This window comes from Brevibacterium gallinarum, assembly GCF_014836885.1.
Lineage (GTDB): Bacteria > Actinomycetota > Actinomycetes > Actinomycetales > Brevibacteriaceae > Brevibacterium > Brevibacterium gallinarum.
The window spans coordinates 115,343-172,802 of the sequence record NZ_JACSPY010000003.1 but is presented as its reverse complement, the minus strand read 5'-3'; the positions used below and the strand labels follow the sequence as shown (position 1 = coordinate 172,802).

Here is a 57,460-nt window from a genome sequence, read left to right as displayed (position 1 = left end):
GGTGTGGTTCATGCTGCCGGCGGTGATGGACGGCAGACCGGCCGTGCTCGTCGGCATCACCGCTGCGGCGGTCATCATGTTCATCGTGCTGTACTTGGCGCACGGGTTCTCAGCCCGCACCACGACTGCGCTGCTCGGGACCCTGTTCGGCATCCTCATCACCGGTGTGCTCGGCGCGCTGTGGACGACCTGGTCGAAGCTGGCCGGCATCTACACCGAGGAGACCTACATCCTCGCCTGGACCGACGGACTGTCGATGGCCGACCTCGTCGTCTGCGCGATCCTCATCGCCGGCCTCGGCGTGCTCAACGACGTCACCATCACCCAGGCCGCCGCCGTGTGGGAGCTGGCCGCCTCCCGTCCCGAGGCATCCCGCCGGGAGATCTTCACCTCGGCGATGCGGATCGGCCGCGACCACATCGCCTCAACCGTCTACACCATCGCCTTCGCCTACGCCGGAGGCGCGCTGACCGTGCTGCTGCTCGTCGCCGCCTCCTCCCGGCCGTTCCTCGAATCGCTCACGCTCGGCGAACAGGCGATCTCCGTCGTCTCCACCCTGGTGACCTCGATCGGCCTCGTCATCGCGATCCCAGCCACCACCCTCATCGCCGTGCTGGTGGTGCGCTCAGGCACCAGCGCGTACTCCGCTGCAGAGCCCGGAATCTGAGATAGGCTGTCATCCGACAGGCGCATCCACCTGCTGAGACGTATCCCCGGCTCGGTCCTGGATGCACTGCTCGAACCCTGCGCCAGACAGCGCTGTCGGCGCCGCACCGGACCCCGAGACGGAAGTGAGCACTGATGACTCCCGCATCGCACATGATGACCCAGGCGCCGGCAGACCCGGTTGTCACCACTACCGCCGACGCCGCCGTCGACCCGACGGCTGCGGTCAGGCAGCTCGGTGACGTAACGCTGCCGCTGGCCCGCCGCACCCGCGGCTGGACCGGATCGGTCATCGATGCCTCCGTCTCCCTGCTGGCCTCGCGCACCAACGACATCGTCCGATTCGGCATGGGCGCGCCGGCCGAACAGGTCGTCCCGGCTGCTGACTTCGCCGAGATCCTCGGAACGATGACCGACCCGAGCTCCTACACCTACGGCCCGACCGAGGGCGAGACCGAGCTCATCAACGCGATCTGCGCATCCGAGGACCTCACCGGCCCGCGCACCGTCGACCCCAACCGCATCATCGTCACCAGCGGCGGGATGCAGGGCCTCGACCTGGCCTACAAGATGTTCGTCAACGACGGCGACCTCGTCGCCGTCGAATCCCCGACCTACACCAACGGCTCCTCCACCGCACTGAGCTACGGCGCCGAGGTGCTGCAGATCCCCGTCGACGACGACGGCATGGACGTCGAGCGCCTCGCCCGCGACGTCGCGACCCTTGGCCGCACACCGACGGCCATCTACGTCATCCCGAACTTCCAGAACCCCTCGGGTGTCACGATGAGCCTGGCGCGCCGCCAGCGGCTGCTCGAACTGGCCCACGAGTGGAACAGCGTCATCATCGACGACGACCCGTACGGTTCGCTGCGGTTCTCCGCTGAGTACATCCCCAGCTTCGCCGAGCTCAGCCCAGACGACCCGCTGGTGTTCTCCGCCCGCTCGTTCTCCAAGATCATCGCCCCGGGCCTGCGCGTCGGCTGGGTCGAGGTCGACCCGGCACTCCGCCAGCTGCTCATCAACGTCCGCCAGGCGATGGACGCCTCGGCATCGGTGCCCGGCCAGCAGCTCGTGGCCCACTACCTCACCCGCGGCGGCTTCACCGAGCACCTCGACATGCTGCGCACCGCCTACCACCGGCGCAAGGACGCGATGCTCGAAGCTGCCGCCAAGCACCTGGCCGGCCGGGTCGAGCTGACCAACCCCGACGGCGGATTCTTCCTGTGGGCGACTCTCGTCGGCGACGCCGCCGACATCGACGCCCGCGAACTGTTCGAGACCGCCCTGGACGAGGGTGTGGCCTTCATCCCCGGTGAGGCGTTCTCACCGGCCGGTGAGTTCTCGAACGCCATGCGCCTGTGCTTCGCATCCTCGACCGTCGAGCGGATCCACGAGGGCATCGCCCGACTCGGCCGCGCGATCGAGGTGCAGCTGTCCCGCAGCTGAGCTCACAGCAGCTGCAGCACCACACCGACGAGCGCTGCGGTGCCGAAGGCGGTCAGCAGCGACCAGATGAGCACGCTGCGCTCCATCTGGGCCAGCTGCACACCAGCTGGAGGAGCTGAACTGCCGTCATCGGCAGTCGAGGCCGCCAGACTGAGCGCCAGAGCCACACGCGGCGGCGTCGCCAGAGCGGCAAACGATCCGGCGACATTGCTCATCGCCACCGCCGGCAGCAGCCCGGTGCCGGTGGTGGCGGCCATCGCCCCGACCGTCGAGGCGAACATCGCGTTCGCCCCGGTATTCGACCCGGTCAGCACCGAACCGAGCGCCGTGAGCGCCGGTGCGAAGCCGATGCCGATCCGCGCCAGCCCGGCGCCGATCACCTCGGTCATCCCGGTGTCGGTCATCAGCCAGCCCAGCAGCATGAAACCGGCAGTGGCCACCCCGACCGGAATCCACGCACGCACCGCGGCGCCCACCACCTCGGCGACGGGTGCCCTGGCCGCGAGCATGCGCCCAGCGACCGCACACGCGATCGCCAGCCACACCGGCGGTGCGGACAGCAGCGCCGTCACCGGAGACGGCCAGAGGGCCGCCGCACCGCTGGCGAGCAGCAGTCCGACGGTGAGCACCGCGTAGGGGAGCAGGGCCGGGGCCAGCCGGCCCGGCGACGGCTCAGGCCGGCTGCGACGGCTGATGAGACAGCCGGCGAGCAGGACGGCGATGACGAGCAGCGAGCCGAGCACACCGGCCAGGGGAGTGCCGATGAGCATGTTCGCTGTCAGGATGCCGCCCCACAGGCAGACGGCGGCCGCGACGAGACCGAGGAGACCCGGCAGGCTTTGCCAGGCGCGGGTGAAGGCGGTCGTGAGCGCGCAGACGATGATGACCGGCAGGGCGTTCGCCCATGCCGAGCCGACACCGAGCTCCTGGAGACCGAGCCCGGTCAGCTGGGCAGCGACCGCAGTGCCCGGTCCGAGCGCACCCCAGGGCACGGCGATGAGTCCGAGCAGACCGAGGAATGCCGAGGTGCGGATGGAGAAGCCCAGCCTGCGCAGCAGCGGGATCCCGGCGGTCAGGCCGATGCCGTAGCCGGTGACCGATTCGACGAAGGGCACTACCCCGAAGACGATGAGCCCGGCCCCGACGACCGGGTCGGGCAGCAGGCTGCGGATGCGCGCAGAGATCGTCTGCAGCGCCCCGATCGCCTCCAGCAGCTGGGCGAGCACCATCCCGAACAGCAGAATCGCCAGCACCTCGACGGCCAGCACGGCAAGGTCGAGGGACTCGGCGGCAGCCAGCTGCCCGAAATGCAGAGAGATGCCGGGAGCCGCGGCGGCGACGAGGGCGCACAGCAGCGCCGCACCGGCTCCGCCGAGGGCAGCGACGAGTGTGCCGCGGCCGGCGATGAGCACAGCCACGGCCACGGCGATCGGTACGATGCTCAGCAGTGTCGTCATACGTCAGGGAACGCTACCAGGAGGTCCGATGAGTGCCGCAGAAGCAGAGCTCGCCGCACAGCTGACTGCGATGGGCTGGTCGTGCACCAGGCACGGCCCCAGCCTCGTCTTCGAACGCGCCGCCACACAGACACCCGCGGCGGGTGGTGAGGACGCGGGGAGCAACCCGGTGATCTTCTGGCGCGTATCGCCTGTCGAGGTGGCGACGCACTGGGCCGGTGGGCGCATGAGGGGCGTCGGGCACCTGGCCTCCCTGTCCGTGGTGGAGATGCTCGAGGTCTTCGACGGTGTGCGCGGCGAGCTGCGCGACGGACCCGAGGGCTTCCGCGTCTATCCGATCTGATCGGCCGCCCGACGGCCCGGCACCGCCGGTGCCCTGGCCGGATGCGGACTGGAATGCGGACGCGATTTCGCACAGCCGGGGTCCACTTGGTACATATGACGGATGACGTCCGCCCGAACCTCCGCCGGTCAGCCTGCCGATGACCGCCCCGACTCCGCCGCCGCAGCCTCAGCCGCAGTCCGGCCTGCTGCCGATGCGCCGCTGCGCCCGGCCGCCCGCCGCGCCATCGTCGCCTCCGTCATCGGCACCGTCATCGAATGGTATGACTACGCCCTCTACGGTGCCGCCGCAGGCCTGATCATCGGCCCGCTGTTCTTCCCCGACTCGGTCTCCGGGGCAGGCCAGCTCTCGGCTCTGGCGACCTTCGCCGTCGGCTTCCTCGCCCGCCCGGTCGGCGGCATCGTCATCGGTCACATCGGCGACCGGCACGGCCGCCGCCCGGCGATGATCCTCACGATCGTGCTCATGGCGATCGCCACCGTGGCCATCGGCCTGCTGCCCACCGCAGCCGCTGTCGGCGTGCTCGCCCCGATCCTGCTCGTGATCTTCCGGTTCCTGCAGGGCTTCGGAGCCGGGGCTGAGCTCTCGGGCGCGACGACGATGGTCGCCGAATACGTGCCCGTCCACCGGCGCGGCTTCTTCACCTCGCTGGTGCTGTGCGCCCCACCGGCTGGCATCGTGCTGGCCACCGCGGCCTTCTTCCTCGCCTCCTCCGGGATGGCCGAGGAGACCTTCATGTCGATCGGGTGGCGACTGCCGTTCCTCGCCTCGGTCGTGCTGTTCTTCGTCGCGATCTACATCCGCGCCAAGCTCGAAGAGACCCCCGAGTACACCTCGGCAATGGAGCAGCAGGCCGCCCGCGCGACCAAGGTGCCGCTGCTGGCGCTGCTGGCGACCGGCTGGCGCGGCGTGCTCGCCGGGTTCCTCAGCCTCACCGGCCACAACGCACTCAACTACGGCATGGCCGTGTTCTCCATCGGCTATCTGGTGGGCACCGGGATGCCGCAGACCCACGCGCTCGGCGCGGTCACCCTCGGCACCGTCGCGGCGATCATCCTCACCCCGCTCGGCGGCAGCCTCGCCGACCGGTTCGGTGCCGGGACCGTCATGGGCTGGGCCTCGGTCATCGGTGCGCTGTACTCCTTCCCGTTCCTGTGGCTGCTCTCGCAGGGCACCTTCACCAGCGCTCTCATCGCCATCGCGATCGGCTACGGCTTCGTGATCTCCGGGACGTCCGGTTCGCAGGGGGCGTTCCTGGCCAATCTGTTCCCCACCCGCCACCGGTTCTCCGCGATGGCCCTGGCCCGGGAAGCCAACGGTGCGCTCATCGCCGGCTTCTCACCGGTCATCCTCGCCGCGCTCGTCGCCTGGGCCAACGGCGCGATCACCGCTGCCGCCGGCTACCTGGTGGCCTGCTGCCTGCTGAGTGCGGCAGCGATCTTCCTCGCCTCGCTCGGCCGCCGCCGAGGCGTGGCCCGGGATCGGGAGAGCGTCGCCGGCTGACAGGACGACCGGGTGCCCGGGCACCTGTCCACCGCAGCCGATTCAGCCGATGCCAGGCGTCCACACCCGCGGCGATTCCGGTTTGACTGTCTGGGGATAATAGGGTGGTGACGACCATGACCACGACCTCTCTGCAGACCACCGCCGCACCGGCGCTGCGCATCGGCAACATCGAGCTCGACTCGCCTGTGGTGCTCGCCCCGATGGCAGGCATCACGAACACCGCCTTCCGCCGCCTGTGCCGCGAATACGGCGCCGGACTCTACGTCACCGAGATGGTGACGAGCCGTGCGCTCGTCGAACGCTCTCCCAAGAGCATGCGGATCATCCACCACGAGCCCTATGAGGTTCCGCGCTCCGTCCAGCTCTACGGCGTCGACCCCGTCACCATCGGCCAGGCTGTGCGGATGCTCATCGACGAGGACCGCGCCGACCACATCGACCTCAACTTCGGCTGCCCCGTCCCCAAGGTCACCCGCAAAGGCGGCGGTTCAGCGCTGCCGTGGAAGCTCGACCTGTTCACCGACATCGTCACCACTGCCGTGCGCGAAGCCAGCCGCGGGGACATCCCGCTGACGATCAAGATGCGCAAGGGCATCGACGCCGACCACCTCACCTACCTCGACGCCGGCCGGATCGCCGCCGAGGCAGGTGTGGCCGCGATGACCCTGCACGGCCGCACGACTGCCGACCTGTACTCCGGCACCGCCGACTGGGAGGCGATCGCCCGGCTCAAGGACCTCATCGGCGATGCCGTGCCGGTGCTGGGCAACGGCGACATCTTCGCTGCTGAGGACGCTGTCGACATGATGGCCCAGACCGGCTGCGACGGTGTCGTCATCGGCCGCGGCTGCCAGGGCCGGCCGTGGCTGTTCGGCGACCTCGCCGCAGCACTCAACGGCAGCGATGAGCGCATCCGCCCGAACCTCGGCCAGGTCGCCGATGTCGTCTACACCCACGGTGTCTACCTCACCGAGTACTACGACGACGAGTTCTACGGCGTGCGCGACCTGCGCAAGCACATCGCCTGGTACTTCAAGGGCTACCCGGTCGGCGGGCAGGCCCGCCGCAGTCTCGCGATGGTCTCCTCCCTGGCCGAGCTGCGCGGACTGCTCGACGAACTCGACCGCGACGCACCGTATCCCGGTGCCGATGCCGAGGGCTCGCGCGGACGCACCACCCGCCCGAAACGGCCCCACCTGCCTGAGGGCTGGCTCGACTCGCGGGAGATGAACCCGGAGCGCTCCGCAGAGCTCGCCGAGGCCGAACTCGACGTCTCAGGAGGATGAGGGTGGTCCAGACGCAACTCCAGGTGGCCGAGTACTCCGAGCACGACCGCCAGCGCTGGGTCGCCGAACCGGCGAAGAACCCCCGCCGCACCGACTTCCAGCGCGACCGGGCGCGTGTGCTGCACTCCTCGGGCCTGCGCCGGATGGGCGCCAAGACTCAGGTGGTCTCACCGGGCACCGACGATTTCGTGCGCACCCGCCTGACCCACTCCCTGGAGGTCGCGCAGGTCGGCCGCGAACTCGCCCGCTACCTCGGCTGCGATCCCGAGATCGTCGATACCGCCTGCCTCGCCCACGACCTCGGGCATCCGCCGTTCGGGCACAACGGCGAAGCGGTGCTCGACGAGGTCTGCGCCGACATCGGCGGGTTCGAAGGCAACGCCCAGACCCTGCGGGTGCTCACCCGGCTCGAACCCAAGGTCCATGCCGCAGACGGCACCCCGGCAGGGCTCAACCTGACCCGCGCCACCTTGGATGCGTGCACGAAGTACCCGTGGCCGCGTGCGGAATCACCGGTGGCGAAGAAGACCGGCTCACCGGTGACGAAGTTCGGCGTCTACGACGACGACCGGGCCGTGTTCGACTTCTTCCGCGCCGGCCGCCCGCTGGGTCAGCGCTGCATCGAAGCCCAGCTCATGGATCTGGCCGACGACATCTCCTATTCCGTCCACGACGTCGAAGACGCCGTGTTCTCCGGCCACCTCGACCTGTTCGCCTACCAGAACGACCACGCACTCGCAGGTCTCATCGACATCACCCGCGCCTGGTATCTGCCCGATGCCCGCGACGAGGACATCATGAAGGCGCTCTCGCGCCTGCAGGCGGCCAGCTACTGGCCGGCCGAACCCTATGACGGATCACGGCGCGCCCAGGCCAGCCTCAAGCACATGACCAGCCAGCTCATCGGCCGCTTCGCCGGTGCCGCCGAAGCCGCCACCCGCGAGGAGTTCGGCTGGGAGCCGCTGGGCCGCTACGACGGCAACCTCGTCGTCCCCGAATCCACCCGCTACGAGATCGCTGTGCTCAAGGGCCTGGCCACGGTGACCGTGATGGTCGCCGAAGACCGTCTGCGCCTGCAGCGCATCCAGGCGCGTGTGCTCACGCAGCTGTGCGAGTACTTCAGCGAACGGCCCGAGGACATGGAGCGGATGTTCTACCTCGACTATCAGGAGGCCGAAGACGACGGGCAGCGGCTGCGGGTTGTCGCCGACCATGTCGCCAGCCTCACCGACCACTCCGCCTGGGCGGCCTACCACCGGATGCAGGCCAGCGAAGCGAGCCTGCTGTAATGGCCGGGCTGATCCTGCGCGAGGACATCGACGAGGTCCGCTCCCGGGCACGCCTCGACGACATCATCGGCGAGTACGTCACGCTGCGCAGCGCAGGAGTCGGCAGCATGAAGGGACTGTGCCCCTTCCATGACGAGCGCACGCCGTCCTTCCACGTCCGCCCGCAGGTCGGCATGTACCACTGCTTCGGCTGCGGTGAGAGCGGCGACGTCTTCACCTTCCTGCAGAAGATCGACGGACTGACCTTCACCGAGGCCGTTCAACGGCTGTCCGAGCGCGTCGGCGTGCAGCTGCGCTACGAAGAGGGCGGAACCGGGCCGGACAAGGAGGCGATCGGCCAGCGCCAGCGTCTCGTCGACATGCACCAGGTCGCCCAGGCGTTCTTCACCGAGTACCTTGACAGCCCTGAGGCGCAGATCGGCCGGCAGTACCTCACCGACCGCGGCTTCGACAAGCAGGTCTGTGAGACCTACGGCATCGGCTTCGCCCCCAGATCCTGGGACGCGCTGCTCAAGCATCTGCGCGGGCGCGGCTACAACACCGAGGACATCATTGCCTCGGGCCTGGTCAGTCAGGGCAACCGCGGCATCTACGACCGGTTCCGCGGCCGGCTCATGTGGCCGATCAACGACGTCACCGGCAGGACCGTGGGCTTCGGTGCCCGCAAGGTCTTCGACGACGACCAGGGACCGAAGTACCTCAACACGCCTGAGACAGCGCTGTACCGGAAGAACCAGGTGCTCTACGGCCTCGACATCGCCAAACGGCCGATCGCCCGCAGCAAGCGCGTCGTCATCGTCGAAGGCTACACCGACGTCATGGCCGCCCACCTCGCCGGTGTTGAACAGGCCGTCGCGACCTGCGGCACCGCGTTCGGAACCGAGCACATCAAGCTCATCCGGCGGCTGCTCGGCGACGACTCGGCGCACTCCGGTGAGGTGATCTTCACCTTCGACGGCGATGAGGCCGGCCGGAAGGCGGCCCTCAAGGCCTTCGAAGACGACCAGAAGTTCGTCGCCCAGACCTTCGTCGCCATCGCCGAAGACGGTATGGACCCCTGCGATCTGCGCATCCAGAAGGGCGATGCCGCCGTCAGGGCGCTCATCGAATCGCGCCGGCCGCTGTTCGAGTTCGCGATCACCTCGACGATCGAGCGCTTCGACCTCGACACCGCAGAGGGCCGGGTCGGTGCCGTACGGGCGGCAGCCCCGATGGTCGCAGGCATCCGCGACAGCATGCTCAGGCCGGAATACGAGCGCTTCGTCGCCGGTGCCGTCGGTGTGGACACCGCCGATGTGCACGCCGCTGTGCGCGCGGCCGGACGCAGGGCGGCAGCCGGCGGGCCCGGCGGTGGGCAGCAGAGCGCCCGCGAGCAGCGCAGCCAGTACCCGCAGCAGCAACAGCGGCAGCAGCCTCAGCAGCCCCCACCGGGACCGGGCAGTCCGTACGGGGATCCTGCTGGGCCGCCGCCGGGCAGTCCCGCCGATCAGACGGGTGCTGAGATCGCCGCCTACGAGCAGGAGTTCTCCGGGGCGCCGGCGAACACACCGAAGCTGCGGATCGAACGCGGTGCACTCCAGGTGGCGATGCAGCAGCCGCAGTACGTCAACGCCACCCTCTTCGACGGGCTCAACGGCAAGGTCTTCTCCCACCCGGCCCACCGGGCGGTGCATCAGGCGATGAAGGACGCCGGCGGCATCCGCACCGCGATCACCGATCCAGCCAGCTGGCCGGAGAAGGTCCTCAACGCCGGCCCCGACCAGCTGCGCGGGCTCATCGGCGAACTCGCCGTCACCCCGCTGCCGGCCACTGACGGGCAGGGCGTCGAACGCTACTCACGCGGCATCATCGCCAGCCTGTTCGACGAGGACATGACCCGCATCGCCCGCGAACTGCACTCCCGGCTATCCCGCACCGACCCCAACGACCCGGCAGCGACGAAGCTGCTCGAACAGCTCCAGGTGCTTGAGCGTCAGCGGGCGCGCCTGCGGGCATTGATGTAGTGGTCTCGTGTCACCATCGACAGAGGCGTACTTAGTCGCACAGGGCACCGCCACGACACGCGGCACGTACTGCAAGCTTTCGTTCCTGCGAGACGCCGTGCGGGGCGGGATGACGTGGAGCCCCGAGATGCTCGCGGAGGTGAACCGGTGACCGCCGTCTCTCCGCAGACGCTTTTTATCGACCTCGAGGGCACGGTCTACACCCGTGAGGGGGTCGTTCCGCGTGCGCCGGAGACACTCGACGAGCTCCGAAGCGCTGGGCACAATCTGCGCTTCCTCACGAACACCGACTCGGTGGCCACGTCCACGATCGTCCAGCGGGTGCACGACCTCGGCCTCGACATCGGCCCTGAAGAGGTCTTCACTCCGGTGACCGCTGCCCGCGTCCTGCTCGCCTGGGAGGACGACGTGCGGGTGCTCGCACTGACGAGCACCTCGGTCGCCGCCGAGCTCTCCGAGCAGCTCACCCTGGTGGACGCGGCCGCGTCACCGACGCATGTCGTTGTGGGGGACGTGCGTGACAGCCTCGACCACGGGCTCCTCGACGCTGCGTTCGGTGCGCTGCACGCCGGGGCAGCCCTCGTGGCGTTGCAGCGCGGACGCTTCTACCTCAGCGGAGGGGTGGCGCACATCGACACTGGTGCCATCGTCGCTGCCCTAGAGTACGCGGCGGGCGTGACCGCCCAGGTCGTCGGCAAGCCCAACTCCGCGTTCCTGCACCTCGCGGGCGCGACCGTCGACCCCTCGCGGTCGTCCGACGCGACGTGGGCGATCGGCAACGACCGTACGACCGACATCCCGATGGGCCGGGCCGCAGGTGCACGCACCGTTCAGGTCCGGACCGGCAAGTTCGCGCTCCAGGATGACGAGCCGCATGCCGGCGCCGACCACACGGTGGACTCTGTCGCGGAACTGCCTGCTCTCATTCGGGGCGTGCTGGCGTGACCGTGTTCTAGATCATGTGCCCGGCTGCGGGCACTCCTGTGAACCAGCCGGCGCCTCGGGAACGGCGGCCAGCCGCGCCGGGGGAGTGATCAGTCGATGACGTGCGCCGGTGTGCGGCCGGCGGCGTGCTCGAGGAGATTCTCGACCGCTCGGGAGAAGACGCGGCTGACTGTATCGCGGGTCTGCGCCCCGGCATGCGGGGTGGTCACGACATTCGGGGCATCGAGCAGCGGATGACCGGCGATGTCCGGCTCGCCGGTGAACACATCGAGACCAGCACCGGCCGTGTGCCCCGAGTGCAGCGAGGCCACCAGCGCTTCCTCATCGACGATGCCGGCCCGCGAGAGATTCAGCACGATCGAACCGGTGGGCATCGCCGCGAGCTGTTCGGCGCCGATGAGGCCGTTCGTCTCCTCAGTCAGCGGCACGTGGATCGAGAGCACATGAGCCAGCGGCAGCAGATCGTCAAGGGCCATGAACTCGATGCCGAGCTGCTCTTCGACCTCCGGTGGCTGGCGGAAGACGTCGAAGTAGACCAGGCGCATGTCGAAGGCGGCCAGCCGGGCAGCCAGCAGCCGGCCGATGTGGCCGAGTCCGATGATCGCAGCAGTCTTGCCTGAGAGCTCGATCGAGGAGTGCAGCCAGCGATTCGGCGTCCACTCGCCGGCATGCGTGGCGGAGTTGAGTCCCGGCAGGTGGCGGGCACAGGCCAGCAGCGAGGCGACGGCGAGCTCGGCGACGGCCACCGAGTTCGCACCCGGCAGGTTCGCGACGGTCACGCCTGCCCGGCGTGCGGCGTCGAAGTCGATGCCGTCGGTGCCGGCGCCGACGCGCTGTACCATCTTGAGCTTCGGGGCGCGGGAGAAGACGGCCTCGTCGAGGACGCCGGCGCCGTTGAGGATGTACTCGGTGCGGGCCAGCTCTTCATCAGAGGGCGCGGTGCCTGCGGGGATGATGAGCTCGGCTCCGGGGGCGGGGGTGAACGCGTCGCGCAGCAGTGACAGAACCTCGGGGTCCTGCTCGCCGATCCAGATTGCGGTGATCATGGTCCCATCACAGCACCCGAGGGTGAACAGAAGTGAAATAGTGCACGCTGTGCAAAGTTGCGCTTGACGTAAAGTTGCACTGGGTGCAAAATCTCTATGTGAGCACCACCGAAACCGAAAGCCTCCGCGACCGCAAGACCCGGCTGACCCGCCGGGCCATCCATGTCGCTGCCGTCAACCGCGTCCTGGAGGACGGCCTGGAGCAGGCCACCGTTGCGCAGATCGCCGATGACGCCGGTGTATCCGCACGCACCTTCTTCAACTACTTCGCCTCGAAGGAGGACGCGATCGTCGGCATGACCGACGTCGTCATCGACACCGACCAGATCGAGGAGTTCCTCAAAGTCGACCCGGTGGGAGCGGATCTTGCTGAGGACGTCGCCCGGCTCATCTACGGCACGTATCAGCTGACCTTCAACTCCGATGACGTCGTCCTCAAACGCCGCCAGATCCTCGCCCGGTACCCGGCGCTCATGCGCCGCCAGTTCGAGAAGAACGAGGCCTTCGAGCACGCCGCCGCCGAGGTGGTCGCCGCCCGGCTGCGCCGCGGGGACACCGACTTCGGCGGTGCCCACGGCACACCGGAGGAGCTGGCGCTCATGCTCGTGCAGCTGTGCGCGGTGCCGCTGCGCTTCGCGGTGCGCACCGTGATGCAGTCCGAACCGGAGCAGATCGCCGACCCGGACTTCTCCAAGGAGACATTCGAACGTTCCATTCGGCTGTTCCGCTCGGTTCTGGCCGGAACACAGACACCTCAGAAGGGAAATGGTAAGTGAGGCGCATGGCAAAGGACGTGACCCCGCCGCATACGGCAGAAGCTGAGTTCGCAGGCCACCGCGCGCCTGCACCCGCTGACAGCCGTGCCGCGACGTCTGCTGCCAGCGGCCCAGCCGACAACGGTTCGGGCATGACGACCGGTGCGATCCTGTGGGTGTTCGCCGCCCTCATGGTCGCGATGTTCATGTTCTCGCTCAACCAGACGGTGCTGGCCACCGCCCTGCCGACGATCGTCGGCGAACTCCACGGCGTCGATCAGATGCTGTGGGTCTCGACAGCCTTCATGCTCGCATCGACGATCATGATGCCGATCTACGGCAAGATCGGCGATCTGTTCGGCCGTAAGCCGCTGTTCATCTTCGCGATCTCGATGTTCATGCTCGGCTCCGTTTTCGCCCTCCTCGCCCAGGACATGTCCTTCCTCATCATCGGGCGTGTCTTCCAGGGCATCGGCGGTGGCGGCATGATGATCCTCTCCCAGGCGATCATCGCCGCGATCGTGCCCGCCCGTGAGCGCGGCAAGTACATGGGTGCCATGGGTTCGGTCTTCGCTGTGTCCTCAGTTGCCGGTCCGCTCATCGGCGGCTGGCTGACCGAGGGGCCGGGCTGGCGCTGGAACTTCGCGATGAACTTCCCGCTCGGCATCTTCGCCATCATCGCCGCGATGACCCTGCTCCGTGTTCCCGACACCCGTCCCGAGGTGCGCCCGCGCATCGACGTCGCCGGCATGGCGCTCATCGCCGTGTTCACCTCCGCCGTCGTGCTCATCGCCGCCTGGGGCGGCCACCAGTACGAGTGGACCTCACCGGTCATCCTCGGCCTCGGCGTCGCTGCGCTTGTCGCCGGCACCATCTTCGTCTTCGTCGAACGCCGGGCGGCCGAACCGATCATCCCGATGTCGCTATTCCGCGACCGCAACTTCGTGCTGTCCACCATCGCCGGGCTGACGATCGGTGTGGCGATGTTCGGTGTGCTCAGCTACATGCCGACCTATCTGCAGATGGTCCACGGTGTCGACGCCGCCCGTGCCGGCCTCATGATGGTGCCGATGATGGGGTGCATGCTCATCGTCTCCACCGGCATCGGATTCGTCGTCGCCCGCACCGGCCGCTACAAGTTCTACCCGATCATCGGCATGACCCTCATCGTCACCTCCCTTGTGCTCATGTCCCAGCTGCGGGCCGACAGCCCTGCCTGGACGACGATGATCTTCCTCGCCATCATGGGCTCGGGCCTGGGCCTGAGCATGCAGCTGCTCGTCCTCGTCGTGCAGAACTCCTTCCCCGTCGAGATGGTCGGCACCGCCACCGCCTCGAACAACTTCTTCCGCCAGATCGGGGCCAGCTTCGGCATGGCGATCATCGGCTCGCTGTTCACCAGCCGCCTGATGTCGAACCTGACCGAGAAGCTCAGCTCCGTCCCCGGTGCCGATGCCAGCGGACTGCACGCCAACGAACTGACACCCGAAGCGCTGTCCCAGTTGCCGACCGCAATCCAGGACCTCATCATCGGCGCCTACAACGATGCACTCGTGCCGCTGTTCCTGTGGGCGGCCCCGCTGCCGGTGCTCGGACTGCTCGTGCTCTTCTTCATCCGCGAGAAGCCGCTGGCCACCCGGATCGAACGCGCGCAGGCCCGTCCCGGCCAGCAGACCCGGTCTACGATTGACACCGAGGCCGACTCTGCTGCGCAGAAGCCGGCCACCTGAACAGCCGACCGCTTGGAGGACCGCCCATGACCGTCCTGACGATCCTCACCGCCCCTGACAAGAAGCGCCCAGCGCACTTCGACCGCCTGATCGACGAGGCCAGCGACGTGCGCTGGGTCGAAGCCGATGAGCTGGCCGCCGCGCTGCCGGGCACCGAGGTGCTGCTCATGTGGGACTTCTTCTCACCAGCGCTCAAGGACGCGTTCAGCAGTGCTGACCGGCTGAACTGGATTCACGCGGCATCGGCCGGGGTCGACTCGCTCATGTTCGATCAGCTGCGCGACTCCGAGGTCACCGTCACCAACGCCCGCGGCATCTTCGACCAGCCGATCGCCGAATTCGTGCTTGCCTTCATGCTGCACTTCGCCAAGGACTTCCCGACCTCGCTGGCCCACCAGCGGCAGCGGATCTGGCAGCACCGCGAATCCCGCGACCTGGCAGGCTCGCATGCGATGATCGTCGGCACCGGGTCGATCGGCCGGGCGATCGCGACCACGCTGCGCGCCCTCGGTGTGCACGTCACTGGGGCCGGCTCCCGCGCCCGAGGCGGGGATCCCGACTTCGGAGAGATCATCGCCAGTGCCGATCTCGCTGAGCATGTCGCAGGCGTCGACTGGCTCATCAACATCGCGCCGCTGACGGAGCACACCACCGGGATCATCGATGCAGCCGTGCTTGAGGCGCTGCCTGAGAGCGCGCATCTTATCAATGTCGGCCGCGGTGCGAGTGTCGTCACCGACGATCTGGTCGCTGCGCTGGACTCCGGACAGATCGCTGGTGCCGGTCTCGATGTCGTCGACCCGGAACCGCTGCCGGAGGACAGCCCGCTGTGGCAGATGGGCAATGTCGTCATCACTCCGCACATGAGCGGTGACTCCGCCGGCTGGTCAGACCGCTTAGCTGAGCAGTTCATGGCGAACTGGGATCGCTACCGGGCAGGGGAGCAGCTGTTCAACATCGTCGACAAGGCCAAGGGTTACGCCGCTGGCTGACTCGGCCGGTGGGGGACGGACGGCTGCAGGTCAGTCCTCGACCCAGCCGAGGGACCGCTCGATCGCCTGGCTCCACCGGCTCAACAGCTGCTGCCGGTCCTCTGCGGTGATCGACGGCTGCCAGGAAGCATCGGCCTGCCAGTAGCCGGTCAGCTCGTCGAGAGAGCCGTACACTCCGGCACCCAATCCGGCGGCATAGGCGGCACCAGCGGCGGTGGCCTCGATGATCTGCGGCCGGACCACCTCGCAACCGGCGATATCGGCCTGGAACTGCATAAGGATGTCCGAGGCGCACATGCCGCCATCGGCGGCGATCCGGTTGATCGTGTACCCGGAGTCGCGGCGCATGACATCGAGCACCTCGGCAGTCTGGAAGGCCGTGGCCTCCAGGGCTGCCCGGGCGATGTGCCCACGGCTGGTGAAGCGTGTCATGCCGATGAGCGCCCCGCGCGCGTCTGCCCGCCAGTGCGGGGCGTAGAGACCGGAGAACGCCGGGACGAAGTAGACATCGCCGTTGTCGGATACCTCCGAGGCCAGGACGTTGACCTCATCGGCGGTGCGGATGAGCCCGAGGTTGTCGCGCAGCCATTGCACAAGCGCACCGGCTACCGCGATCGAGCCCTCGAGCGCGTACTGCAGCGGCTGACCCTCGATCTGGTAGGCGACGGTGGAGACGAGCCCATTGGCTGAGCGCCGGATCTCCTCACCGGTGTTCGTCAGCAGGAAGCAGCCGGTGCCGTAGGTGTTCTTCGTATCGCCGGGGGAGAAGCGGCACTGGCCGAAGGCGGCTGCCTGCTGGTCGCCGAGCACCCCGGCGATCGGCACACCGGCCAGCAGCTGCCCGGCTGCGATCGTGCCGAAGGTCCCGACCGATGGCCGGATCTCCGGCAGGCAGGCGGCGGGAATGTCGAGCAGCTGACACATCCGCTGTGACCACTGGCCGGTGGACAGGTCCATGAGCAGGGTGCGGGAGGCGTTGGTGACGTCGGTGACGTGCACGCCGCCGTGGACCCCGCCGGTGAGGTTCCACAGCAGCCAGGTGTCGATGGTGCCGAAGAGCACCTCACCTGCCGCGGCGCGTTCGCGCAGTCCGTCGACGTGGTCGAATAGCCAGCGCAGCTTGATGCCGGAGAAGTATGTGTTGACCGGCAGCCCGGTGATCTCGGCGATCTCCTCAGCGTGCTCGCGCAGCTCGGCGACGTACTCGCCGCCGCGGGTGTCCTGCCACACGATCGCGTTGTGCACCGGCTGGCCGGTCGCCGCCTCCCACACGACGGTGGTCTCACGCTGGTTGGTGATCCCGACAGCAGAGATGTCGGCGCTTGTCAGCGAGGCGGTGCCCAGTGCCTGGCCGATGACCTCTCGGCTGGTCCGCCAGATCACCCCGGCGTCGTGTTCGACACGACCGGCGGCCGGGAAGATCTGCTCGAACTCCTGACCGGCAGAAGCGACCGTGCGGCCATCTTCAGAGAAGATGACCGCACGCGTCGAGGTCGTGCCCTCATCAAGTGCGAGGACGTAGCCCATGGCTCAGCTGCGCTTCGGGAAGGCCGGGGTGTCGATGCCGGCCATATCGGCGATGCAGCGGACCACCTGGCAGGAGTAGCCGAACTCGTTGTCGTACCAGACGTAGACGACGGCGCGGTCGCCGTCGACGATCGTGGCCAGGCCGTCGACGATGCCGGCGCGCTTGGAGCCGACGAAGTCAGTCGAGACGACCTCCGGGGAGGCGATGTAGTCGATCTGGTTGCGCAGCTCGGAGTTCAGCGAGGTCTCCCGCAGGAACGTGTTGAGCTCATCGACCGTCGTCTCGCGTCCGAGGTTGAGGTTGAGGATCGCCATCGACACGTTCGGGGTGGGAACGCGGATCGCGTTGCCCGACAGCTTGCCCTTGAGCTCCGGCAGCGCCTTGGCCACGGCCTTGGCGGCACCGGTCTCGGTGAGCACCATGTTGAGCCCGGCGGCCCGGCCGCGGCGTGAGCCCTTGTGGAAGTTGTCGATGAGGTTCTGATCGTTGGTGAAGGAGTGGACGGTCTCGACGTGTCCGTTGCGCACACCGAATTCGTCGTTGAGGACCTTGAGCACCGGGGTGATCGCGTTCGTCGTGCACGAGGCAGCCGAGAGGATCGTGTCCTCGGGAGTGATGTCTGCGGAGTTGACGCCGTAGACGACGTTCTTGATCTCGCCCTTGCCCGGTGCGGTCAGCAGCACCTTCGACACACCCGGGCACTGGAGGTGCTTGCCCAGGCCCTCTTCATCGCGCCAGCGGCCGGTGTTGTCGACGACGATGGCGTTGTCGATGCCGTACTTGGTGTAGTCGACCGAGGACGGGTCATCGGAGTAGATGACCTGGATGAGCACGCCGTTGGCGCAGATCGTGCTGTTCTCCTCATCGACGACGATGTTGCCGTCGAACTTGCCGTGCACCGAGTCGCGGCGCAGCAGGGAGGCGCGCTTGACGATGTCGTTCTCCCCGCCGCGGCGCACGACGATCGCGCGCAGGCGCATGTTCGTGCCGCCGGCGCGGTCGACGAGGATGCGGGCGAGCAGCCGGCCGATGCGGCCGAAGCCGTAGAGGACGACGTCCTGCGGCGTGCTCTGCTCACCGTCGGCTGCGTCGACGACCTCGGAGAGCTGCTCACGCAGGTAGGCCTCGACGTCATCGCCGCCGGAGCTGCGGAAACCAGCGGCCATGCGGCCGAGATCGATGCGGCACGGGCCCAGATCCAGGCCGTCGAGCGCGGTGACCAGACGCAGCGTCTCATCCATGTCGAGCTCGGTGCCGTCGAAGTGACGGGCATAGCGGTGGGCCTTGATGATGCCGTTGACGGACTTGTTGAGCAGGCTGCGGCCGTAGACGGTCAGCAGCACCTCGTTGTTGCGGTAGAGACGGCCCACCAGAGGGATCATGTCCTCAGCGGCGCTCTGCTTCGAGGCCCACTCTGCCATTTTCGCGATCGTTGGATCAGTCACCGGAAATTCCCTTTCGAATCCTGTCACAGCTACTTCGCACAATCCTACTGGCCAGCGTCGCCGGTGCCGAACCCCGTGGCCTCGAGCGTTGTCTCGAACTCCAGCAGCTCAGCGCCGGTGGCCACCGGCTTCTTCTTCTCCGCACCCTCAGCATGGCTGCTGGCGAAGGCACGCGAGTTCTTCCAGCCCTCGTAGGCCTCTTCGCTGGCCCACTGCGTGTAGACGAACCACACCGAACGGTCATCGGTGGGCTTGAGCAGCGCGAACCGCTCGAAGCCCTCGAAGCTGTCGAGTCGTTCGATGGCCGGGGCGAACCGGTTGACGATCTCATCACCGGTCTCAGCCGGGACGGTCAGGGCGTTGATCTTGACAACGGACATTGGGGGTCCCTCTTCCTGGTGCGTGCGGGTGGAGGTGTGCTGCCCTCAGCCTAGACGACACCGGCTTCACAGATACCGCCGGGCGGCTGTGATGCTCGCCTGCCGGTAGCCGCCGCCGAAGAGCACCGCGTGAGCGTACAGGCCGAAGAACTGGTACAGCTCGATGCGTTCACGCCAGTCACCGCCGAGCGTCTCGACCGGGTAGACCGCAGCCCAGGCGTCGATGATCGTCTCCAGGTGCGGGGCACCGAAGAGGCTGAGCATCCCGAGGTCGATGAGCGGGTGGCCGGCCCAGGCAGCCGGGTCGATGAGAGCGGCCGTGCCCGAGGTGAAGAGCAGGTTGCCTGCCCACAGGTCACCGTGCACGCGGGCAGGCCGGGCACCGTCGTCGAAGGCGCCCGAGCCGATCCGCTCGATGAGCCGGGTGACCTCGGCCGGTGGTTCGGGGTCGTATCCGGCCAGGGACTCCAGGCGTGCTGCGTAGGCCTCACCGCAGCTGTCGGCTGGGTGTGTTGCGATCCTCAGCGGCTGGCTCAGCGGCCCGAAGTAGTAGGTGCCGACGCGCGGTGGATTGTCACCGAACCGTCCGGCCGGCGCCTGGTGGAGGGCGGCGAGCCGGTGGCCGAAGTCTGCTGCGGCCTCAGAGGTCGCAGCTGCTTCGGTGATGCGCTCCAGGGTCAGTGCGGTCTTGGAGACCTCGATGACTCCGGCGACTGCGACTGCACCGGGTTCGGCCAGCCATCGCAGCCCGGCGGCCTCGGTGGCGAAGAAGTCCGGTGGGACGTGGGTGCCGGTCTTGCGGAAGGTCATGGCCCTGCTTTCGTGACGTTGCGGCCGGGGACGAAGCGCGAGACGGTCGCATCTCCGGGGATCGAGTACCGCCAGGGGAAGGCGTCGGGATCACCGCCGGCCCCGGAGACCCCGACACGGGGGCCTGCGACATACTCGACCGGTTCGGCCGGCGGTGTGAACGACCAGCCGGCCGGCGCCTCGGGCACGGCCAGCGGCGCGCCGTCGGTGGCCGCGCTGGCGGCGAAGACCTGGCCGAGGCAGCCGGGCCCGCGGGCAAGCTCACGGTCGGTCACGCCGCCCCCGCGACGCCGGGTGCGCCGGGCGCGTGCCGCCTCGCGCCCGGTGACGACCTCGCCGGCGCGCAGCAGCACGGCGGCCGGGTCGCCGGGCTCCTGGCAGACGATGTTGAGCAGCCGATGCATGCCGTAGGACAGGTAGCAGTACAGGTGCCCCGGCGGGCCGAACATCGTCGCATTGCGCTCGGTGCGCCCGCGGAAGGCATGCGAGCCGGGGTCGTCGCTGCCGCCATAGGCCTCGACTTCTGTCAGCCGCACCGCGATCGCCATCTCACCGTCAGCGCAGGTGAGGATCCCGCCGAGCAGCTGCGGCGCGACGGTGTGGACGCTGCGGTCGAAGAAGCCCGTCAGCGGAACGTGTCGTGTTTGTCGGCCCAGCGGTTGAACCCGAGGATGGTGACGGCGATGAGGCTGCCGGCGACGGCCAGCGCGCCGATCGTCTCAGCGCTGCCCTGTGCCCGGGAGAGCTGTTCGCGGCTCTGGGGCGGGGCCGAGGCGATGGTGCCGAAGATCGGCTCATCATCGGCCGTGCCCATCCATGCGGCGACCATGAGGATGATGCGGGCGAAGACGTTCATCGAGAGCATGATCGCGATGACCGGGCCGAACAGCGCGGCCGTCGGTGAACCGGAGAACAGGTCGACGAGCAGGGTCGCGACGTTGAGCAGCAGGGTCAGTGCGATGGCGCCGAACAGCGAGCCGAGGCGCTTGGTGCGCTTGGGGATCGGATGCACCGGGATCATCGTGAACATGAACATGAAGATCAGCCAGGCGGAGAACAGCGTGATGATGATCGGGGTGATCGTCAGCACCGGGGTCACCCAGCCGGGCAGCTGCAGCCATTCGACGATCGTCGACTGCAGGCTCGCACCGATGATCGTCAGGCCGATCATCAGGCCGATGCCGATGAGCAGGCCGAGCAGCGTGATGATGTTCGACAGCACCCGCAGCACGAAGTTCTCCTGCGGCTTCTCGCCCATCTCCTTGCGCAGCTGGGCGCGGATTGCGTCTTTGAGGTTGCCGATGAAACCCTGCGCGGTGTACAGCGCGGAGATGATGCCGACGATGCCGACGGCCTGCCAGTTGTCGATGAAGTTCTGCAGCATCTCGACAAGCTGGTCCTGGCCGGGCGCGAACTCGTGGAGCTTCTCGGTGACGACGTCGACGAGTTCAGGCCTGACGATGTCGAGTACGAAGCCCAGCGCAGCGAACGCGAACATGAGCGTCGGTATGAGGGCGAGGACGAGGAAGTAGGTGATCGCGGCACCGAACTGGTTGCCCAGCCGCTGCCCGAAGCGCTGCAGCGTCGCCGTCAGGTGCACGACTGCGGGCCTGTTCATGAAGCTCTGGGCGCTGGCCGCCGCTGAGCTCGAGCTCACCAAGATCCGGTTGTCGGGTTCCATATCACTGCTTCCTCGAGGGGCTGTCTGACGGCAATGCTCCTGGTTCTGCGGCTCTGATGAGGAGCTATGTGAATGAGCTTAGTCCCCGCTGAGGGTCGTGGGAAACGTGTCGGCCGGAGTTTCGCCATCGTCATACATGTCGCGTGGAGAGCCGACGATGAGCGGATCAGCCGCCCGCGCCACCCGCTGGTCCTTGCCCGGGTAGTCGAATTGGTTGAGCACAAAGCGCATCGCTTCCAGACGAGCGCGCTTCTTGTCGTTGGACTTCACAACCGTCCACGGGGCGGCCGGGGTGTCGGTGTAGAAGAACATCGCGTTCTTCGCCTCGGTGTAGGCATCCCACTTGTCGAGGCTGGCGAGGTCGGTGGGGGAGAGCTTCCACTGCTTGATCGGGTCGGTCCGGCGCGCGCCGAACCGGTGCAGCTGCTCCTCGCGGCCGACGGAGAACCAGAACTTGATGATGTGCGTGCCCGACTGCACGAGCATGTTCTCGAACTCCGGGCAGGATCGCGTGAACTCCAGGTACTGCGTCGGGGTGCAGTAGCCCATCACCCGTTCGACCCCGGCGCGGTTGTACCACGAGCGGTCGAACAGCACGATCTCACCACCGGCGGGCAGATGCTGGACGTAGCGCTGGAAGAACCACTGAGTCGTCTCACGCTCGGTGGGCTTCTCCAGGGCGACGACGCGTGCGCCGCGCGGATTCAGGTGTTCGGTGAAGCGCTTGATCGCCCCGCCCTTGCCAGCGGCATCGCGGCCTTCGAAGATGATGACGATCTTCTGCTTCGTCTCCCGCACCCACGTCTGCATCTTCAGCAGCTCGATCTGCAGCTGGCGCTTCTCACGCTCATAGCGGCGCCGGGAGAGCTTCTGGTCATACGGGTAGCCGTGCTTCCAGGCCTCAGAGTCGCTTGAGCGGGACTTGAGCTTCTTCGACAGCTCGCGGATCTCATCGATCTCGTTGGCGAAATCGGGAACACCCTCAGGAGTGAGCTCGAAATCCTCCGTGCTGCCGTTGGCGGCTGCAGAGCCGGATGCCTTCGTCCCTGTGCTGCGATCATCACTCATATGGACATTCTAAAGGGCGGCTGCATCGGTGGGATGCAGCCGCCCCTGACAGCGGGCGCATTCGGATGCGCGCCGCCGGTGCGACAGTCAGTGACTCTGGCCGTTCGACGACGCGTAGATGTCGTCGATGACGTCAGCGAAGTCCTGGTCGATGAGGTGGCGCTTGACCGACTGCTTGGCCGACAGGTAGCCGTTCTGCTCGGTCAGCTCGGCTGGGACGATGCGGAATGCGCGGATGCTCTCAGCCTTCGAGACCTTCCGGTTGACGCGTTCGACGGCCTTCTCGATCGCGGCGTGGACGTCTGGGTGCGCTGAGGCCTCTTCGAGGTCCATCTTCGGCAGGCTGTGGTTCTCCAGCCAGGTCGGCAGCATCTCCGGATCGAGGAAGACGAGCGCTGAGATGAAGTTGCGGTTGTCGCCGATGAGCACCGGCTGGTGGATGAGCATGTGGCGGCGCAGCGCGTCCTCGATCGGGGCCGGTGCGACGTTCTTGCCCGACGAGGTGACGATGAGCTCCTTCTTCCGGCCGGTGATGCGCAGGTAGCCGTCCTCATCGAGGTCGCCGATGTCACCGGTGGCGAACCAGCCGTCCATGAAGTCCTTCTCGGTGGCCTCAGGGTTCTTCCAGTACTCGCGGAAGACGCACACGCCCTTGGCGAGGACCTCGCCGTCGGGGGCGATGGCCACCGCGCAGCCGGGCAGCGGCACGCCGACGGTGCCGATCTTCGACTTCGCCGGGATGTTGACCGTCACCGGGGCGGTGGTCTCGGTCAGGCCGTAGCCTTCGAGCACGATGAGGCCGACGCCGCGGAAGAAGTGGCCGAGATGCTCACCCAGCGGCCCGCCGCCGGAGATCGCGTGCGTGACCTGGCCGCCCATGACCTCGCGTAGCTTCGAGTACACGAGCTTGTCGAACAGCGCATGCTGGGCGCGCAGCGTCAGCGGCACCCGGCCGGCGTCGAGGGCCTGGGAGTAGCGCACGGCCACCGCCTCGGCGGCGCGGAAGATCTTCTGCTTGCCGCCGGCTTCGGCTTTCGACAGGGCGGCGTTGAAGACCTTCTCGAACACGCGCGGCACACCGAGGATGAAGGTCGGCCGGAAGCTGCCGAGTGCGTCGGTGAGCTTCTTGAGATCGCCCTCGTGGGCCAGCGTGCCGTCACCCTGGATGGTGACGACCTGGATGAAGCGGGCGAGCACATGGGCCAGCGGCAGGAACAGCAGGCAGCGGGCGCCGGGCCTGATGATCTCTCCGGCCTGATGGATGACGGCCTGGGAGGTGAGCACGAAGTTGCCGTGGGTGAGCACGCAGCCCTTCGAACGGCCGGTGGTTCCCGAGGTGTAGATGAGGGTGGCGACATCGTCCTGGGTTGCGTAGCTGCTGCGCTCCTTGAGCTCCTCATCGCTGATGTCCGCACCGTCGCGCAGCAGGCCGGCGATGCCGTCTTCGGTCCAGATCCAGATCGTCGGCTCGCGATCGGCGAGCGCCTCGACATCGCCGAAGGCCTCGCGGATGCGCTGTGCGTGGTCTTCGGACTGCACGAAGCCGCAGAACACCTCGGCGTCCTCGAGCATCCAGGCCAGCTGGTCACGAGACGAGGTGTCGTAGAAGGGGACGGTGACGCCGCCGGCGAACCAGATCGCGTAGTCGGCCAGGGTCCACTCGTATGCGGTCGAGCCGAAGATGCCGACCCGCTGGCCCGGCTGCACACCCGCGGCGATGAGTCCCTTGGCCAGCGCTTCGACCTGGTGGAGGAAGGCCCGCGCGGTGACGTCGATCCACTCGCCGTTCTGCTGCCGCGACAGCGCGATGCCATGCGGGTCCCGCGCTGCCCGGGTGATGAGCGTGGCCGGAAGGTTCGGTTCCGGATCGAACTCGAATCCACTCACCGGGGTGACGGACTGCATCATGGTCTCGGCCATTGGGCACATCTCCTTAGGGCGCTTTGCTGCAGAGGCATGATCGGCGTGAGCTCTCAGCGCCGATCTCAGCCTCAAAACTATCACGCATGTGTCCTGGAGCACTCCTCTGCGATGGATGGCTCGAAGCCGCCGGAGAGCGGTGCTGGGACCGTGTGGCACCGGGTGCGGCACGCACGTAGAATGCTTGCATTGCGCCGCTGGCGCCGACCTGCACCCGAACTCCGAAAGGCACATCCATGAGCACCTCCGATTCGCGCTCGAACACCGTCGACTACCGCTACGATGCGGAGCTCGCCGGTCAGCTCGAGGCGAAGTGGCAGGACCGCTGGGAAGCCGAGGAGACCTTCGCCGCGCCGAACCCCGTCGGCGATCTGGCCAGCACGCGCCGCGGCGCCACCGCCGAAGGCAGCGAGACCGCCTACATCATGGACATGTTCCCCTACCCCTCGGGCAAGGGCCTGCACGTCGGGCACCCGCTGGGTTACATCGCCACCGACGTCTACGCCCGCTTCCAGCGGATGAACGGCATGAACGTCATGCACGCCCTCGGCTACGACGCCTTCGGCCTGCCAGCCGAGCAGTTCGCGGTGCAGACCGGAGCGCACCCGAAGGACACCACCGAGGAGAACATCGCAACGTACCGGCGACAGCTGCGCCGGCTGGGCCTCGGCCACGATGCCCGCCGTTCGTTCGCCACGATCGACGACGATTTCGTCAAGTGGACGCAGTGGGTCTTCCTGCAGATCTTCAACTCCTGGTACGACCCCGAGGCCGGAGGCGGGCGCGGTGCCGCCCGCCCGATCAGCGAGCTCATCGCCCAGTTCGAGGCCGGCCGTGACACCGGAACCGGCACCCCGTGGGCACAGCTCTCCGCTGCCGAACGCGAGGACGTGCTGCAGAACCACCGTCTGGCCTACCTGTCGGATTCCCCGGTCAACTGGTGCCCCGGCCTGGGCACCGTGCTGGCCAATGAGGAAGTCACCGCAGAAGGCCGCTCCGAACGCGGCAACTTCCCGGTCTTCACCCGCCGCCTGCGGCAGTGGAACATGCGTATCACCGCCTACGCTGACCGCCTCATCGACGATCTCGACACCGTCGAATGGCCCGAGGCGGTCAAGGCCATGCAGCGCAACTGGATCGGCCGCTCGACCGGTGCACAGATCACCTTCCCAGTCCGAGACGACATCAGCATCGACGTCTACACCACCCGCCCTGACACGATCTTCGGCGCCACCTACCTCGTGCTCAGCCCCGAGCATCCGCTCGTCGAGGCCGTCACCATCGAATCCTGGGACGACTCTGTTCCCGCAGCGTGGCGCGGTGAGGGCAGCACCCCAGCCGAGGCGATCGCCGCCTACCAGCGACAGGCGGCGGCCATGACCTCGGTGCAGCGGCAGGAGAACAAGGACAAGACCGGCGTGTTCACCGGCACCTGGGTGGCCAACCCCGCCACCGGCGAGGACATCCCGGTCTTCGTCGCCGACTACGTCCTCATGGGCTACGGCACCGGCGCGATCATGGGCGTGCCTGCCGAGGATGTCCGCGACTGGGACTTCGCCAAGACCTTCGAACTGCCCTACATCCGCACCGTCCAGCCGGCAGACGACCACGACGAGGACCAGCCATTCACCGGCGAGGGTGTGAAGATCAACTCCGCCAACGACGAGATCGACATCAACGGCGCCGGCGTCGGCGAGGCCAAGGACGCTGTCATCTCCTGGCTGGCCGAACGCGGTCTGGCCGAGGCGACCACGCAGTACCGGCTGCGCGACTGGCTGTTCAGCCGCCAGCGCTACTGGGGCGAGCCGTTCCCGGTCGTCTACGACGAAGCCGGCACCCCGATCCCGCTGCCGGCCGAGCAGCTGCCGGTGACCCTGCCCGAGGTCCCTGACTTCTCGCCGCGCACCTTCGACAGCGATGACGTCGACTCGAAGCCCGAGCCGCCGCTGGGCCGCAACACCGACTGGGTCAATGTCACCCTCGACCTCGGGGACGGGCCGAAGACCTATCGCCGCGAGACCTCCACGATGCCCAACTGGGCCGGCTCCTCGTGGTACCAGCTGCGCTACGCCGACCCCACGAATGAAGAGCAGCTCATCGACCCGGCGAACGAGGAGTACTGGCTGGGCCCGCGAGAGAATGCCGTCTCCGGCGGTGCAGATCTCTACGTGGGCGGAGTCGAGCACGCGGTCCTGCATCTGCTGTACTCGCGCTTCTGGCACAAGGTGCTCCACGACCTCGGGCACCTGAGCTCCTATGAGCCCTTCCACAAGCTCATCAACCAGGGCTACATCCAGGCCTACGCCTACACCGACTCGCGCGGCGTCTACGTGCCCGCCGAAGAGGTCGAAGAGCGACTCGACGACTCCGGTACTGCCACCTACTGGTATGCCGGCGAAGAGGTCAACCGCGAGTACGGCAAGATCGGCAAATCGCTGAAGAACTCCGTCAGCCCCGATGACATCTACGATGCCTACGGTGCCGACACCTTCCGGCTCTACGAGATGTCGATGGGCCCGCTCGAGCTCTCCCGCGCCTGGGAGACCCGTGCCGTAGTCGGCTCGCAGCGGTTCCTGCAGCGCGTGTGGCGCCTCATCGTCGACGAGACCACCGGCGAGCTCGCCGTCGTCGACGACGCTGCGGACCGTGAGACGCTGCGCGTGCTGCACACGACGATCGCCGGTGTGCGCGACGACATGGAGGACATGCGGTTCAACACCGCTGTCGCCAAGCTCATCGTGCTGACGAACCATCTGACGAAGCAGGGCGTGAGCCCGCGGGCGGTGATCGAACCGCTGACGATCATGCTGTCCCCGCTGGCCCCGCACATCGCGGAGGAGATCTGGGAGCGCCTCGGCCACACCGAGACCATCACCTATGAGCCGTTCCCGGTCGCCGACGAGCAGTACCTCGGCCAGGACACTGTGACCTGCGTCGTGCAGATCAAGGGCAAGGTCCGCGACCGGCTCGAGGTCTCGCCCGATATCTCAGCCGAAGAGCTGGAGAAGCTGGCACTGGAGTCCAACGGTGCCAAGCGGACGCTGGCCGGGGCCGGCGTGCGCAAGGTCATCGTGCGTGCACCGAAGCTTGTCAACATCGTCCCGGACAACTGAGCGAGACGCTGATCGAGCTGGTGCCCGGCACCGGCTGGAAAGGGAACCCATGAGCGCACTGTCCGAACGGATCCGGTCGACTCTCAAGGTCAGCCCGGTCATCGACCCGGCGACCGAGATCGGGACCCGCGTGCAGTTCCTCGTCGACTACTGCCTATCGACGGCGACGAAGGGATTCGTGCTCGGCATCTCCGGCGGCCAGGATTCGACGCTGGCCGGCAGGCTCGCCCAACTGGCCGCTGAGCAGCTGCGCCGCAGGGGAGTGGACGCGACGTTCTGCGCCGTCCGCCTGCCCTACCGGGTGCAGCACGACGAAGAGGACGCACAGGCCGCCATGGAGTTCATTCGTCCCGACGTGTCACTGACAGTCGACATCGCCGGCGCCGTCGACGCCACCGTCGAGGCCTTCAATGCGGCTGCCGGTAAGGCGATGACCGACTTCAACAAGGGCAATGTCAAAGCCCGCCAGCGGATGCTCGTGCAGTACGCGATCGCCGCGCAGCGCTCCAGTCTCGTCCTCGGCACCGATCATGCCGCCGAGGCGGTCACCGGCTTCTTCACGAAATTCGGCGACGGTGCCGCTGACGTCACCCCGCTGACCGGGCTGACGAAGGGGCAGGGAGCGGCTCTGCTGCAGCACCTCGAAGCCCCGGAGCGGCTGTGGCAGAAGGTCCCGACCGCCGACCTGCTCGATGAGACCCCGGGCAGCACCGACGAGGATGCGCTCGGTGTCAGCTACGCCGACATCGACGCCTACCTCGAAGGCCGGGAGGTCTCCCCGGCGGCAGCTGAGCGGATCGAGGACCTGTTCCTGGCCAGCGAGCACAAGCGCCGGATGCCGGTCGCCCCGGCAGACGGCTGGTGGATCCGCCACTGACTCACACGGTGCGGGTCTCAAGCCTCACACGGTGCGGGTCTCCAGCGCTGTGCGCTCGAAATCGCGCAGGCTGTTGAGGAACGCGTCCATGCTCTGTTCGCCTGCATCGCGGGCGGCGCTGAACTCGTGCCAGCCGCCTTCGCGGATGTCGCCGGGCTTGATCTCCAGTGCGGCGTCGGGAATGTAGGTCTCCTCGGCCACCCATGAGTCGAAGCTCTTGCCGGCGCGGTAGACGTCCATGAATGCGGCGTGCATGCTCTGCTGTTCAAAGCTGGTCTTCTTGAACTCGTCGAGGAACGTGCGCAGCGGCTCCATCAGCTGCGGGTCGAGGGTGCTGAATCCGTTGGCCAGCCGCATATGCTGCACGAGTCCGGCATCCTTGGGGAACAGCTCCAGGACTCGCTTGGCCCGCGTCGTGTCAGCAGCTTCGTCCTCGTCCTCTTCGATTGGGCTCAGCCCGACCGAAGCGAAGGTCTTCGAAGCGTCGGCGATCTCGGCGTTGAGCCGGTCGATGCGCTGCTGGTCCTGCCACCACTTGACCCCGATGAACAGCAGGCAGACGGCCACCAGGAGGACGGTCACAATCCCGATCACCCAGGCCGCGCTGTGCAGGGGCGGAATGAGGAACAGCACCAGGCTGATGACGAGCACGCCGGCGGCCGCAGCGGCGGCGGGCGTATTGAGGAGGAAATCACCGAATCGCTTCACCGCTCCAGGGTATCGAATTCCTGCTTTCAGACGGGGAACATCTATGCTGTGAACGGAAGAAGATCGGTCGGTTCAGCATACTCACGGCGGCCACCCTGCCAGTTCACTGACCGGTCGTGCGACAAGCAGTGAGGAACACACCACGATGGCGAAGATCTCGGTGATCGGCTGTGGATATCTGGGAGCCGTTCACGCTGCGGCCATGGCATCGCTGGGCCACGACGTCGTCGGCATCGATGTCGACGAACGCAAGATCGACTCCCTTCGCCGGGCCGAGGCACCCTTCTTCGAGCCGGGACTGGAAGACCTGCTCGCCCGGGCGCAGACCAGCGACAACCTCGCCTTCACCACCGACGTCGCCGAGGCCGCGGGCGCCGATGTGCACTTCATCTGCGTCGGCACCCCGCAGCGGAAGGGCGAGTTCGCAGCCGACATGACGTATGTCGACGCCGCTGTCGCGGCCCTGCTGCCGCACCTGAACGACACCGATCTCGTCGTCGGTAAGTCCACAGTCCCGGTCGGCACCGCCGCCAGGCTGGCCGAACAGGTCACAGGCACCGGTGCAGCCCTGGCCTGGAACCCGGAATTCCTGCGAGAAGGGCATGCTGTCGAGGACACCGTCTCACCTGACCGGCTGATCTACGGCGTACCCGAGGGCGAAGCCGGCGCACGCGCCACCGAGGTCCTCGACGACGTATACGCCTCGATCGTCGATTCCGGCACCCCGCGCCTGGTGATGGACTACGCGACCGCAGAGCTCGTCAAGACCGCTGCGAACTCCTTCCTGGCCACGAAGATCTCCTTCATCAACGCCATGGCCGAACTCTGCGAGGCGGCCGGTGCCGACGTCACCCAGCTCGCTGACGCGATCGGCATGGACGACCGGATCGGGCGCAAATTCCTCAACGCCGGCCTCGGCTTCGGCGGCGGCTGCCTGCCCAAGGACATCCGAGCCTTCATGGCCCGGGCCGGAGAGCTCGGCGCTGATCAGGCCGTTGCGTTCCTGCGTGAGATCGACTCCATCAATATGCGCCGCCGCGTGCGCATGGTCGACCTCGCCCGGGAAGTCGTCGACGGTTCCTTCATCGGCAAGCGCATCACGATCCTCGGCGCTGCGTTCAAGCCGAACTCCGACGACGTCCGCGACTCCCCGGCGCTGGCCGTCGCCGGTCTCATCGCCCTGCAGGGTGCCGTCGTGACGGTCGCCGACCCGCAGGCGGTCGACAATGCCCGGGCGATGTTCCCCGACCTCGAATACGAAACCGATCTCAAGACCGCGCTCACCGGCGCTGATGCGGTGCTGCTGCTGACCGAATGGCAGGAGTACCGCAGCCTCGACCCGGCGGAGAGCGCCGCGCTGGTCAGGCAGCAGGCGATCGTCGACGGCCGCAACGTCCTCGACCCGGTTGTCTGGCGTGAGGCCGGCTGGACGTATCGGGCACTGGGCCGGCCATGACGACTCTGGCTGTCATCTGCGACTCCACCGCGAACATCGACGCCGACACCGTCGCGGCATACTCCGAGCGCCTCGGCGGGTTGTTCGCCACCGTCGACCTCAGTGTCACGATTGGGGGTGACTCGCGGGCGGACAGCGAGTGGACCGCCACCGAGGTCTGCGCCGGGATGGCATCAGGCCTGTCGGTCACGACGTCTCTGGCCAGTCCCGAGCAGTTCAGCACCGTGATCTCGGACATGGCCGAGGCCGGTGCCGAAGCGGTGCTCGTGCTGACGATGTCAGCCCTGCTGTCAGGCACGCACTCCTCAGCCCAGCAGGCAGCAGATGAGGCACCTGTGCCCGTGCACGTCGTCGACACCCAGCTGACGTCGGCCGGCATGGCCGGCGCTGTGGCGCTTGCCGTCGCCGGTGCCCAACGTCAGGTTCCCGTCGAGAGCCTGGCAGGAGAGGTCACCGACTGGTGCCGTTCCGAGACGCGCACGTTCTTCATGCCCGACTCGCTGGAATACCTGCGCCGCGGCGGCCGGATCGGAGCCGCATCAACGCTGGTCGGCAGAGCCCTGTCGATCACACCCGTGCTCGGTCTGCGCGAGGGAACGGTGACGCCGCTGGCCCGCGTGCGCACCCGTGCGCGGGCCGTCGACCGGGTCATCAGCCTCGTGACCGAATCGGCCTACGAGTTCAGTGAGCTCTACCCCGAACGCGGGCAGGAAGTGGTCCTGCTCCACGCCGAGGCCACCTTCGACGACGCCTCCGAGACTGCCCACCGTCTCGCCGCTGCCGTGCAGGAAGCTGACCTTCCGGCGGGTACACAGTTCCGCCAGGCGGTGCTCTCCACGGTCGTGACCGCGCATGTCGGTCCGGGCAGCACCGGACTGGTTGTCCAGACCACTCCCTAGCGCAGCTCACACCGGCGCCCTGGGCATTGTGGACGCCGCGCGGCGTCCACACCCTGCCGCGAATCCGGTTCGCAGAACAGCGAGCGCGCTTAGCGTGCGCGTATGGCTCCATCACCGGATGACCGGCTGGCAGATATGCTCACCCGGTCCGCACAGCACGGCTGGACACCCAGCACCAGCCTCGCTTCCCGGGACCGCCCGCTGCGCCACCGGTGGCCCCTGAGGCCTCCGGCAGATGTCACCGCCCAGGCTGAGGCCGAGGACGACGACGCGGCCGACGAAGACACGGCCGACGATGCCGAGATCCTGGCGCTCCTGCCGGGCAACCGGCCGATTCCACGCCGGTGGATCATCGTGGCCATCGTCGTCATCACCGTCGTGGGAATCGCGGGCTTCGTCCTGCTGCGCAACCCCACCGCACCTGAACCCAGCACCGGCGTTGAACCACCGACAGCGCAACCGCAGAGCCCCGACGGTGCTGGGGAGTCAAGCGCTGCCGACGCTCCCGTGCAGGTGGGCGCCGACGCCGAGGAGGTCACCGCCCATGTCGTCGGCGCTGTCGCTGAACCTGGGGTCGTGAGGCTCCAGGGAGGCGCCCGGGTCATCGACGCAATCGAGGCCGCCGGGGGCCTGAGCCCAGATGCCCAGCCCGAGGGCGTGAATCTCGCCCGCCTCGTCGAGGATGGAGAGCAGATCATCGTGCCCGACCGCCACAGCCCACCAGCCGCGCAGCACCATGAAGCCGGTGGCCAGGACGCTGGTCAGTCTGCCAGCAGCGGAGCGGGATCCGACCCGGCGGGACCGCAGGCGAATGCGAAAGTGAACATCAACCGGGCCACCGCAGCAGAGCTCGAGACGCTGCCCGGAGTCGGCCCTGCCACCGCCCAGGCCATCATCACGCATCGTGAGGAGCACGGGCCCTTCGGCTCAGTCGAGGATCTGGTGCTCGTCCACGGCATCGGAGATGCGACGCTGGCGCGGCTGCGCGAGCACATCACAGTCGGATGAGCCCGCAGGTGCACCGGCACAGCCGAATCCGCCGACTGCTGTCGGCCGCCGCAGCCCATCTCCGGGCACAGGTGCTGCATCGAGCCGGACTGCACCGCCTGCTCGGCGCCGCCGTCTTCGGATGGCTCGCCGCCTCCGGCCTGCTGCCCGCCGACGTCACCGCGACGGTCGGCTTAGGTCTCACCTGCGGTTCTGCCGTCGTGCTCATGAGCCAGCGCACCACAGGCAGCGGACGGTCCCAGCTGACCGGCTGGCTGCTGAGCACGGCACTGCTCGCTGGGGCGGTCTGCGCGCTCATCGGGGCCGCCCGCCTCGCACAGCCGACGGAGACGACGCTCTACAGCGGTCCGGCCCTCATCGCCGCTGAGTCCCACGCAACCGGCTCCGGCAGCTATCGCACGCAGATCCGCACCCGGTTCGGGCCTGCCACAGCGATCAGCCCCACTCCGCTGCCAGCCGCAGGCACCCAGACGACCGTGCGGGCCGAGCTTGAGATCAGCGGCTCCCAGACCATTGCCTTTATCCGCGGAAGCCCGGAGATTCGCACACCGCCAGGACCCGTCTGGCAGCTGCGCGCCCGCATGCGCAGCTTTCTTGCCGGCACGGCTGGAACCGCGCACGACGGAGCCCGGCTGCTGCCCGGCCTCGTCATCGGCGACGTCTCGCACGTCGGAGATGACCTCACCGAGGCGATGCGCACCGTCTCGCTCAGCCACGTCACTGCAGTCTCAGGGGCGAACATCACGATCGTCTCACTCGCGGTGCTCTGGGTGACCGGCTTCGCGGTGCGGTTGCGGGTGGTGCGCATCATCCTCGCGGCTGCCGCCACCGCAGGCTACGTGTTCATCGTCGGTCCTGAACCCTCAGTGACCAGGGCTGCGGCCATGGGCCTGGTCGGAGCGATGGCGATGCTGCGCGGAACCCGAACGGCGAGCCTGGCGCTGCTGGCCGCCGGCATCATCGTCGTGCTGGTCTACCAGCCGGGGCTGTCAGGCTCAGTGGGATTCCACCTCTCCGTCAGCGCCACAGCTGCCCTCATCATCCTGGGCCGGCCGTTGAGTGACCGCCTTGCATCCTGGGGGCTGCCCCGGGCGGTGGCAACGGCGCTCGCGGTGCCGTTGAGCGCCCAGGCCGGTGTCACACCGGTGCTGCTGGGCATCGACGGCACCATCTCTGCGTGGTCGGTGCCAGCCAATGCGCTCGCCGCACCAGCAGTCGCACCCGCCACGCTGCTCGGAATGGGCGTGCTTGTCTGCAGTCTGCTGCCGGGCGGCAGCTGGATCGGCAGCATCATCGTGGCACCGGCGAACTGGAGTGCCTGGTGGATCGCCCGCCTGGCGCGGGTATTCGCCGACCTGCCAGCTTCCGAGCTGCCGTGGCCGGCAGGCCTGCTGGGCGTCGGGCTCAGCTGCGTCATCCTGGCAGGACTCTGCCTCGTCGTGCTCGAATACCGCATCCTCCGCCGGGTCGGTGCCGGCCTGCTCGTCGCCGCGCTGACTGCCGGGCTCCTCGTTCCCGGTGTCCGGCTTCCAGTCGATGCGGACTGGGCAGCGATGTTCTGCGATGTGGGCCAGGGCAGTGCCACCCTCATCAGCCTGCCGGGTGACGATGTGTTCGTCATCGACACCGGTGACAACGACGAGCTCATCGACATCTGCCTCGACCGGACCGGTGACCAGCGGGTGCACCTGCTGATCTCCCACTTCGACGCCGATCACTTCGCAGGCTACGCCGGCACCGGGTTCGGCCGGGAGATTGCGACCGTGTACTTTCCTGCCGGAGCGGGACGCGACCCGGCTCTGGCGGAGATCGCCCGAGCCTTCCCGGATGCGCCGCGCATCCCGGTCAGTGCGGGACAGCGATTCCAATTCGGCACCGTGGATTGGACGATCCTATGGCCGCCGGCAACCACTGGTCCGGCACATGGCGACGAGAACAGCCGCTCGGCTGTCGTGCACATTCAGGCCGGCGCGCTGAGCGTCATCGTCCCTGGTGACATCGGCGCAGAGGAACAGCGACAGCTGGCGACGATGATGAAGCCGGCCGACGTGCTCGCCGCACCGCATCACGGTTCCGCCGACCTGGATGAGACGTACTTCGACGCTGCCGATGCCGGACTCGGCGTCATCTCCGTGGGAGCGGCCAACCCCTACGGCCATCCGACCACCCGAGCGCTGGCGGCCTTCGGAGCCAGCCCGGTGCTGCGCACCGACGAATGCGGTTCGATCGTCATCGATGCACACCGACGGGTCAGCTCACGCTGTCCGAGCTTCGTACTAGGGTAGAGGCGTGGCAGCGAAGAAGAAGTCCCTCATCCCGTACAACCGGGCCAAGCCCGCCCCGGTCGTCGTGATCTCCGGGCCCGAAGCGGTGCTCATCCGCAAAGCCCAGGACCGGATCGTGGCCGCCTGCCAGAAGGCCGCTGATCTCGAGACCTCCTATCTCGATGCCGCCGGATACGAACCGGGATCCCTCGAACTGGTGGCCGGTGCCAGCCTGTTCTCCGAACGCAAACTCGTCATCGTCGACGGTGTGGCGCAGATGAACGACGCCTTCCTCGCCGACGCCCTCGACTACGTCGCAGAGGTCAACGAAGACGCCGTTCTCGTGCTCAAACATGCGGGAGGCAATCGCGGCTCCAAGCTGCTGACCGCCATCGACAAGGCCGGCTACCCGCGCGTCGACGCGCAGGCACTCAAGAGCGAGGGCGACAAGCAGGCGTTCGCCCAGCAGCAGTTCGCCGCCGCCAAACGCGAGATCTCATCCGGTGCGCTCGCCGCCCTCATGGACGCGCTGGGAGCCGACCTCTCCGAACTCAACGCCGGCATCGAACAGCTGCTGGCCGATACCGAGGGGCCGATCACCGAACAGACCGTCGACGCCTACTACGGGGGCCGGGTCGAAGCGACCGGATTCAAAGTCGCCGATGCCGCCGTCGCCGGGCGGACGGCAGAGTCGCTGACCCTGCTGCGCCACGCCCTGGCCACCGGCACAGACCCGGTACCGCTGGTCGCAGCGATCGCGATGAAGGTGCGCAATATGGCCCGTGTCGAAGGCATCTCCGGCAGCTCGCAGCAGCTGGCCTCTGAGCTGAAGATGGCGCCCTGGCAGGTCGATCGGGCCAGGCGTGAGATGCGCTCCTGGAACGATGTCGCACTCGGACGCGTCCTCATCGAAGTCGCCGAAGCCGACTACGCGGTCAAGGGCGGCGGCCGTGACCCCGTCTTCGCGCTCGAGCGGCTCGTGACCTTCATCTGCCAGCAGTCGCGGGTGCGCTGAGCCGCCCCGATCCCGGCCGGGGCAGCAGCGAAGGCCCAGGCACACGAATGAGGGCCGGGGATCCGAATCGGATCCCCGGCCCTCAGCCAGTGCGGTCAGCGCATCAGAGCGCGTTGACCTTCTTGGCAAGCTTCGACTTGCGGTTGGCCGCGTTGTTGCGGTGCAGCACACCCTTCGACACAGCCTTGTCCAGCTTGCGGGAAGCCTTCTGGAAGGCGGCCTTCGCTTCATCAGCGTTGCCGGCCTCGACATGCTCGCGCACGGCGCGCACAGCGGTCTTCACCTCGGTGCGCACAATTCGGTTGCGCTGGCGAGCCTTCTCGTTCGTCAGGTTCCGCTTGATCTGAGACTTGATGTTTGCCAAATCCAACACTCTTTCGTGTTCGTCACTGTTCATGGTCGTGAGGGCTGCTCACTGCTCGCCACAGCACTGCGGGGAAACACAGAGGCTGTCAGAGCCGCGAGTGTACATTCACCCGACCACTGGTGAGACACACACCAACGGTGAACATACAGCGACCGATTCTACACGAGCACTAGGCGTTTCGCACTTCGTCGACGACGCGGGAGAACAGCCCCATCGGCATGATCGCGCCCTCCCGGCGCACCGCACCGTCTTCGATCCGCACGATCCTGTCGAGCCGGATCTCCGAGGGCCGGCCCGCGTCGTCCCACTCACCGGTTCCGATGTTGATGTAGCGGGCATGTTCGGTCTCATGGACGTCACCGACCGCACCGGGAACGTTGTCCTTGCTGGTGAGCATGAGCCCGAGCAGCCACCGGCCCTCCCGGCCGATGATGAGCACCGGACGGTCCTTGCCCTTGGACGGATCCTCTTCATAGGGCACCCACGCCCACACGATCTCACCCGGATCAGCATCGCCGTCGAGATCGGGGGTGTAGACCGGCCGGATCGGGCCGGTGTAGTCACCGGGGTACCCGCCGGAGGGCCGGCGCGGGAAGCTCTGCTTGGGCCGCTGCCGCTGTGCCTTCGCAGCAGGTGCGTATTCGCTGCGCGAGTCGCTGCCCTTCTTCTTCCGTTCCCGAGGTGCCTGGTGGCGCTCCCGGCGGGCACGGTCGGTGCGTTCGGCGCGGCTCGAATCGCGGTACTCCCGCAGCACGGTGGCCGGTTCCTTACCGCCGATGACGTCGCCGATCGCCTGGCGCGTGCGCGGATCGGCCAGTTTGCGGCTGACGAAGCCGACTCCACCGCGCACTCCACGGTTGACGGCCCGGCGGGCAAGTCCCTTGAAATCCATGCCCACAGCCTAGCGAACTCACACCGCGACAGGTGGGCGTCTGTCCCTCACACGCAGTGCTGCAGGAGGGCTTGGAGTGGGAAATGGTCGGAGGGGTACTGTACGCCGCGGCCGAAGATGTTGACACCGGTTGCGCAGGTGCGCAGGCCAGCAGTGTGCAGAATCCAGTCCATGTGCTGCCCGTCGCGGCGCGGACCGCGGTAGCCGTGGAACGTGTTGATCTCACACGTCTCCGACGGGCAGGAGACCACCGCATCGGTCAGCAGCCCGGAATCCATCAGGGTGCGGTAGACGGCCCGGTCCTTATAGGCGTTGAAGTCGCCGATGAGCACCGCATCCGTTCCCGCCTCCCGGATCTTCTCCAGGATGAGAGCTGCGGAGCTGACCTGGGCGTGATCGGACCGATGGTCGAGGTGGACGTTGATGAATCGCAGCGGAGTGCGCGTGCGTGTGTCGACGGCATCGACGACGGTCATCGTGCGCGGATAGCGGGCACCCCACGATTTCGAACCGGGTACATGCGGTCGCTCAGACAGCCATGACACGTCCTGGTGGGTGATCTCCAGGCGCCGCGAATCGTAGATGACGGCAGTGAACTCGCCGGCATCGCCGCCTTCGCGTCCCTCGCCGAGCCACTGATAGTGATCCGGCAGCGCATCGATGAGCCCGGTGAGCTGGCGCAGCATCCCCTCCTGGGTGCCGATGAGGTGTGGGCGCTCCTGCCGGATGACCGCTGCCGCCTGCGGCAGCCGCCTGCGCCACGGCTGCCCGTCGAGGGCCGGATAGCGCAGGTTGAAGGACATGACTGAAAGCTGGTCAGGATCGCGAGGACGCAGAAGCATGGCCTCATTCTACGAACCGGCCACCACCGCCTGAGGTGAGTTCGGTGCCAGGCACACGGTCATGGAACAATGGAGGTTCGCTCGTACACGAAAGGGACGTCGACGTTCATGGCACCACAGGTCAGTGATGACGCCGCAGCACGCATCCAGGTAGCGGCGACCCCGCAGGAGCTCATCCGCAACTTCTGCATCATCGCCCACATCGATCACGGCAAATCGACACTGGCCGACCGGATGCTGCAGATCACCGGGGTGGTGCAGCCGCGCGATATGCGCGCCCAGTACCTCGACCGGATGGACATCGAACGCGAACGCGGCATCACCATCAAGTCCCAGGCTGTGCGCATGCCGTGGGAGGTCGACGGCTCACCCTACGCCCTCAACATGATCGACACGCCCGGCCACGTCGACTTCACCTACGAGGTGTCCCGCTCGCTGGCCGCCTGCGAAGGCGCGCTGCTGCTCGTCGACGCCGCCCAGGGCATCGAAGCCCAGACGCTGGCGAACCTGTACCTGGCGATGGAGAACGACCTCACGATCATCCCGGTGCTCAACAAGATCGACCTGCCGGCCGCCCAGCCGGACAAGTACGCCGACGAGCTCGCCGGTCTCATCGGCTGTGAGCCCGAGGACTGCCTGCTCGTCTCCGGCAAGACCGGCGAAGGCGTCGAGGAGGTCCTCGACCGCATCATCACCGATATTCCCGCTCCGGAAGGCGATCCGGACGGTCCGGCCCGGGCGATGATCTTCGACTCCGTCTACGACACCTACCGCGGTGTCGTGACCTACGTCCGCGTCGTCGACGGCAGCCTGCGCCCGCGCGACAAGATCGAGATGATCTCCACACACGCCACCCACGAGCTGCTGGAGATCGGCGTGTCCTCACCGGAGCCGCACCCGTCGAAGGGCCTGCGGGCAGGTGAGGTCGGTTACCTCATCACCGGCGTCAAGGACGTCCGGCAGTCCCGTGTCGGCGACACCGTCACCACCGCCCACAATGCCGCAACCGAACCGCTTGCCGGGTACCAGGATCCCAAGCCGATGGTGTTCTCCGGGCTGTTCCCGATCGACGGATCCCAGTACCCGGATCTGCGTGAGGCACTCGACAAGCTCAAGCTCAACGACGCCGCTCTCACATACGAGCCGGAGACCTCTGCGGCGCTCGGCTTCGGCTTCCGCTGCGGCTTCCTCGGCCTGCTGCACCTGGAGATCGTGCGCGAGCGCCTCGAACGCGAATTCGACCTCGACCTCATCTCGACCGCACCCTCCGTCGTGTACGAAGTGCGGATGGAAGACGGCACCGAGCACACCGTGACGAACCCCTCGGAGTACCCGGAGGGCAAGATCGCCGAGGTGCACGAGCCGATGGTGCGCGCCACCGTGCTGACCCCCAGCGACTTCGTCGGCCCGGTCATGGAACTGTGTCAGGCCAAACGCGGGCAGATGAACGGCATGGACTACCTGTCCGAGGATCGCGTCGAGCTGCGCTACCGGATTCCGCTCGGTGAGATCGTCTTCGACTTCTTCGACCAGCTCAAATCCCGCACGAAGGGCTACGCGTCGCTGGACTACGAGCCCGACGGCCAGCAGGCCGCCAACCTCGTCAAGGTCGACATCCTGCTGCACGGCGACACCGTTGATGCGTTCTCGGCGATCGTCCACCGCGATGAGGCGTACAGCTATGGCGTGAAGATGGCCTCGAAGCTCAAGGAGTTGATCCCGCGCCAGCAGTTCGAGGTGCCGGTCCAGGCCGCGATCGGCTCGCGGGTCATCGCCCGTGAGACGATCCGGGCGATCCGGAAGGATGTGCTCTCGAAGTGCTACGGCGGCGACATCAGCCGTAAGCGTAAGCTGCTGGAGAAGCAGAAGGAAGGCAAGAAGCGGATGAAGATGGTCGGCACTGTCGAGGTGCCCCAGGACGCGTTCATCGCCGCGCTGTCGTCGGACACCGAGAGCGCGAAGAAGAACTGATATGCCCGCCCAGCCAGCCGGCGAGCCGGCGCCGCTGGACGGCAGCCTGCCCGCCAGCGCGGCCGTCGGCGCAGCCGACCGGGGCCTGAGCCTCTACGTCCACGTCCCGTACTGCCGCGTGAGGTGTGGCTACTGCGACTTCAACACCTATACCGCTGATCAGCTCGGCCCCGGTGCCTCCCGCAGCGACTACCGGCCGATGCTGGCAGCCGAACTCGACGTCGCCGCCGACTCGATGCGCCGGGCCGGGTTCCCCGCCCGGGAGGTCTCGACCGTGTTCTTCGGCGGGGGCACTCCGACGCTGCTGGACGCCGAGGTGCTGGCCGGGGTGCTCGACGATCTACGCGCCCGCTTCCCGCTTGCCGCCGATGCGGAGGTCACGACCGAAGCGAATCCCGACACGCTGAACCCGCAGTACCTGGCTGTGCTCGCCAAGTCTGGCTTCACACGGGTGTCGCTGGGCATGCAGTCGGCCGTGCCCGAGGTGCTGGCCACCCTGGATCGGACTCATGACGCCTCCCGCATCCCGCAGGTCGTGGCCTGGGTCAAAGACGCCGGCCTGCAGGTCAGCCTCGACCTCATCTACGGCACGCCAGGGGAGAGCCTCGACGATTGGCGAACCTCCCTGGAGCAGGCGATCGCCTGCGCACCGGATCACATCTCCGCCTATTCCCTCATCATCGAAGACGGCACCAGGATGGCAGCCCAGATCCGCCGCGGTCAGCTGCCGATGCCCTCCGACGACGACGCCGCTGACAAGTACGAACTCGCCGATGCGCTGCTGAGCCGGGCCGGCTACCAGTGGTATGAGGTGAGCAACTATTCGACCGGGCCGGAGACCCGGTGCCGGCACAACCTCGCCTACTGGCGCGGCGACGACTGGTGGGGATTCGGGCCGGGAGCCCACTCCCACCTCGGGGGCGTGCGGATGTGGAATGCCAAGCATCCCCGGGCGTGGGCTGATCGCCTGAACGCCGGGCACAGTCCGGTCATCGGCCGTGAGGTGCTCGATGTTCCGGTGCGGGAGCTGGAGCGGATCATGCTGACCGCACGGCTGCGCGATGAGCTGCAGATCGCGAGCCTGCCGGCAGCGGCGCAGCTGGAGGCCGCCGAATTCGCTCGCGTCGGAATGCTCGATCCGGCGGAGTATGAGCGCGGCATCTTCAGCCCGACGCTGCGCGGACGGCTGCTGTGCGATCTCATGGTCCGCCGCATGACCGACGCTCTCTGACGGCGCCCCTCTGACCCGCCGCAGGCCTCACCTTTGACCCCGCGGGCGTCCGCACTGAGTCGCCGCGGGCGTTCGCACTGAGCCGCAACCCGCAGGCACACGGCTGCGGGTTGATGCTCAGAATATGTGCATGGGTTCGGCATGTCAGTGGTGTCTGTCGCGTCGTCATGTCGGATTTAGCCGGGGGTCAGCGGCTGTGGTGAGGGCGGTGGTGCACGTCGAGTACTGCATCGACGAGTCTGCCTGTGGTACGTAGCGATGTCCGGCCGTCCACCGCGCATCCGTAGAGGTCAGGCGGCCAGGACTGGAGCGCGCACACTGCCGCTGCAGCAGCCGCCGGGGATGCGAAGAGGCCGGCCCCAGCGGGACCGGCCTCAGCACTGCACGAAGCTCAGCTCACTTGACCATGTCGATGGTGAGCGGGATGCGGTAGCCCTCACCGTTGCTGCCACGCACCGCGGCGATGATCTCGAAGACCAGGAGCGCGATCGACGGGACGAAGAGCAGGCCGAAGATGATTGCGCCGAAGCCCAGCGTCACAATCGTGATGATCGTGAAGACGATCGACAGACCGATCATGTAGATCATGTACGACAGGCTGGCGTTGAGCAGCTGCCGGGCGTGGTCGCGGATGAAGGCGCTGCGGTCCTTGTAGACGAGGAACAGGATGAGCGGCATGATGAAGCCGATGAGCAGCGAGCCGACAGCGTTCCACATCGCCATCTGGCGCTCCTCCGCATCGGCATGCCAGTAGCCTGCCGAACCCTGCTGGTAGGCGCCTTCCGGGTGGGGGCCGCGCAGCGGTACGCCGGCCAGGGTCGAACCGCCGATCGGCTGGCCGTTCGGGGCCGTCGGCCGCTGCTGCTGAGGACCCGGCTGACCGTAAGCACCGGGCTGACCGTAGGCACCCGCCTGGGCGCCGTAGCCACCAGGCTGCTGATAACCGCCCGGCTGCGAACCGGGTCCCGGCTGGGAGCCGTATCCGGGCTGGCCTGCTGGCTGGGAGCCGTACCCTGGCTGGCCTGTGGGCTGCGATCCGTATCCGGGCTGACCGCTGGGCTGCGAGCCGTAGCCGCCTTGGGGATTGTATTTGGAGCTCATGGCTGTCCTTTCAGAGAAGTGTTCTGCGCTCTACGGTAGTCGAGGTGCGCGCGTGCCGTCACAGCACGATGATGCAGTCCTGCCACACGGATACGGCGCGCGGATGCGGCAACAGTCTGACATAGGTGCCGTGCTCGCTCACACCTGCCCGTAGAGGTGGTCGACGGTGACGAAGTCGATGAGCTCCTCAACCCGGCCCGACAGGGTCGGTTCGACGTCGGCGATCGTCGTCACCGAGCGCAGAATCCGCTGCCAGCCCAGGGCGATGTCGCGCTGATCTCGGGCCGGCCAGCCGAGCCGTCGCAGCGTCCCGACCTTGAAGTCCTCACCGCGCGGGACCTGGGGCCACGCCCGAATCCCGACAGCGGCCGGCTTCACTGCCTGCCAGATGTCGATATAGGGGTGGCCGATGATGTGCACGACCCCGGCGAAGCGCGCATCGGCAAGCACCGCCGCAGCGATGCGGGATTCCTTGGTGCCGGTGACGAGGTGATCGGCGAGCACCCCGACGCGATGCCGCCGGTCGGGTCCGAATTCGGCGAGCTTGTCGGCCAGCAGATCGAGACCGCCGAGCGGTTCGACGACGACACCCTCACCGCGCAGGTCATCGCCCCAGATCTTCTCCACCAGCTCAGCGTCGTGCTTGCCTTCGACCCAGATGCGGGAGCCGCGGGCGACCCGTGCCAGCTGGCCGGACCGGGCCACCGAGCCCGAGGCGGTGCGCGCCGGGGCGGCCGGGCGGCTGGCCTGCGGGCGGGTGATCGTCACCGGTCTGCCGTCGACCCAGTATCCCGGGCCCAAGGGGGCGAGCCGGGTGCGTCCGTGGCGGTCCTCCAGACGCATGACGTAGCCGGCGGTGGTCTTCTCCAGCCCGGTGATCGCCCCGACATATCCGGTCTCGACGTCCTCGACGACAAGCCCGCGCTGGGCGGGCACCTCAGCGGAGCGTGGTCGGCGGTGGGCGCGCGGGGAGGAGCCGGCGAGCACATCGGCTCCGTAGGGATCGTAGAAAGTCACATGACAAGGGTACGTGCGCCTGTTCGGTGTGGCCCTGTTTGGGCTGACCATCGGCGAGGCGTACACTTGATTGGCACTCGCATTGACTGAGTGCCAGCTCGCGTGGGTGCGGGCGTGTGGGCCGGACACGAGTGAGGAGGAGGTCGAGGCCACGTGAACGATGATCGCCGGACGCGCGTGCTGCGCGCCATCGTCGAAGACTATGTCGCGACCAACGAGCCGGTCGGTTCGAAGGCGCTCGTCGAACGCCACCAGCTCGGTGTGTCCTCAGCGACCATCCGCAACGACATGGCTGCGCTCGAAAGCGAAGGCCTCATCGCTCAGCCCCACACCTCGGCCGGGCGGGTGCCCACCGACAAGGGCTACCGGCGCTTCGTCGACCGGATCGACGAGGTCAAGCCGCTTTCGGCAGCCGAGAAGCGGGCGATCGCCCGGATCCTCGAAGAGCCCCTCGACATCGACGAGATGCTCGAGCGCACCGTCAGGCTGCTGGCCGGCCTGACCCAGCAGGTCGCCGTCGTGCAGTACCCGATCGCCCGGCAGACCCGGGTGCGCCACGTCGAGCTCGTCTCGATCGCCTCCCACCGGCTGCTCGTCGTGCTCATCAGCGACGCTGGGCAGGTCGAACAGCGCCTCATCGACGCCGGCAGCGAACTGACCGACGAGGAGGTCGCCAGCCTCCGTGACCGGATCAGCGCCGCTGTGCACAACGTGCGGATGGACGCCGTCAAGCAGGCCTGTGAGCGCATCGAGGTTCCACCGGAGCATCAGCATGCCGCCCGCGCCGTGGCCACCGCCCTGACCAGCCTCAGCCAGGTCGGCCGCCAGGACCGGCTCGTGATGGCCGGCACCGCCAACCTCGCCCGCTCGGCCCGTGAGCTCGGCGCCCACATCGGCCCGCTGCTCGAAGCCTTCGAAGAACAGGTCGTGCTGCTCAAGCTGCTCACCTCGATCGCCGCGGAGACCGACGAGGTCAGCGTGCGCATCGGCAGTGAGAACACCGTCGAGTCCTTCTCGTCGACCTCGGTCGTGGCCACCAGCTACGGGGCGCAGGACTCCGCGGCCAGCCTGGCGGTGCTCGGCCCGACCCGCATGGACTACCCGACGACGATGGCCGCAGTGCGAGCTGTGGCGAAGTACGTCTCGGTCATCCTCAACGACTGACCGGACCACCAGACAACCGACCCGCGAATCGCCTCAACCGATCAAAGGACGAACGTGACCAACCACTATGAAACGCTCGGCGTGCCGAAGGACGCCTCGACGGCCGACATCAAGAAGGCCTACCGCAAGCTGGCGCGCGAGCTCCATCCCGACGTCAATCCCGGCCGCGAGGACGAGTTCAAGCAGGTCGCAGTCGCCTATGAGGTGCTGTCGGATCCGGAGAAGCGCCGCAACTACGACATGGGCGGCTCAGAGTACGGTCAGGGCTTCGGCGGGGCGAACTTCGGCGGGTTCTCCGACCTGTTCGAGACGTTCTTCGGCGGCGGCATGGGCGGTTCGCCCCAGCAGCCGGCCTCGCGCAAGCGCCGCGGCAAGGACGCGCTCATCAGCATCGAGATCGACCTTCAGACCGCGGCCTTCGGCGGCACCGAGGAGATCGACATCGCCACCGCCGAGGTGTGCGAGACCTGCCAGGGTGAGGGCAGCCGGCCCGGCACCTCGGTCGAGACCTGCTCGCTGTGCCACGGCACCGGCTCGGTGCAGCAGATGACCCGCACCCTGCTCGGGCAGATGGTGACGAACCAGACCTGCAACAACTGCGGTGGCTACGGCACCCGCATCACCGACCCGTGCACCTCCTGCCACGGCGACGGACGCGTGCGCGTCGAACGCACGCTGAGCTTCCGGATCCCGGCCGGGGTGTCGACCGGCACCCGGATCCAGCTCGCCGGCCGCGGCGAGGTCGGACCCGGCGGAGGGCCTCCCGGTGACCTGTTCATCGAGGTCACCGTCCGCGAGCACGCCTCCTTCGAACGCGACGGCGACAATCTGCGCTGCACCATCGAGGTGCCGATGACCGCCGCCGCCCTCGGAGCGAGTGTCACGCTCGACACCTTCGACGGCACTCAGGACATCGAGATCCCCGCCGGCACCCAGTCGGGCACCACCCAGAAGCTCGCCGGCCTCGGCGCCAAGCGGCTGCGCCACCAGAGCCGCGGCGATCTCATCATCACGATCAACGTCGCCACCCCGAAGAAGCTCGACGCCAAGCAGACCGAGCTGCTCGAAGAGCTCGCCCGGCTGCGCAATGAGACCCAGCCGGAGGCCACCGTCGGCAAGGCCGACGAACGCAGCGCCTTCCGCCGGTTCCGCGAGAGGTTCGCCGGGCGATGACCCTGCCGGTCTTCATCGACCCGGACATCACCCACCCCGGCGAGCACGGTGAGCTCACCGCACCCGCGGCGGTGGCCCATCATGTCGTCACCGTCCGCCGGATGCAGCCAGGCGACGAGCTGCAGCTCAGCGACGGTGCCGGTCTGCGCATCACCGGCAGCATCACCTCCGCCGCCCGCGACGGGCTGCGCGTGGCGATCAGCGACGTCACCGTCGAAGACCCGGCGTCGCCGCAGCTCGTGCTCGTCCAGGCCCTGGCGAAATCCGGCCGCGACCTCGCCGCCGTCGAAGCGGCCGTGGAGGTCGGCGTCGATGCCGTCATCCCGTGGGAGGCGCAGCGCTCGATCGTCCGATGGCCGGCGGCCAAAGCCGGCAAATCGATCGCCAAATGGCGCCACACCTCGGCGGCGGCTGCCGAACAGTCCCGCCGCGCCTTCGTCCCCGCCATCGGCGATCTCGTCCGCGGCAGCGGACTGGCGCGCGCATTCACGGACTCCGATGCCGTCTTCGTGCTGCACGAAGACGCCAGCCAGCCGCTGACCGCGCAGCTGCGCACGCTGGCCGACCGCCTGGCAGCGGCACCGAACGGCATCGAACGGATCGTGCTCGTCGTCGGACCCGAGGGCGGGATCTCCGAAGCCGAGATCAGCGCACTCACCGCAGCCGGCGCACAGACGGCGGTGCTCGGTGCCAGCGTGCTGCGCGCCTCGACCGCCGGGCCGGTCGCCCTCGGACTCTGCCAGGCAGCCCTCGGCCGCTGGTGAGGCCAGGCGGGCCGGGCACCGACGCGCTAGAGTTGCCCATGAGACGCCGCACGCCAGACCACCCCGCACACAACCTGAGAAGAGGACCTGAGCTGGAGCCCCAGAACACACCGGCACCCGAAGACACGCGCGAGGCCGCGACAGCGCACACCCGCGTCCACCTGACGATTCCGGAGAACATCGACCCGGTCGCCCTGTTCGGGCCCGCCGAGGTGAATCTGCGCACCCTTGAGGAACTCGCCCCCGACGTCGACATCCACTGCCGGCAGCACGAGATGACGCTCTCAGGCCCCGAAGCAGCCGTCGGCTCGCTTGTGACGACGATCGGCGAGCTCAAGGCGCTCGCAGCCGCCGGTCACATCATCGAACCCGATGCGGTGCGCCGGGTGCACACGATGGAGCCGGAAGCCGGCAGCCCGGCCCGCGTGCTGAGCGAGAACATCCTGTCCTCCCGCGGACGCACCGTACGCCCCAAGACCTACGGCCAGCACCAGTACGTCGCCGCGATCCGCTCGCACACCATCACCTTCGGGCTCGGCCCGGCCGGCACGGGCAAGACCTACCTGGCGATGGCGATGGCAGTCAACGCGCTGCAGAACAAGGCCGTCTCGCGCATCATCCTCACCCGCCCGGCCGTCGAAGCAGGGGAGAACCTCGGGTTCCTGCCCGGCACCCTCGACGAGAAGATCGACCCCTATGTGCGCCCGCTCTACGACGCGCTGCACGACATGATCGAACCCGACCGGATCAAGATGCTGCTCGACTCCGGCACCATCGAGGTCGCCCCGCTGGCCTATATGCGCGGCCGCACGCTCAACGACTCCTTCATCATCCTCGACGAAGCGCAGAACACGACATTCGAGCAGATGAAGATGTTCCTCACCCGGCTGGGCTTCGGCTCCCGGATGGTCGTCACCGGCGACACCAGCCAGGTCGACCTGCCCGGAGCCGCACGCAGCGGGCTCGTGCTCGCCCAGGACATCCTCGGCCACGTCGACGACATCCAGTTCTGCCGCCTGACGAGCAAGGACGTCGTCCGTCACGACCTCGTCTCCGCGATCGTCGACGCCTACGACCTGTGGTCCGGGCGCGAATCCGGCCCCGCGAGCCAGAAGGGACGCTGAGATGGCCATCGACATCGGCAACGAGACCCCAGCCGACATCGACCTGCCGGAAGTCGTTGCGCTGGCCGAGCACGTGCTCGAGCGCATGCACATCAACCCCGCAGCCGAGGTGTTCATCCGGTTCATCGACGAGGCGGCGATGACCGAGCTGCATCTGCGCTGGATGAACCTCGACGGCCCGACTGACGTCATGTCCTTCCCGATGGATGAACTCAAACCCGGCCAGGACGAAGCCGGGATGCTCGGCGACATCGTCATCTGCCCCAGCGTGGCCGCCGAGCAGGCCGCAGCCGCCGGACATTCGCTCAGCGACGAGATCCTGCTGCTCACCGCCCACGGCCTGCTCCACCTCATGGGCTACGACCACCACGAGCCCGAGGAGAAGGAAGAGATGTTCGGCCTGCAGCGCCACCTGCTGCTGACGTGGTTCGCCGAGCGCGAGCCCGGCCGCACGACGATCCCCGAGCCGACTGAGGACTGAGCACCGTGCCGATCCTCGCCTTCATGCTCCTCGGCCTCATCTGCATCGCCTTCGCCGCCGTGCTGGCAGCAGCCGATGCCGCGATCTCTAACGTCTCCCACCACGAGATCTCCGACGCCGCCGCGGATGGCACCCGCGGCGGCAGCACCGCCGCTGCGATCCTGGCCGACCTGCCCACCCACATCAACGTGCTGACCTTCGTCCGCCAGTTCTTCGAGGCGCTTGCGACGATCTTCATCGCCGTCGGCTACTACCACGTCTTCGGCATCAGCTGGCAGCTCATCCTCGCCTCTGTCATCACCGCCTCGATCGCGGTCTTCGTCGTCGCCGGCGTGTCCCCGCGGACCATCGGCCGGCGCCGGTCGCTGAAGGTCAGCCTGCTGACCAGCTGGCTGGTCGCCGGGCTGCGCCGCGCACTCGGACCGGTGGCGCGCATCCTCGTGTGGCTGGGCAATGTGCTCACCCCCGACAAGGTCTTCCGCGACGGCCCGTTCGTGACAGAAGGGCAGCTGCGCGACCTCGTCGAGCGCGCCTCGGCTGTCGACGTCATCGAAGACGAAGAGCGCGACATGATCGAATCGGTGTTCAACCTCGCCGACACCCGCGTGTACAAGGTGATGGTCCCGCGCACCGACATCGTCGCCATCGACTCCGACGAGCCGCTGGTCAAGGCGATGGCGCTATTCCTGCGCTCGGGTTTCAGCCGCGTGCCGGTGATCGACGACGACCTCGACGACGTGCGCGGAGTGGTCTACCTCAAGGACGTCGCCCGCCGCCTGCACCTGCACCCCGAAGACGCCGAGGCCCCGGTGTCCGAGCACTGCCGGCCGGTCGTGTTCGTACCCGAGACCAAACCGGTCGATGAGCTGATGCGAGAGATGCAGCTGGCGAGCAACCACGTCGCGCTGGCCGTCGACGAATACGGCGGCACCGCCGGGCTCATCACGATGGAGGACATCGTCGAGGAGATCGTCGGTGAGATCGAAGACGAGTATGATGCCGCCGAGGACGATATCGTCGAAACCGCGCCAGGGGAGTACCTGGTGAGCACCCGCACACAGATCGACGATCTCGCCGAGTTCTTCGACACCCGCATCGAAGATGAGGACGTGACAACCGTCGGCGGGCTGCTGTCGAAGGAGATCGACCGTGTGCCGATCGCCGGGGCGCATGCGACGATCTCCGGACTGCACATCGAAGCCATGCCCGGCCAGGGCCGCCGCCACCGCATCACCCACGTGCGTGTGCGGCGGGAACGAGAGACTGAGGACGTATGACCGACCTGTTCCGCACCGATCTGCCCGAGGGATACCGCGCCGGCTTCGCTTGCCTCGTCGGCCGCCCGAACACCGGCAAGTCCACCCTGACCAATGCGCTGGTCGGCTCGAAGATCGCGATCACCTCGGCGAAGCCCCAGACCACCCGGCACACGATCCGCGGCATCGTCCACCGCGACGACCACCAGCTCGTCCTCGTCGACACCCCCGGTCTGCACCGGCCGCGCACGCTGCTCGGTGCCCGCCTCAACGACCTCGTCGCAGCAACCCTGAGCGAAGTCGACGTCATCGGCTTCTGCCTGCCGGCCAACGAGCGCATCGGCCCAGGCGACCGCTACATCGCCGAACAGCTGCAGATGGTCTCCGAACGCACCCCTGTCGTGGCACTGGTGACGAAGACCGACCTCGTCGACCGCGAACGGCTGACCGAGGCGCTCATCGCCGTCGAGCAGCTCGGCGACTTCGCCGACATCGTCCCGGTCTCCGCCCGCGACGGCTTCCAGGTCGACACCGTCGACGCAGTGCTGAGCAAGCACCTGCCCGAATCCCCGCCGCTGTACCCCGACGGAGAGATCACCGACGAACCGGAGACGGTGCTTGTGGCCGAACTCGTCCGCGAGGCGGCCCTGGAAGGCGTACGCGACGAGCTGCCGCACTCCCTGGCCGTCCAGGTCGAGGAGATGCGCCCGCGCGAAGACCGGCCGGAGGACAAGCCGCTGTGGGACGTGCACGTCAACCTGTTCGTCGAGCGCCCCAGCCAGAAGGCGATCGTTATCGGCCGCAAGGGAGCACGCCTCAAGGAGATCGGCACGACGGCCCGCAAGAACATCGAAGCCATCCTCGGCACACCGATCTACCTCGACCTGCACGTCAAGGTCGCCAAGGACTGGCAGCGCGACCCCAAACAGCTCGGCCGCCTCGGCTTCGACTTCTCCTGACGCACCCGGTCGGCCACCACAGCCGGTCAAACGTTTGTAGACTTATGTGCTGTGAGTGAACCGCAGATCATCAAGCTGACCGAGCGCCGCCCGGAGGTCGCCCCCGAAGACCTCATCGACGGATTCGTGCCGCCGCCCCACTTCTCGGATGTGTCGTTCGACAGCTACCGGCCGGACCCGCAGCAGCCCTCGCAGTCCGAAGCCCGCGACAAGCTGCGCGACTTCACCCAGCAGCGCCGGGAGACCGGCTTCCTGTCCAAGCTCTTCGGCTCCAAGCCCAAGGCCGGCAAGGGCATCTATCTCGACGGCGGATACGGCGTCGGCAAGACCCACCTGCTCGCGGCCGCCTGGCACGCCCACGAGAAACCGGCCACCTTCGGCACCTTCGTCGAATACACCAACCTCATCGGCGCCCTCGGCTTCCAGCGCGCCCGCGATGAACTGTCGAAGATGAAGCTCGTGTGCATCGACGAGTTCGAACTCGACGACCCCGGCGACACCGTCATGATGTCGCGGCTCATGCGCGAACTCACCGACGCCGGCGTCAAGATCGTCGCAACCTCCAACACGCTGCCCGGTGCTCTGGGCCAGGGGCGCTTCGCCGCCCAGGACTTCCTGCGCGAGATCCAAGCACTGTCCGCGCAGTTCGCCGTGCTCACCATCGACGGTGAGGACTACCGTCATCGCGGCAGCCCCACGCCTCCGGAACCGGTCGATTCCGCCGGTCTCGACGACTACGCCGCCGGCACCAGCGCGACGACCGTCGCCCGCGATGACTTCGACGAGGTGCTCGACCACCTGTCATCCGTCCACCCGTCCCGGTACAGCCGCATGCTCGAGGGCATCGACATGGCGCTGTGGGACGACGTGCACACCATCGACAGCGAAAGCGTCGCGCTGCGGTTCGTCGCGCTCGTCGACCGGATGTACGACCGTGGCATCAGCATCCACAACAGCGGCCAGCGCCTCGACGCTGTCTTCACCGACGACATGGTCTCCGGCGGATACCGCAAGAAGTACCTGCGCTGCCTGTCCCGGCTCACCGCGCTGGCCAGCGGAACGGAGAAATGATGAAGCTCGAACCCGCTCAGCAGCCGCCGCTTGCCGACAACGTCGAGCAGGCGCCACCGGCGGAGGTCGCCGAACTGCTGCGATTCAGGCCCGGTGACGACTTCGCAGCCATCGACACCTCAGCCACCCCGGGGTTCACAGGGGACAAAGCCGAGGGGAAGAAGGCTCAGGCGATCGACCATGCGCTGCTCTCAGACCTCCAGGAGCGCCTGTACGCCAACGCCAATGCCGGCGACCTGCGCAAGGCAGTGCTGCTCGTGCTGCAGGGCCGGGACACCGCCGGCAAAGGCGGAGTCGTCAAACACGTCGTCGGCGCGCTCAGCCCGCACGGAGTGCAGGTGGCCGCCTTCGGCGTCCCGACCGAGGAGGAGGCCTCCCACCACTTCCTGTGGCGGGTCTACCGAGAGCTGCCGAAGTTCGGCAACATCGGTGTGTTCGACCGATCGCATTACGAGGACATCCTCGCCGTGCGGATGCACAAGCTGCGCCCGCCATCGGTGTGGCTCGAACGCTACGACACGATCAACGGCTTCGAAGACAGCCTGACCGATTCCGGCATCCATATCGTCAAGTGCATGCTCACCGTCTCACAGGAAGAGCAGGCCGAACGGCTGGAGAACCGGCTGCGACGCGTGGACAAGCACTGGAAGTACAACAGCGGCGACGTAGCCGACCGCGGTCGCTGGTCGGAGTACACACAGGCCTACCAGGACGTCCTCGACCGCACCTCGACCGATGACGCGCCGTGGTACGTCATCCCAGCCGACCGGAAGTGGTACTCGCGCTGGGCGATCGTGCGCCTGCTCATCAACGAGCTGCAGAAGCTCGACCTCGACTGGCCCCTCGGGGACTTCGACCCCGAGGAAGAGCTGCGCGATCTCAAGGAGACCAACAAGCAGTTCACCGACTGACTGCGCTCACCGACACGCCTCAGCGCAGCAGCAGCCAGCGGAACACCGGCCAATCCGGCACCCAGTCCGGCAGGCCGGTCATGAGCAGACCCAGCCACACCACGCCCGCGACGAACGCGCCCGTCAGACTGCCGATCGCCAGGGACACAGACCAGTGGCTGGCGCGCAGCCACTCCGTCCACCGGTGCAGCACCGCCCGGCCCCACAGCAGCAGATCCTGCGCCCACTGGAACTCCGAGGCGATGATCGCCAGGCCGATGAACACGATGAGCCATCCAGGGCCCGGCAGCGGCACGAGGATGAGGCCGATGACGATGACGGTTCCGCCCACACAGCCGACGAGCCAGCGGTAGACGAAGGCCGTCTGCGGGTTGCTCATGATGAATCTGCGCCAGCGCAGGAACGACAGCCGGGCACGGCGAAACCACGGCCGACCCTTCTTGTGCGTGCGGGACAGCCAGCCCTGGGGACGGGGATGGCGCTGTGTCACGCCACCAGTGTAAGGATTCCGGCTCCACAGCGTCCTCGGCACCCTCCCAGGTGAGCGTGCTCTCACCGCGCAGGAGAGCGGCAGAACGGGCCTTCTAGAGCATGTGACGAGCGTCACTGCCAGGCGATTTGGCAACTCGGAGTTCACCCGATAGAGTTGTTTCTCGTTGCAAGGAAATCTCCCTCGCAATCATGCGGATGTGGCTCAGTTGGTAGAGCATCACCTTGCCAAGGTGAGGGTCGCGGGTTCGAGTCCCGTCATCCGCTCGGAGACAGGCCAGACCGTCTCACGGTGGAGTGGCCGAGAGGCGAGGCAGCGGCCTGCAAAGCCGTATACGTGGGTTCGAATCCCATCTCCACCTCGGCTTCGCCTTCGGGCGCAAGCGCGATTGGCGCAGCGGTAGCGCGCTTCCTTCACACGGAAGAGGTCACTGGTTCGATCCCAGTATCGCGCACGGCGTTGTACGCCATGCACAAGTGAATACGCCACCACGCAAGTGGGACAGGCGCGATTGGCGCAGCGGTAGCGCGCTTCCCTGACACGGAAGAGGTCACTGGTTCGATCCCAGTATCGCGCACAGAACGAGAATGCCGGGCATAAGCGCCCGGCATTCTGCTTTCCCTCGGTCCTGCTGCAGGCGTGTGCACCCCGCTGTGACAGTCCTGTGACGAGATCGCAACGAGGCTATGCGCCGACGGGCGGACCTGCCGGTTAAGCTGGGGTGGAACGCACTTACCGACCTCGACCTGAAAAGAGAGCCACGATGTCTTCTCAGCCCCCATACGGCTCCGATCCGTACGGCGACAGCGGCCAGGGCGGACAGCCCGGATACGGTTCGCAGCCCGGATACGGCGGACAGCCCCAGTACGGTTCGCAGCCGAGCTACGGCGGACAGCCGCAGTACGGTGAGCAGGCCCCCAACTACTCGGCAGCCGGCGGCTACCCCGGCGGCGAAGCCGGCCCGGCCGACCAGTACTCACCGAACTACAGCGGCCAGGCCGACCCGTACGGCGGTGGATACGGCAGCGGTTACGGCAGCGACTACGGCTCCGGCGGCGATTCGAAGGCCCGCAACATCCTCGGCATCCTCGCACTCATCGCCGGCATCATCGCGTTCCTGACCTCCGGCGGCGCGTGGATCCCGGTCCTCGGCTTCGTCGTAGCCGGCATCGCCTTCCTGCTGGCAATCGCAGCCATCATCCTCGGCTTCATGGGCCTGTCTGCGGCAAAGCAGAACAAGGCGACCAACCGCGGTATGAGCATCGCCGGCCTCATCCTCGGCGGACTGTCCCTGCTGGGCACGATCATCCTCGTCGTCGTCCAGGTCTTCCTCCTCAACTCCATGTCGACGGATCCCGGCCAGGACCCCACCGATGAGCCGACTGATTCGGCGACCCAGGACCCCGGACAGACCAACGGAGCGCCGCCGACCGACGAAGCCGAGCCGACCGAAGATCCCACCCAGCCCGCCAGCGGAGCATCCGAAGGCTCAGTGGACCTGACATCGGGTGTGACGCTGGCCGTGTCCGTCGGACCGGACAACGTCGACTTCGGCGCCAACACGACCAACGGCGAGATCGCTCGGGTCGTCTACACCATCGACAACACCTCCGGATCGGACTTCGACCCCGGCTTCCCGCTGATCACATGCACCTACTCCGGCGGAACCTGCAACGACGTCTTCTCCGGTGATTACTCGGGCGGACTCGCCTTCGAAACCGTCCCAGCCGGAGAGAAGAAGGAATTCGCTCTCGGCTACGAGGTGCCCCACAGCGAGCTGGACTCGCTCAAGCTCGAAGTGACCATCCCGAACTCGGACCAGGGCTCCAACGCCCCCTACACCTTCGAGAAGAAGTAATCCGACCACCTGAGATGGGCTGAGGTTCCGGCAGCGGAACCTCAGCCCATCCGCTTCTGCCGGGCAGCAGAAGCGGTAGACTTTCACCGACCGCCATCACCGACGACACCAAGGAGCACCGCAGTGGCCGATTCCATTCAACTCGAGGGCAGACAGATCCCATTCGAGGAAGGAATGACCGGCACGACGGTGTACGCCGACCGGAAAGACGTCATCGCCATCGAGCTCAACGGCGCCTCCGCAGACCTCGACCGCGAACTCTCACCCGGAGACGTCGTCAACCCGATCACCCTTGCCGACGACGAGGGCCTCAACATCCTGCGCCACTCCGCCGGCCACGTCGTCGCACAGGCTGTGCAGGAGCTCTTCCCCGGCACCAAGCTGGGCATCGGCCCCTACATCACCGACGGCTTCTACTTCGACTTCGACGTCGCTGAGCCCTTCACCCCTGAAGACCTCAAGCAGATCGAGAAGCGGGCCAAGCAGATCATCAAGCAGGGCCAGCAGTTCAAGCGCGTCGTCGTGAGCGAAGACGAAGCGCGCTCCCGCATGGGCAGCGAACCGTACAAGCTCGAACTCATCGACGACCGCGCCAAAGCTGGAGACGACGAAGAGGCATCCGTCGAAGTCGGCGGCGACGAGCTGACCGTGTACGAGAACACCAACCGGCAGGGCGAAGCCGTCTGGCAGGACCTGTGTCGCGGACCGCACCTGCCGAGCACCAAGCACATCGGGCAGGGCTTCGCCGTCACCCGCTCCTCGGCTGCCTACTGGCGCGGTGACCAGGCCAACGCCTCCCTGCAGCGCATCTACGGCACCGCCTGGGCCTCGAAGGAGGACCTCAAGGCCTACCAGGACCGCATCGCCGAAGCCGAGCGCCGCGACCACCGCAAGCTCGGCGCCGAACTCGACCTGTTCTCCTTCCCCGACGAACTCGGCTCCGGCCTGCCGGTCTTCCACCCCAAGGGCGGCATCGTCAAGCGCGAGATGGAGGACTACGTGCGCCGCCGTCACATCGAGGAGGGCTTCTCCTACGTCGGCACCCCGCACATCTCCAAGGAGTCCCTCTTCTACACCTCGGGACACCTGCCGCACTACGGGGAGAACATGTTCCCGGCCCTGCAGGTCGACGAGGTCCGCGACGAGGAGACCGGGGAGATCGTCAAGGCCGGCACCCCGTACCGGCTCAAGGCGATGAACTGCCCGCTGCACAACCTCATCTACCGCTCCCGCGGCCGGTCCTATCGCGACCTGCCGCTGCGGCTGTTCGAGTTCGGCACCGTCTACCGCGACGAGCCCTCCGGCGTCATCCACGGGCTCACCCGTGTGCGCGCCCTGACCCAGGACGACTCGCACTCCTACGTCGCCGAAGAGGACGCGGCCAAAGAGATCCGGCACCTCATCAACTTCGTGCTCTCGCTGCTGCGCGACTTCGGCCTCGATGACTTCTACCTTGAGCTCTCCACCCGTGATGAGGACGGGAAGAAGAAGGAGAAGTTCATCGGCTCCGACGAAGTGTGGGCGGAGGCAACCGAGGTGCTGGAGTCCGTTGCCCTGGAGACCGGTCTCGAACTCGTCCCGGATCCCGGCGGTGCTGCCTTCTACGGACCGAAGATCTCCGTGCAGGCACGCGATGCGCTCGGCCGCAGCTGGCAGATGTCGACGGTGCAGCTGGACTTCAACCAGCCGGAGCGCTTTGACCTCGAATATCAGGCCGCTGACGGCACCCGCAAGCGTCCGGTCATGATCCATGCCGCGAAGTTCGGGTCGATCGAGCGGTTCTTCGGCGTGCTCACCGAACACTACGCCGGCGCGTTCCCTGTGTGGCTGGCCCCGGTGCAGGTGACCTGCGTGCCGGTGGCTGAGGAATTCTCGCCGTACCTGCACGAGGTGGCTGCGAAGCTGCGCGCCCGCGGCGTGCGCGTCGAGGTCGACGACTCCGATGACCGGTTCCCCAAGAAGATCCGCAACGCCTCGAAGTCGAAGGTGCCCTACACCCTCATCGCCGGCGGTGACGACCGTGACGCGGGCGCTGTGTCGTTCCGGTTCCGCGACGGCAACCAGGACAACGGGGTCGCCGTTGATGAGGCCATCGAGCGGATCGTGGAGGCAATCGAGACGAAGGCGCAGGTATGACCGGCGAGGACATCAGCGAGGCAGCCGCCCGGATGCCCGAACCCGAGGCGGCCGCCGGGTTCCCCGGTGAACCCGACGGTCTGCAGCGGCTGTGGACCCCGCACCGGATGGTCTACATCGGCGGGCAGAACAAGCCCAAGGACGACAGCACCCCGGAATGCCCGTTCTGCCTGGCACCGGGCAAGGACGACGAAGAGGGCCTCATCGTCGCCCGCGGTGAGCACGTCTTCGCCGTGCTCAACCTCTACCCGTACAACCCCGGCCACCTGCTCATCTGCCCGTACCGTCACGTCGCTGACTACACAGAGCTGACCGAGGCCGAGACGATCGAGATCGCGCACTTCACCCAGCAGGCGATGCGCGTCATCCGTGCGGTGTCATCACCACACGGCTTCAACCTCGGAATGAACCAGGGCGGCATCGCCGGCGCCGGCATCGCCGCCCACCTGCACCAGCACATCGTGCCGCGGTGGGGCGGGGATGCGAACTTCCTGCCGATCATCGCGCAGACGAAGGCACTGCCGCAGGTGCATGCCGACGTCCGCGAACTCTTCTCCAAGGAATGGGCCGCATGAAACCAGCCGACATCACCTCCCTCATCAGCTGCGCCGAGCCGGTCTCGGCCGGCGAGCGCATCTTCTGCCAGCTCACCCGCCCCGACGTCGAGGCCAACAGCTACCGGTCCCAATACGTCGCCCGCCCGCTCCCGGTCACGGGCACCGGCTCCGCCACCGCCTCGGGCGCGGCAGGGGAGTGGACTCGTCTCAGCCACGGCTGGAACGACAGCGCACTGACGATCACCGATGACGCCTTCGGATTCCTGCGCGCCGCCCGCCCGAAGGAATCCCCGCAGCTGTACATCGGCGCCACCGGTGCCGAAGCCAGGCGCCTGACCGACGCGCCGCTGGGCGTCAGCGGCTTCGCCTTCGACCCCTCGGGGAAGCGGGCCGTCTACCTCGCCCGCACACCTGAAGAGGGCCGCTACGGCACCGACGAGGACATCAGCGCCGATG

General features: G+C 67.5%; 50 protein-coding genes and 4 tRNA genes (2 of these 54 cut by a window edge). 37 read left to right on the top strand and 17 right to left on the bottom strand.

Going from position 1 to position 57,460, the window contains the following annotated elements; translation table 11 throughout:
- On the top strand, nt 1-667 hold the 3' portion of the coding sequence (locus tag H9634_RS04935; RefSeq protein ID WP_191725637.1) for a YibE/F family protein. Its footprint begins 605 nt before the window's first position; only the last 667 of its 1,272 coding nucleotides appear in the window; its start codon lies beyond the left edge, outside the window; its stop codon occupies nt 665-667.
- 134 nt (nt 668-801) lie between these two features.
- Entirely contained in the window at nt 802-2,115 is a 1,314-nt protein-coding gene (locus H9634_RS04930; protein ID WP_225210595.1) for an aminotransferase-like domain-containing protein, read from the top strand.
- A 2-nt stretch (nt 2,116-2,117) separates the two neighbouring features.
- On the opposite strand, the gene H9634_RS04925 is transcribed toward H9634_RS04930, so the two are convergent.
- Entirely contained in the window at nt 2,118-3,572 is a 1,455-nt protein-coding gene (locus H9634_RS04925; protein WP_191725636.1) for an L-lactate permease, read from the bottom strand.
- Nucleotides 3,573-3,600: 28 nt separating this feature from the next.
- Between H9634_RS04925 and H9634_RS04920 the strand changes: the two genes are divergently transcribed.
- The 6 genes from H9634_RS04920 to H9634_RS04895 all read left to right on the top strand — a co-directional run bounded on the left by H9634_RS04920 (nt 3,601) and on the right by H9634_RS04895 (nt 10,944).
- Nucleotides 3,601-3,915, top strand: a complete 315-nt coding sequence (locus H9634_RS04920; protein ID WP_191725635.1) for a hypothetical protein — start codon at nt 3,601-3,603, stop codon at nt 3,913-3,915.
- Between the two features lie 102 nt (nt 3,916-4,017).
- Nucleotides 4,018-5,418: an MFS transporter gene (locus tag H9634_RS04915; protein ID WP_191725634.1), complete on the top strand. Its 1,401-nt coding sequence runs from the start codon at nt 4,018-4,020 to the stop codon at nt 5,416-5,418.
- A gap of 116 nt (nt 5,419-5,534) precedes the next feature.
- Nucleotides 5,535-6,707 carry a tRNA dihydrouridine synthase DusB gene (dusB, locus tag H9634_RS04910; protein ID WP_191725633.1) on the top strand — a complete coding sequence of 391 codons (1,173 nt, stop codon included), beginning with the start codon at nt 5,535-5,537 and terminating at the stop codon, nt 6,705-6,707.
- On the top strand, nt 6,704-7,996 hold the full coding sequence (locus tag H9634_RS04905; protein ID WP_191725632.1) for a deoxyguanosinetriphosphate triphosphohydrolase: 1,293 nt from the start codon (nt 6,704-6,706) through the stop codon (nt 7,994-7,996). Before dusB ends, H9634_RS04905 begins: the two co-directional genes overlap by 4 nt.
- Nucleotides 7,996-9,999: a DNA primase gene (dnaG, locus tag H9634_RS04900; RefSeq protein WP_191725631.1), complete on the top strand. Its 2,004-nt coding sequence runs from the start codon at nt 7,996-7,998 to the stop codon at nt 9,997-9,999. Before H9634_RS04905 ends, dnaG begins: the two co-directional genes overlap by 1 nt.
- A gap of 147 nt (nt 10,000-10,146) precedes the next feature.
- On the top strand, nt 10,147-10,944 hold the full coding sequence (locus tag H9634_RS04895) for an HAD hydrolase-like protein (protein WP_191725630.1): 798 nt from the start codon (nt 10,147-10,149) through the stop codon (nt 10,942-10,944).
- Between the two features lie 89 nt (nt 10,945-11,033).
- On the opposite strand, the gene H9634_RS04890 is transcribed toward H9634_RS04895, so the two are convergent.
- Nucleotides 11,034-11,990 (bottom strand): NAD(P)-dependent oxidoreductase, encoded by a 957-nt coding sequence (locus H9634_RS04890; protein ID WP_191725629.1) that lies wholly within the window; start codon nt 11,988-11,990, stop codon nt 11,034-11,036.
- Nucleotides 11,991-12,088: 98 nt separating this feature from the next.
- Between H9634_RS04890 and H9634_RS04885 the strand changes: the two genes are divergently transcribed.
- The 3 genes from H9634_RS04885 to H9634_RS04875 are packed head-to-tail and all read left to right on the top strand — an operon-like array spanning nt 12,089 to nt 15,467.
- Entirely contained in the window at nt 12,089-12,766 is a 678-nt protein-coding gene (locus H9634_RS04885) for a TetR/AcrR family transcriptional regulator (RefSeq protein ID WP_191725628.1), read from the top strand.
- 5 nt (nt 12,767-12,771) lie between these two features.
- Complete coding sequence (locus H9634_RS04880; protein ID WP_225210593.1) at nt 12,772-14,475, top strand: MDR family MFS transporter; 1,704 nt, start codon at nt 12,772-12,774, stop codon at nt 14,473-14,475.
- A gap of 26 nt (nt 14,476-14,501) precedes the next feature.
- Nucleotides 14,502-15,467: a D-2-hydroxyacid dehydrogenase gene (locus H9634_RS04875; RefSeq protein ID WP_191725627.1), complete on the top strand. Its 966-nt coding sequence runs from the start codon at nt 14,502-14,504 to the stop codon at nt 15,465-15,467.
- A 30-nt stretch (nt 15,468-15,497) separates the two neighbouring features.
- Here the strand turns inward: H9634_RS04875 and glpK are convergent, their stop codons facing one another.
- The 8 genes from glpK to H9634_RS04835 form a co-directional block, all read right to left on the bottom strand.
- On the bottom strand, nt 15,498-16,994 hold the full coding sequence (gene glpK / locus H9634_RS04870) for a glycerol kinase GlpK (RefSeq protein WP_191725626.1): 1,497 nt from the start codon (nt 16,992-16,994) through the stop codon (nt 15,498-15,500).
- Between the two features lie 3 nt (nt 16,995-16,997).
- Nucleotides 16,998-18,416, bottom strand: a complete 1,419-nt coding sequence (locus H9634_RS04865; RefSeq protein WP_191725625.1) for a glyceraldehyde-3-phosphate dehydrogenase — start codon at nt 18,414-18,416, stop codon at nt 16,998-17,000.
- 68 nt (nt 18,417-18,484) lie between these two features.
- On the bottom strand, nt 18,485-18,820 hold the full coding sequence (locus H9634_RS04860; protein ID WP_175294880.1) for an antibiotic biosynthesis monooxygenase family protein: 336 nt from the start codon (nt 18,818-18,820) through the stop codon (nt 18,485-18,487).
- Between the two features lie 66 nt (nt 18,821-18,886).
- On the bottom strand, nt 18,887-19,630 hold the full coding sequence (locus H9634_RS04855; protein WP_191725624.1) for a fructosamine kinase family protein: 744 nt from the start codon (nt 19,628-19,630) through the stop codon (nt 18,887-18,889).
- Nucleotides 19,627-20,259 carry a DNA-3-methyladenine glycosylase gene (locus tag H9634_RS04850; RefSeq protein ID WP_191725723.1) on the bottom strand — a complete coding sequence of 211 codons (633 nt, stop codon included), beginning with the start codon at nt 20,257-20,259 and terminating at the stop codon, nt 19,627-19,629. The genes H9634_RS04855 and H9634_RS04850 overlap by 4 nt, the downstream gene beginning before the upstream one ends.
- Complete coding sequence (locus H9634_RS04845) at nt 20,256-21,311, bottom strand: YhjD/YihY/BrkB family envelope integrity protein (RefSeq protein ID WP_191725623.1); 1,056 nt, start codon at nt 21,309-21,311, stop codon at nt 20,256-20,258. The genes H9634_RS04850 and H9634_RS04845 overlap by 4 nt, the downstream gene beginning before the upstream one ends.
- A gap of 78 nt (nt 21,312-21,389) precedes the next feature.
- Nucleotides 21,390-22,379: a polyphosphate kinase 2 gene (ppk2, locus tag H9634_RS04840; protein WP_191725622.1), complete on the bottom strand. Its 990-nt coding sequence runs from the start codon at nt 22,377-22,379 to the stop codon at nt 21,390-21,392.
- Between the two features lie 87 nt (nt 22,380-22,466).
- Nucleotides 22,467-24,299, bottom strand: a complete 1,833-nt coding sequence (locus H9634_RS04835; protein WP_225210592.1) for an AMP-dependent synthetase/ligase — start codon at nt 24,297-24,299, stop codon at nt 22,467-22,469.
- A 236-nt stretch (nt 24,300-24,535) separates the two neighbouring features.
- Here H9634_RS04835 and leuS point away from each other — a divergent pair, with 236 nt between their 5' ends.
- Together leuS and nadE are read left to right on the top strand one after the other, a co-directional pair.
- Nucleotides 24,536-27,412, top strand: a complete 2,877-nt coding sequence (leuS, locus tag H9634_RS04830; RefSeq protein ID WP_191725621.1) for a leucine--tRNA ligase — start codon at nt 24,536-24,538, stop codon at nt 27,410-27,412.
- 49 nt (nt 27,413-27,461) lie between these two features.
- Nucleotides 27,462-28,289 (top strand): ammonia-dependent NAD(+) synthetase, encoded by an 828-nt coding sequence (gene nadE, locus H9634_RS04825; RefSeq protein ID WP_191725620.1) that lies wholly within the window; start codon nt 27,462-27,464, stop codon nt 28,287-28,289.
- Between the two features lie 24 nt (nt 28,290-28,313).
- Here nadE and H9634_RS04820 read toward each other — a convergent pair whose 3' ends face one another.
- Nucleotides 28,314-28,997 carry a beta-ketoacyl-[acyl-carrier-protein] synthase family protein gene (locus H9634_RS04820; RefSeq protein ID WP_191725619.1) on the bottom strand — a complete coding sequence of 228 codons (684 nt, stop codon included), beginning with the start codon at nt 28,995-28,997 and terminating at the stop codon, nt 28,314-28,316.
- Nucleotides 28,998-29,142: 145 nt separating this feature from the next.
- Here H9634_RS04820 and H9634_RS04815 point away from each other — a divergent pair, with 145 nt between their 5' ends.
- The 5 genes from H9634_RS04815 to holA all read left to right on the top strand — a co-directional run bounded on the left by H9634_RS04815 (nt 29,143) and on the right by holA (nt 35,639).
- Nucleotides 29,143-30,453 carry a UDP-glucose dehydrogenase family protein gene (locus tag H9634_RS04815; RefSeq protein ID WP_191725618.1) on the top strand — a complete coding sequence of 437 codons (1,311 nt, stop codon included), beginning with the start codon at nt 29,143-29,145 and terminating at the stop codon, nt 30,451-30,453.
- Nucleotides 30,450-31,352, top strand: a complete 903-nt coding sequence (locus tag H9634_RS04810) for a DegV family protein (RefSeq protein WP_191725617.1) — start codon at nt 30,450-30,452, stop codon at nt 31,350-31,352. Before H9634_RS04815 ends, H9634_RS04810 begins: the two co-directional genes overlap by 4 nt.
- A gap of 102 nt (nt 31,353-31,454) precedes the next feature.
- Nucleotides 31,455-32,360: a helix-hairpin-helix domain-containing protein gene (locus H9634_RS04805; RefSeq protein WP_207948798.1), complete on the top strand. Its 906-nt coding sequence runs from the start codon at nt 31,455-31,457 to the stop codon at nt 32,358-32,360.
- 8 nt (nt 32,361-32,368) lie between these two features.
- Complete coding sequence (locus H9634_RS04800) at nt 32,369-34,645, top strand: ComEC/Rec2 family competence protein (protein WP_318245001.1); 2,277 nt, start codon at nt 32,369-32,371, stop codon at nt 34,643-34,645.
- A gap of 4 nt (nt 34,646-34,649) precedes the next feature.
- Nucleotides 34,650-35,639 (top strand): DNA polymerase III subunit delta, encoded by a 990-nt coding sequence (gene holA / locus H9634_RS04795; RefSeq protein ID WP_191725615.1) that lies wholly within the window; start codon nt 34,650-34,652, stop codon nt 35,637-35,639.
- Nucleotides 35,640-35,742: 103 nt separating this feature from the next.
- Here the strand turns inward: holA and rpsT are convergent, their stop codons facing one another.
- The 3 genes from rpsT to H9634_RS04780 all read right to left on the bottom strand — a co-directional run bounded on the left by rpsT (nt 35,743) and on the right by H9634_RS04780 (nt 37,740).
- Nucleotides 35,743-36,003 (bottom strand): 30S ribosomal protein S20, encoded by a 261-nt coding sequence (gene rpsT, locus H9634_RS04790; RefSeq protein ID WP_191725721.1) that lies wholly within the window; start codon nt 36,001-36,003, stop codon nt 35,743-35,745.
- A gap of 172 nt (nt 36,004-36,175) precedes the next feature.
- Nucleotides 36,176-36,898, bottom strand: coding sequence for a type II toxin-antitoxin system PemK/MazF family toxin (locus H9634_RS04785; protein ID WP_191725614.1), 723 nt, complete (start codon nt 36,896-36,898; stop codon nt 36,176-36,178).
- Between the two features lie 47 nt (nt 36,899-36,945).
- Nucleotides 36,946-37,740, bottom strand: coding sequence for an endonuclease/exonuclease/phosphatase family protein (locus H9634_RS04780; protein WP_191725613.1), 795 nt, complete (start codon nt 37,738-37,740; stop codon nt 36,946-36,948).
- 108 nt (nt 37,741-37,848) lie between these two features.
- Between H9634_RS04780 and lepA the strand changes: the two genes are divergently transcribed.
- Nucleotides 37,849-39,711 (top strand): translation elongation factor 4, encoded by a 1,863-nt coding sequence (lepA, locus tag H9634_RS04775; protein WP_191725612.1) that lies wholly within the window; start codon nt 37,849-37,851, stop codon nt 39,709-39,711.
- A 1-nt stretch (nt 39,712) separates the two neighbouring features.
- Nucleotides 39,713-40,942, top strand: coding sequence for a radical SAM family heme chaperone HemW (gene hemW, locus H9634_RS04770; RefSeq protein WP_191725611.1), 1,230 nt, complete (start codon nt 39,713-39,715; stop codon nt 40,940-40,942).
- A gap of 396 nt (nt 40,943-41,338) precedes the next feature.
- Here the strand turns inward: hemW and H9634_RS04765 are convergent, their stop codons facing one another.
- Entirely contained in the window at nt 41,339-42,043 is a 705-nt protein-coding gene (locus H9634_RS04765; RefSeq protein ID WP_191725610.1) for a DUF4870 domain-containing protein, read from the bottom strand.
- Nucleotides 42,044-42,181: 138 nt separating this feature from the next.
- The gene (locus H9634_RS04760) at nt 42,182-43,060 is read right to left on the bottom strand and encodes a DUF3097 domain-containing protein (protein ID WP_318245000.1); all 879 of its coding nucleotides are present in this window, start codon (nt 43,058-43,060) and stop codon (nt 42,182-42,184) included.
- Nucleotides 43,061-43,213: 153 nt separating this feature from the next.
- Between H9634_RS04760 and hrcA the strand changes: the two genes are divergently transcribed.
- From hrcA to H9634_RS04715, 9 genes are read left to right on the top strand one after another with little or no spacing between them, the layout of a single operon-like run.
- Nucleotides 43,214-44,224, top strand: a complete 1,011-nt coding sequence (hrcA, locus tag H9634_RS04755; RefSeq protein WP_165882800.1) for a heat-inducible transcriptional repressor HrcA — start codon at nt 43,214-43,216, stop codon at nt 44,222-44,224.
- 54 nt (nt 44,225-44,278) lie between these two features.
- Nucleotides 44,279-45,397, top strand: a complete 1,119-nt coding sequence (gene dnaJ, locus H9634_RS04750) for a molecular chaperone DnaJ (RefSeq protein WP_191725608.1) — start codon at nt 44,279-44,281, stop codon at nt 45,395-45,397.
- A complete protein-coding gene (locus H9634_RS04745) occupies nt 45,394-46,161 on the top strand; it encodes a 16S rRNA (uracil(1498)-N(3))-methyltransferase (RefSeq protein WP_191725607.1) in 768 nt (255 codons plus the stop codon). Before dnaJ ends, H9634_RS04745 begins: the two co-directional genes overlap by 4 nt.
- A 38-nt stretch (nt 46,162-46,199) precedes the next feature.
- Nucleotides 46,200-47,285 (top strand): PhoH family protein, encoded by a 1,086-nt coding sequence (locus H9634_RS04740; protein WP_165882803.1) that lies wholly within the window; start codon nt 46,200-46,202, stop codon nt 47,283-47,285.
- A 1-nt stretch (nt 47,286) separates the two neighbouring features.
- The gene (gene ybeY / locus H9634_RS04735; protein WP_165882804.1) at nt 47,287-47,766 is read left to right on the top strand and encodes an rRNA maturation RNase YbeY; all 480 of its coding nucleotides are present in this window, start codon (nt 47,287-47,289) and stop codon (nt 47,764-47,766) included.
- A 5-nt stretch (nt 47,767-47,771) separates the two neighbouring features.
- Complete coding sequence (locus H9634_RS04730; RefSeq protein ID WP_318244999.1) at nt 47,772-49,043, top strand: hemolysin family protein; 1,272 nt, start codon at nt 47,772-47,774, stop codon at nt 49,041-49,043.
- Complete coding sequence (gene era, locus H9634_RS04725; protein ID WP_191725606.1) at nt 49,040-49,981, top strand: GTPase Era; 942 nt, start codon at nt 49,040-49,042, stop codon at nt 49,979-49,981. The genes H9634_RS04730 and era overlap by 4 nt, the downstream gene beginning before the upstream one ends.
- Before the next feature lie 51 nt (nt 49,982-50,032).
- A complete protein-coding gene (gene zapE, locus H9634_RS04720; RefSeq protein WP_191725605.1) occupies nt 50,033-51,052 on the top strand; it encodes a cell division protein ZapE in 1,020 nt (339 codons plus the stop codon).
- Nucleotides 51,052-51,963 (top strand): PPK2 family polyphosphate kinase, encoded by a 912-nt coding sequence (locus H9634_RS04715; protein ID WP_191725604.1) that lies wholly within the window; start codon nt 51,052-51,054, stop codon nt 51,961-51,963. The genes zapE and H9634_RS04715 overlap by 1 nt, the downstream gene beginning before the upstream one ends.
- A 19-nt stretch (nt 51,964-51,982) precedes the next feature.
- Here the strand turns inward: H9634_RS04715 and H9634_RS04710 are convergent, their stop codons facing one another.
- The gene (locus tag H9634_RS04710; RefSeq protein WP_318244998.1) at nt 51,983-52,453 is read right to left on the bottom strand and encodes a TIGR02611 family protein; all 471 of its coding nucleotides are present in this window, start codon (nt 52,451-52,453) and stop codon (nt 51,983-51,985) included.
- Between the two features lie 193 nt (nt 52,454-52,646).
- Between H9634_RS04710 and H9634_RS04705 the strand changes: the two genes are divergently transcribed.
- From H9634_RS04705 to H9634_RS04670, 8 genes are all read left to right on the top strand, one after another.
- Nucleotides 52,647-52,719, top strand: a tRNA-Gly gene (locus H9634_RS04705).
- A gap of 24 nt (nt 52,720-52,743) precedes the next feature.
- Nucleotides 52,744-52,814: transfer RNA gene (locus H9634_RS04700), tRNA-Cys, on the top strand.
- 21 nt (nt 52,815-52,835) lie between these two features.
- A tRNA-Val gene (locus H9634_RS04695) sits at nt 52,836-52,907 on the top strand.
- A 51-nt stretch (nt 52,908-52,958) separates the two neighbouring features.
- A tRNA-Val gene (locus H9634_RS04690) sits at nt 52,959-53,030 on the top strand.
- Nucleotides 53,031-53,216: 186 nt separating this feature from the next.
- Nucleotides 53,217-54,311: a hypothetical protein gene (locus H9634_RS04685; RefSeq protein WP_191725603.1), complete on the top strand. Its 1,095-nt coding sequence runs from the start codon at nt 53,217-53,219 to the stop codon at nt 54,309-54,311.
- Nucleotides 54,312-54,434: 123 nt separating this feature from the next.
- Complete coding sequence (gene thrS / locus H9634_RS04680) at nt 54,435-56,447, top strand: threonine--tRNA ligase (protein ID WP_191725602.1); 2,013 nt, start codon at nt 54,435-54,437, stop codon at nt 56,445-56,447.
- Entirely contained in the window at nt 56,444-57,022 is a 579-nt protein-coding gene (locus H9634_RS04675) for an HIT family protein (RefSeq protein ID WP_191725601.1), read from the top strand. Before thrS ends, H9634_RS04675 begins: the two co-directional genes overlap by 4 nt.
- Nucleotides 57,019-57,460 carry the beginning of an alpha/beta hydrolase family protein gene (locus H9634_RS04670; RefSeq protein ID WP_191725600.1) on the top strand. It continues 1,592 nt past the right edge of the window, so 442 of the gene's 2,034 nt are visible here — the first part of the coding sequence; it begins with the start codon at nt 57,019-57,021; the stop codon falls past the right edge of the window. Before H9634_RS04675 ends, H9634_RS04670 begins: the two co-directional genes overlap by 4 nt.

Excerpts from the sequence above, each read along its gene's own strand:
- H9634_RS04745 (WP_191725607.1), top strand. The coding sequence starts at position 45,394 with ATGACCCTGCCGGTCTTCATCGACCCGGACATCACCCACCCCGGCGAG.
- H9634_RS04835 (WP_225210592.1), bottom strand. The coding sequence starts at position 24,299 with ATGGCCGAGACCATGATGCAGTCCGTCACCCCGGTGAGTGGATTCGAG.
- H9634_RS04930 (WP_225210595.1), top strand. The coding sequence starts at position 802 with ATGACTCCCGCATCGCACATGATGACCCAGGCGCCGGCAGACCCGGTT.
- H9634_RS04920 (WP_191725635.1), top strand. The coding sequence starts at position 3,601 with ATGAGTGCCGCAGAAGCAGAGCTCGCCGCACAGCTGACTGCGATGGGC.
- H9634_RS04785 (WP_191725614.1), bottom strand. The coding sequence starts at position 36,898 with ATGGATTTCAAGGGACTTGCCCGCCGGGCCGTCAACCGTGGAGTGCGC.
- dusB (WP_191725633.1), top strand. The coding sequence starts at position 5,535 with ATGACCACGACCTCTCTGCAGACCACCGCCGCACCGGCGCTGCGCATC.
- H9634_RS04780 (WP_191725613.1), bottom strand. The coding sequence starts at position 37,740 with ATGCTTCTGCGTCCTCGCGATCCTGACCAGCTTTCAGTCATGTCCTTC.
- H9634_RS04815 (WP_191725618.1), top strand. The coding sequence starts at position 29,143 with ATGGCGAAGATCTCGGTGATCGGCTGTGGATATCTGGGAGCCGTTCAC.
- H9634_RS04890 (WP_191725629.1), bottom strand. The coding sequence starts at position 11,990 with ATGATCACCGCAATCTGGATCGGCGAGCAGGACCCCGAGGTTCTGTCA.
- H9634_RS04905 (WP_191725632.1), top strand. The coding sequence starts at position 6,704 with ATGAGGGTGGTCCAGACGCAACTCCAGGTGGCCGAGTACTCCGAGCAC.
- H9634_RS04805 (WP_207948798.1), top strand. The coding sequence starts at position 31,455 with ATGGCTCCATCACCGGATGACCGGCTGGCAGATATGCTCACCCGGTCC.
- ybeY (WP_165882804.1), top strand. The coding sequence starts at position 47,287 with ATGGCCATCGACATCGGCAACGAGACCCCAGCCGACATCGACCTGCCG.
- H9634_RS04875 (WP_191725627.1), top strand. The coding sequence starts at position 14,502 with ATGACCGTCCTGACGATCCTCACCGCCCCTGACAAGAAGCGCCCAGCG.
- H9634_RS04765 (WP_191725610.1), bottom strand. The coding sequence starts at position 42,043 with ATGAGCTCCAAATACAATCCCCAAGGCGGCTACGGCTCGCAGCCCAGC.
- lepA (WP_191725612.1), top strand. The coding sequence starts at position 37,849 with ATGGCACCACAGGTCAGTGATGACGCCGCAGCACGCATCCAGGTAGCG.
- era (WP_191725606.1), top strand. The coding sequence starts at position 49,040 with ATGACCGACCTGTTCCGCACCGATCTGCCCGAGGGATACCGCGCCGGC.
- glpK (WP_191725626.1), bottom strand. The coding sequence starts at position 16,994 with ATGGGCTACGTCCTCGCACTTGATGAGGGCACGACCTCGACGCGTGCG.
- H9634_RS04880 (WP_225210593.1), top strand. The coding sequence starts at position 12,772 with ATGGCAAAGGACGTGACCCCGCCGCATACGGCAGAAGCTGAGTTCGCA.
- H9634_RS04675 (WP_191725601.1), top strand. The coding sequence starts at position 56,444 with ATGACCGGCGAGGACATCAGCGAGGCAGCCGCCCGGATGCCCGAACCC.
- H9634_RS04855 (WP_191725624.1), bottom strand. The coding sequence starts at position 19,630 with ATGACCTTCCGCAAGACCGGCACCCACGTCCCACCGGACTTCTTCGCC.
- H9634_RS04865 (WP_191725625.1), bottom strand. The coding sequence starts at position 18,416 with ATGGCAGAGTGGGCCTCGAAGCAGAGCGCCGCTGAGGACATGATCCCT.
- H9634_RS04860 (WP_175294880.1), bottom strand. The coding sequence starts at position 18,820 with ATGTCCGTTGTCAAGATCAACGCCCTGACCGTCCCGGCTGAGACCGGT.
- H9634_RS04925 (WP_191725636.1), bottom strand. The coding sequence starts at position 3,572 with ATGACGACACTGCTGAGCATCGTACCGATCGCCGTGGCCGTGGCTGTG.
- H9634_RS04740 (WP_165882803.1), top strand. The coding sequence starts at position 46,200 with ATGAGACGCCGCACGCCAGACCACCCCGCACACAACCTGAGAAGAGGA.
- leuS (WP_191725621.1), top strand. The coding sequence starts at position 24,536 with ATGAGCACCTCCGATTCGCGCTCGAACACCGTCGACTACCGCTACGAT.
- H9634_RS04685 (WP_191725603.1), top strand. The coding sequence starts at position 53,217 with ATGTCTTCTCAGCCCCCATACGGCTCCGATCCGTACGGCGACAGCGGC.
- H9634_RS04715 (WP_191725604.1), top strand. The coding sequence starts at position 51,052 with ATGAAGCTCGAACCCGCTCAGCAGCCGCCGCTTGCCGACAACGTCGAG.
- H9634_RS04915 (WP_191725634.1), top strand. The coding sequence starts at position 4,018 with ATGACGTCCGCCCGAACCTCCGCCGGTCAGCCTGCCGATGACCGCCCC.
- hemW (WP_191725611.1), top strand. The coding sequence starts at position 39,713 with ATGCCCGCCCAGCCAGCCGGCGAGCCGGCGCCGCTGGACGGCAGCCTG.
- H9634_RS04845 (WP_191725623.1), bottom strand. The coding sequence starts at position 21,311 with ATGGAACCCGACAACCGGATCTTGGTGAGCTCGAGCTCAGCGGCGGCC.
- dnaG (WP_191725631.1), top strand. The coding sequence starts at position 7,996 with ATGGCCGGGCTGATCCTGCGCGAGGACATCGACGAGGTCCGCTCCCGG.
- ppk2 (WP_191725622.1), bottom strand. The coding sequence starts at position 22,379 with ATGAGTGATGATCGCAGCACAGGGACGAAGGCATCCGGCTCTGCAGCC.
- nadE (WP_191725620.1), top strand. The coding sequence starts at position 27,462 with ATGAGCGCACTGTCCGAACGGATCCGGTCGACTCTCAAGGTCAGCCCG.
- H9634_RS04810 (WP_191725617.1), top strand. The coding sequence starts at position 30,450 with ATGACGACTCTGGCTGTCATCTGCGACTCCACCGCGAACATCGACGCC.